Origin of the sequence: Methylobacterium sp. WCS2018Hpa-22, from assembly GCF_031843785.1 — a bacterium.
In the GTDB taxonomy this organism is placed as follows: domain Bacteria; phylum Pseudomonadota; class Alphaproteobacteria; order Rhizobiales; family Beijerinckiaceae; genus Methylobacterium.
Map to the genome: position 1 here is coordinate 1 of NZ_JAVTJA010000013.1, position 55859 is coordinate 55859.

The 55859-nt window shown below is 64.8% G+C and carries 57 protein-coding genes and 1 tRNA gene (1 of these 58 running past the window's edge); 30 read left to right on the top strand and 28 right to left on the bottom strand.

Features of this window, described 5'->3' with window-relative positions; all coding sequences use genetic code 11:
- The first annotated feature begins 292 nt into the window (after positions 1 to 292).
- From RQI43_RS17325 to RQI43_RS17335, 3 genes are all read left to right on the top strand, one after another.
- Entirely contained in the window at positions 293 to 478 is a 186-nt protein-coding gene (locus RQI43_RS17325) for a hypothetical protein (RefSeq protein ID WP_311275963.1), read from the top strand.
- Between the two features lie 77 nt (positions 479 to 555).
- The gene (locus RQI43_RS17330; protein ID WP_311275964.1) at positions 556 to 1023 is read left to right on the top strand and encodes a hypothetical protein; all 468 of its coding nucleotides are present in this window, start codon (positions 556 to 558) and stop codon (positions 1021 to 1023) included.
- Positions 1024 to 1143: 120 nt separating this feature from the next.
- Positions 1144 to 1713, top strand: coding sequence for a hypothetical protein (locus tag RQI43_RS17335; protein ID WP_311275965.1), 570 nt, complete (start codon positions 1144 to 1146; stop codon positions 1711 to 1713).
- A gap of 274 nt (positions 1714 to 1987) precedes the next feature.
- On the opposite strand, the gene RQI43_RS17340 is transcribed toward RQI43_RS17335, so the two are convergent.
- Positions 1988 to 3019, bottom strand: coding sequence for an aldo/keto reductase (locus tag RQI43_RS17340; RefSeq protein WP_311275966.1), 1032 nt, complete (start codon positions 3017 to 3019; stop codon positions 1988 to 1990).
- Between the two features lie 509 nt (positions 3020 to 3528).
- Here RQI43_RS17340 and RQI43_RS17345 point away from each other — a divergent pair.
- Entirely contained in the window at positions 3529 to 4407 is an 879-nt protein-coding gene (locus tag RQI43_RS17345; protein ID WP_311275967.1) for an SMP-30/gluconolactonase/LRE family protein, read from the top strand.
- A 75-nt stretch (positions 4408 to 4482) separates the two neighbouring features.
- On the opposite strand, the gene RQI43_RS17350 is transcribed toward RQI43_RS17345, so the two are convergent.
- Both RQI43_RS17350 and RQI43_RS17355 read right to left on the bottom strand, forming a co-directional pair.
- Entirely contained in the window at positions 4483 to 5775 is a 1293-nt protein-coding gene (locus RQI43_RS17350; protein WP_311275968.1) for a HAMP domain-containing sensor histidine kinase, read from the bottom strand.
- A gap of 13 nt (positions 5776 to 5788) precedes the next feature.
- A complete protein-coding gene (locus RQI43_RS17355) occupies positions 5789 to 6442 on the bottom strand; it encodes a response regulator transcription factor (RefSeq protein ID WP_311275969.1) in 654 nt (217 codons plus the stop codon).
- Positions 6443 to 7103: 661 nt separating this feature from the next.
- Here RQI43_RS17355 and RQI43_RS17360 point away from each other — a divergent pair.
- From RQI43_RS17360 to RQI43_RS17370, 3 genes are all read left to right on the top strand, one after another.
- Entirely contained in the window at positions 7104 to 8117 is a 1014-nt protein-coding gene (locus tag RQI43_RS17360; RefSeq protein ID WP_244478035.1) for an antibiotic biosynthesis monooxygenase, read from the top strand.
- A 57-nt stretch (positions 8118 to 8174) separates the two neighbouring features.
- Complete coding sequence (locus tag RQI43_RS17365; RefSeq protein WP_018043743.1) at positions 8175 to 8657, top strand: nucleoside deaminase; 483 nt, start codon at positions 8175 to 8177, stop codon at positions 8655 to 8657.
- Positions 8658 to 8745: 88 nt separating this feature from the next.
- Positions 8746 to 10131: an FAD-binding oxidoreductase gene (locus RQI43_RS17370; protein ID WP_311276105.1), complete on the top strand. Its 1386-nt coding sequence runs from the start codon at positions 8746 to 8748 to the stop codon at positions 10129 to 10131.
- 304 nt (positions 10132 to 10435) lie between these two features.
- On the opposite strand, the gene RQI43_RS17375 is transcribed toward RQI43_RS17370, so the two are convergent.
- Both RQI43_RS17375 and RQI43_RS17380 read right to left on the bottom strand, forming a co-directional pair.
- The gene (locus RQI43_RS17375; RefSeq protein WP_311275970.1) at positions 10436 to 11644 is read right to left on the bottom strand and encodes a DUF3829 domain-containing protein; all 1209 of its coding nucleotides are present in this window, start codon (positions 11642 to 11644) and stop codon (positions 10436 to 10438) included.
- Positions 11645 to 11826: 182 nt separating this feature from the next.
- Complete coding sequence (locus RQI43_RS17380) at positions 11827 to 12219, bottom strand: group III truncated hemoglobin (protein ID WP_311275971.1); 393 nt, start codon at positions 12217 to 12219, stop codon at positions 11827 to 11829.
- A 105-nt stretch (positions 12220 to 12324) separates the two neighbouring features.
- Between RQI43_RS17380 and RQI43_RS17385 the strand changes: the two genes are divergently transcribed.
- On the top strand, positions 12325 to 13101 hold the full coding sequence (locus tag RQI43_RS17385) for a sulfite exporter TauE/SafE family protein (RefSeq protein ID WP_405030651.1): 777 nt from the start codon (positions 12325 to 12327) through the stop codon (positions 13099 to 13101).
- A 53-nt stretch (positions 13102 to 13154) separates the two neighbouring features.
- Here RQI43_RS17385 and RQI43_RS17390 read toward each other — a convergent pair whose 3' ends face one another.
- The 4 genes from RQI43_RS17390 to RQI43_RS17410 all read right to left on the bottom strand — a co-directional run bounded on the left by RQI43_RS17390 (position 13155) and on the right by RQI43_RS17410 (position 16171).
- Complete coding sequence (locus RQI43_RS17390; protein ID WP_056428304.1) at positions 13155 to 13925, bottom strand: potassium channel family protein; 771 nt, start codon at positions 13923 to 13925, stop codon at positions 13155 to 13157.
- 526 nt (positions 13926 to 14451) lie between these two features.
- Positions 14452 to 14772, bottom strand: coding sequence for a hypothetical protein (locus RQI43_RS17400; protein WP_311275972.1), 321 nt, complete (start codon positions 14770 to 14772; stop codon positions 14452 to 14454).
- A gap of 91 nt (positions 14773 to 14863) precedes the next feature.
- Positions 14864 to 15205 (bottom strand): hypothetical protein, encoded by a 342-nt coding sequence (locus RQI43_RS17405; protein WP_405030652.1) that lies wholly within the window; start codon positions 15203 to 15205, stop codon positions 14864 to 14866.
- A gap of 438 nt (positions 15206 to 15643) precedes the next feature.
- Positions 15644 to 16171 carry a YetF domain-containing protein gene (locus RQI43_RS17410; RefSeq protein WP_311275973.1) on the bottom strand — a complete coding sequence of 176 codons (528 nt, stop codon included), beginning with the start codon at positions 16169 to 16171 and terminating at the stop codon, positions 15644 to 15646.
- A gap of 268 nt (positions 16172 to 16439) precedes the next feature.
- Here RQI43_RS17410 and RQI43_RS17415 point away from each other — a divergent pair, with 268 nt between their 5' ends.
- Entirely contained in the window at positions 16440 to 16673 is a 234-nt protein-coding gene (locus tag RQI43_RS17415; RefSeq protein WP_056428312.1) for a hypothetical protein, read from the top strand.
- Between the two features lie 21 nt (positions 16674 to 16694).
- Here RQI43_RS17415 and RQI43_RS17420 read toward each other — a convergent pair whose 3' ends face one another.
- Positions 16695 to 17018: an HNH endonuclease gene (locus RQI43_RS17420; protein WP_311276107.1), complete on the bottom strand. Its 324-nt coding sequence runs from the start codon at positions 17016 to 17018 to the stop codon at positions 16695 to 16697.
- Positions 17019 to 17229: 211 nt separating this feature from the next.
- Between RQI43_RS17420 and RQI43_RS17425 the strand changes: the two genes are divergently transcribed.
- The 4 genes from RQI43_RS17425 to RQI43_RS17440 all read left to right on the top strand — a co-directional run bounded on the left by RQI43_RS17425 (position 17230) and on the right by RQI43_RS17440 (position 23776).
- Positions 17230 to 18024, top strand: a complete 795-nt coding sequence (locus RQI43_RS17425; protein ID WP_311275974.1) for a DUF72 domain-containing protein — start codon at positions 17230 to 17232, stop codon at positions 18022 to 18024.
- 1170 nt (positions 18025 to 19194) lie between these two features.
- Positions 19195 to 20514 carry an HlyD family efflux transporter periplasmic adaptor subunit gene (locus RQI43_RS17430; RefSeq protein WP_162239902.1) on the top strand — a complete coding sequence of 440 codons (1320 nt, stop codon included), beginning with the start codon at positions 19195 to 19197 and terminating at the stop codon, positions 20512 to 20514.
- 74 nt (positions 20515 to 20588) lie between these two features.
- A complete protein-coding gene (locus tag RQI43_RS17435) occupies positions 20589 to 21794 on the top strand; it encodes a hypothetical protein (RefSeq protein WP_405030659.1) in 1206 nt (401 codons plus the stop codon).
- 8 nt (positions 21795 to 21802) lie between these two features.
- Positions 21803 to 23776, top strand: a complete 1974-nt coding sequence (locus RQI43_RS17440) for a glycosyltransferase (RefSeq protein ID WP_056453373.1) — start codon at positions 21803 to 21805, stop codon at positions 23774 to 23776.
- A 313-nt stretch (positions 23777 to 24089) separates the two neighbouring features.
- On the opposite strand, the gene RQI43_RS17445 is transcribed toward RQI43_RS17440, so the two are convergent.
- Positions 24090 to 27284 carry a multidrug efflux RND transporter permease subunit gene (locus tag RQI43_RS17445; protein WP_311275976.1) on the bottom strand — a complete coding sequence of 1065 codons (3195 nt, stop codon included), beginning with the start codon at positions 27282 to 27284 and terminating at the stop codon, positions 24090 to 24092.
- Between the two features lie 90 nt (positions 27285 to 27374).
- Positions 27375 to 28634, bottom strand: coding sequence for an efflux RND transporter periplasmic adaptor subunit (locus RQI43_RS17450; protein ID WP_311275977.1), 1260 nt, complete (start codon positions 28632 to 28634; stop codon positions 27375 to 27377).
- A gap of 88 nt (positions 28635 to 28722) precedes the next feature.
- On the opposite strand from RQI43_RS17450, the gene RQI43_RS17455 reads away from it, so the two are divergent.
- Both RQI43_RS17455 and RQI43_RS17460 read left to right on the top strand, forming a co-directional pair.
- Positions 28723 to 29322, top strand: coding sequence for a TetR/AcrR family transcriptional regulator (locus RQI43_RS17455; protein WP_207410929.1), 600 nt, complete (start codon positions 28723 to 28725; stop codon positions 29320 to 29322).
- Between the two features lie 468 nt (positions 29323 to 29790).
- Positions 29791 to 30078: a hypothetical protein gene (locus tag RQI43_RS17460; RefSeq protein ID WP_156467778.1), complete on the top strand. Its 288-nt coding sequence runs from the start codon at positions 29791 to 29793 to the stop codon at positions 30076 to 30078.
- Between the two features lie 283 nt (positions 30079 to 30361).
- Here RQI43_RS17460 and RQI43_RS17465 read toward each other — a convergent pair whose 3' ends face one another.
- The 3 genes from RQI43_RS17465 to RQI43_RS17475 form a co-directional block, all read right to left on the bottom strand.
- Positions 30362 to 30721 carry a hypothetical protein gene (locus tag RQI43_RS17465; RefSeq protein WP_311275978.1) on the bottom strand — a complete coding sequence of 120 codons (360 nt, stop codon included), beginning with the start codon at positions 30719 to 30721 and terminating at the stop codon, positions 30362 to 30364.
- A 467-nt stretch (positions 30722 to 31188) separates the two neighbouring features.
- Positions 31189 to 32175 (bottom strand): alpha/beta hydrolase, encoded by a 987-nt coding sequence (locus tag RQI43_RS17470; RefSeq protein ID WP_311275979.1) that lies wholly within the window; start codon positions 32173 to 32175, stop codon positions 31189 to 31191.
- 391 nt (positions 32176 to 32566) lie between these two features.
- On the bottom strand, positions 32567 to 33640 hold the full coding sequence (locus RQI43_RS17475) for an acetylhydrolase (RefSeq protein WP_311275980.1): 1074 nt from the start codon (positions 33638 to 33640) through the stop codon (positions 32567 to 32569).
- A gap of 218 nt (positions 33641 to 33858) precedes the next feature.
- Between RQI43_RS17475 and pth the strand changes: the two genes are divergently transcribed.
- The 5 genes from pth (at position 33859) to RQI43_RS17500 (ending at position 37625) form a co-directional block, all read left to right on the top strand.
- Entirely contained in the window at positions 33859 to 34479 is a 621-nt protein-coding gene (gene pth, locus RQI43_RS17480; RefSeq protein WP_311275981.1) for an aminoacyl-tRNA hydrolase, read from the top strand.
- A gap of 57 nt (positions 34480 to 34536) precedes the next feature.
- Entirely contained in the window at positions 34537 to 34770 is a 234-nt protein-coding gene (locus tag RQI43_RS17485) for a hypothetical protein (RefSeq protein WP_056432738.1), read from the top strand.
- Positions 34760 to 35227, top strand: coding sequence for a PIN domain-containing protein (locus RQI43_RS17490; protein WP_056432740.1), 468 nt, complete (start codon positions 34760 to 34762; stop codon positions 35225 to 35227). The genes RQI43_RS17485 and RQI43_RS17490 overlap by 11 nt, the downstream gene beginning before the upstream one ends.
- 8 nt (positions 35228 to 35235) lie before the next feature.
- Complete coding sequence (gene ychF, locus RQI43_RS17495) at positions 35236 to 36333, top strand: redox-regulated ATPase YchF (RefSeq protein WP_056432743.1); 1098 nt, start codon at positions 35236 to 35238, stop codon at positions 36331 to 36333.
- Between the two features lie 299 nt (positions 36334 to 36632).
- Positions 36633 to 37625: a MaoC family dehydratase gene (locus RQI43_RS17500; protein WP_311275982.1), complete on the top strand. Its 993-nt coding sequence runs from the start codon at positions 36633 to 36635 to the stop codon at positions 37623 to 37625.
- A gap of 4 nt (positions 37626 to 37629) precedes the next feature.
- Here RQI43_RS17500 and mtnA read toward each other — a convergent pair whose 3' ends face one another.
- The 4 genes from mtnA to trmD all read right to left on the bottom strand — a co-directional run bounded on the left by mtnA (position 37630) and on the right by trmD (position 42856).
- A complete protein-coding gene (gene mtnA / locus RQI43_RS17505; RefSeq protein WP_311275983.1) occupies positions 37630 to 38745 on the bottom strand; it encodes an S-methyl-5-thioribose-1-phosphate isomerase in 1116 nt (371 codons plus the stop codon).
- A 268-nt stretch (positions 38746 to 39013) separates the two neighbouring features.
- On the bottom strand, positions 39014 to 40606 hold the full coding sequence (serA, locus tag RQI43_RS17510; RefSeq protein WP_207413547.1) for a phosphoglycerate dehydrogenase: 1593 nt from the start codon (positions 40604 to 40606) through the stop codon (positions 39014 to 39016).
- A 209-nt stretch (positions 40607 to 40815) separates the two neighbouring features.
- Positions 40816 to 41982 carry a phosphoserine transaminase gene (locus tag RQI43_RS17515; protein WP_311275984.1) on the bottom strand — a complete coding sequence of 389 codons (1167 nt, stop codon included), beginning with the start codon at positions 41980 to 41982 and terminating at the stop codon, positions 40816 to 40818.
- Positions 41983 to 42139: 157 nt separating this feature from the next.
- Entirely contained in the window at positions 42140 to 42856 is a 717-nt protein-coding gene (gene trmD / locus RQI43_RS17520; protein WP_311275985.1) for a tRNA (guanosine(37)-N1)-methyltransferase TrmD, read from the bottom strand.
- Positions 42857 to 43028: 172 nt separating this feature from the next.
- Between trmD and RQI43_RS17525 the strand changes: the two genes are divergently transcribed.
- Both RQI43_RS17525 and RQI43_RS17530 read left to right on the top strand, forming a co-directional pair.
- Complete coding sequence (locus tag RQI43_RS17525; protein WP_311275986.1) at positions 43029 to 43769, top strand: methyltransferase domain-containing protein; 741 nt, start codon at positions 43029 to 43031, stop codon at positions 43767 to 43769.
- Between the two features lie 79 nt (positions 43770 to 43848).
- Positions 43849 to 44640, top strand: coding sequence for a hypothetical protein (locus tag RQI43_RS17530; protein ID WP_311275987.1), 792 nt, complete (start codon positions 43849 to 43851; stop codon positions 44638 to 44640).
- A gap of 28 nt (positions 44641 to 44668) precedes the next feature.
- Here RQI43_RS17530 and rimM read toward each other — a convergent pair whose 3' ends face one another.
- From rimM to RQI43_RS17550, 4 genes are all read right to left on the bottom strand, one after another.
- Entirely contained in the window at positions 44669 to 45355 is a 687-nt protein-coding gene (rimM, locus tag RQI43_RS17535) for a ribosome maturation factor RimM (RefSeq protein WP_311275988.1), read from the bottom strand.
- 12 nt (positions 45356 to 45367) lie between these two features.
- A complete protein-coding gene (gene rpsP / locus RQI43_RS17540; protein WP_018042769.1) occupies positions 45368 to 45730 on the bottom strand; it encodes a 30S ribosomal protein S16 in 363 nt (120 codons plus the stop codon).
- Between the two features lie 111 nt (positions 45731 to 45841).
- On the bottom strand, positions 45842 to 47404 hold the full coding sequence (ffh, locus tag RQI43_RS17545; RefSeq protein WP_311275989.1) for a signal recognition particle protein: 1563 nt from the start codon (positions 47402 to 47404) through the stop codon (positions 45842 to 45844).
- 17 nt (positions 47405 to 47421) lie between these two features.
- Entirely contained in the window at positions 47422 to 47652 is a 231-nt protein-coding gene (locus RQI43_RS17550) for a hypothetical protein (protein WP_056144470.1), read from the bottom strand.
- Positions 47653 to 48033: 381 nt separating this feature from the next.
- Here RQI43_RS17550 and RQI43_RS17555 point away from each other — a divergent pair, with 381 nt between their 5' ends.
- Positions 48034 to 49263: a GGDEF domain-containing protein gene (locus RQI43_RS17555; RefSeq protein ID WP_311275990.1), complete on the top strand. Its 1230-nt coding sequence runs from the start codon at positions 48034 to 48036 to the stop codon at positions 49261 to 49263.
- Between the two features lie 388 nt (positions 49264 to 49651).
- Here the strand turns inward: RQI43_RS17555 and RQI43_RS17560 are convergent, their stop codons facing one another.
- Entirely contained in the window at positions 49652 to 50020 is a 369-nt protein-coding gene (locus RQI43_RS17560; RefSeq protein ID WP_056432785.1) for a hypothetical protein, read from the bottom strand.
- A gap of 76 nt (positions 50021 to 50096) precedes the next feature.
- Positions 50097 to 51119 (bottom strand): LLM class flavin-dependent oxidoreductase, encoded by a 1023-nt coding sequence (locus RQI43_RS17565; protein ID WP_311275991.1) that lies wholly within the window; start codon positions 51117 to 51119, stop codon positions 50097 to 50099.
- A 185-nt stretch (positions 51120 to 51304) separates the two neighbouring features.
- On the opposite strand from RQI43_RS17565, the gene RQI43_RS17570 reads away from it, so the two are divergent.
- Positions 51305 to 52219, top strand: coding sequence for an MBL fold metallo-hydrolase (locus tag RQI43_RS17570; protein WP_147832536.1), 915 nt, complete (start codon positions 51305 to 51307; stop codon positions 52217 to 52219).
- Between the two features lie 16 nt (positions 52220 to 52235).
- Here RQI43_RS17570 and RQI43_RS17575 read toward each other — a convergent pair whose 3' ends face one another.
- Positions 52236 to 52937 (bottom strand): glutathione binding-like protein, encoded by a 702-nt coding sequence (locus tag RQI43_RS17575; RefSeq protein WP_311275992.1) that lies wholly within the window; start codon positions 52935 to 52937, stop codon positions 52236 to 52238.
- Between the two features lie 180 nt (positions 52938 to 53117).
- Between RQI43_RS17575 and RQI43_RS17580 the strand changes: the two genes are divergently transcribed.
- From RQI43_RS17580 to RQI43_RS17605, 6 genes are all read left to right on the top strand, one after another.
- On the top strand, positions 53118 to 53381 hold the full coding sequence (locus tag RQI43_RS17580) for a hypothetical protein (protein ID WP_244477921.1): 264 nt from the start codon (positions 53118 to 53120) through the stop codon (positions 53379 to 53381).
- 31 nt (positions 53382 to 53412) lie between these two features.
- Positions 53413 to 53607: a hypothetical protein gene (locus RQI43_RS17585; protein ID WP_056432797.1), complete on the top strand. Its 195-nt coding sequence runs from the start codon at positions 53413 to 53415 to the stop codon at positions 53605 to 53607.
- A gap of 72 nt (positions 53608 to 53679) precedes the next feature.
- Complete coding sequence (locus RQI43_RS17590; RefSeq protein ID WP_311275993.1) at positions 53680 to 53931, top strand: pilus assembly protein PilZ; 252 nt, start codon at positions 53680 to 53682, stop codon at positions 53929 to 53931.
- A 372-nt stretch (positions 53932 to 54303) separates the two neighbouring features.
- Positions 54304 to 54573: a hypothetical protein gene (locus RQI43_RS17595; RefSeq protein ID WP_311275994.1), complete on the top strand. Its 270-nt coding sequence runs from the start codon at positions 54304 to 54306 to the stop codon at positions 54571 to 54573.
- Positions 54574 to 54755: 182 nt separating this feature from the next.
- Positions 54756 to 54832: transfer RNA gene (locus tag RQI43_RS17600), tRNA-Pro, on the top strand.
- A 49-nt stretch (positions 54833 to 54881) separates the two neighbouring features.
- On the top strand, positions 54882 to 55193 hold the full coding sequence (locus tag RQI43_RS17605; protein WP_056433142.1) for an ETC complex I subunit: 312 nt from the start codon (positions 54882 to 54884) through the stop codon (positions 55191 to 55193).
- Positions 55194 to 55226: 33 nt separating this feature from the next.
- Here the strand turns inward: RQI43_RS17605 and RQI43_RS17610 are convergent, their stop codons facing one another.
- Positions 55227 to 55430: a hypothetical protein gene (locus RQI43_RS17610; protein ID WP_311275995.1), complete on the bottom strand. Its 204-nt coding sequence runs from the start codon at positions 55428 to 55430 to the stop codon at positions 55227 to 55229.
- A gap of 82 nt (positions 55431 to 55512) precedes the next feature.
- Positions 55513 to 55859, bottom strand: the end of a protein-coding gene (locus RQI43_RS17615) for an SHOCT domain-containing protein (RefSeq protein WP_311275996.1). The gene runs 409 nt beyond the window's last position; the window shows 347 of its 756 coding nt (coding positions 410–756); its start codon lies off the right edge, out of view — the gene reads right to left on this strand; it ends in the stop codon at positions 55513 to 55515.

The window sequence follows — 55859 nt, forward strand, 5'->3', positions numbered from 1 at the left end:
AAACAAAGGCCTAGAGTTGCACCCGACCCAACGAGGTCGGGTGCAACTCTAGGCGGCCGGCACAGGCTGACATTCGGCCAGCGAGCGCCGTTATCGTTGCTCCCGCCGGTCGCGACATACGTCGGCAGGAGGTCCGCCTCGGACCGGAGGCGATGACGGGCGCGCCGAAGGATCGGCTGTCGAAACATTCGCCGAAGAACGGGCTCGTCATAGGATACCGCGCCAATACGCCGTCCGGCACGGATGCCGACCCCTTCACGACTCCTCAACCACACGGCGCCAGGATCGGGCTATGCTGAACCTCTCGCCTCCACACCGTCTGACCTTCCTTCTCTCGTTGGTGCTGATCGGCCTCGCCGTCGCCAGCCTCTATTTGCGCCTTCCGACCATTGGTCCCACTGTGGTCAAGTACCGGACCTGGTTCTTCGTCGGCGCGTATGTCCTGCTGGCTTTCGGTGTCGTCTCGAAAAGCCTCTGACCGGTCGCAGACGAAGATCGTACGTCCCTGTTCTTCCTCCAGATCAACGACACACGATTTCTGAGGCCATACTGTCCATGCCAACGGTGTTCCTGGATTGCGATGGCGTGCTGGCCGATTTCGATGCCGGCGCGAAGCAAGCCTTCGGGATGTCACCGGCGGAATTCGAGCGGCGTTTTGGCCTGAAGGGTTTCTGGGGCGAGCTTGCCTCGCTCAACAACTTCTTCGGCGAGCTACCGTTGATGCCGGATGCCATGGAACTGTATGAGGCGGTTCGCCACCTCGAGCCCATCATCCTCACGGGTCTTCCGCGGGGAAACTGGGCTGAGCCACAGAAACGCCTCTGGGCGGCCCGGTATTTCCCCGGTGTCGAGGTGATCACGACGAGTGCCGCGCTGAAACGAGAACATTGCCGTCCTGGCGATGCCCTCGTGGATGACCGGGAGAAATACCGGCCCCTTTGGGAGCAGGCCGGAGGCATCTTCATCCATCATCGCAATGCGGATGCATCGATCCGGCGGTTGCGCCAACATGCATTCATCTAAGATAAAACGGCTTGTGCTTGTATCTCACTGGACAAGCATCATCTGTTCCTCATATGCTAAGCATTCGCTGCCGACGCGTCTTGCGTCCTTGAGCGTGTCGATCTCAGGATTATCTCATACATGAAGCGCCGTAGCGCGCGACCTTTCACGGTCGAAATCAAGCATACCCGTACATCCCGCGCCTCGCTCCCCGACGCCCCGGCACGTTCCCGCGTCGGTGACGACCTGTGGGGGGACCTGCAGGCAGCTGTGGCCGAAAAGCCGGCCGATATGCAGCCCCTGCGCCTCGCTCATCCCGAGCCTGCACCGTCAGTGGCGCCCGCCGAGCCGCCCGCCCGGCGTGTCCTGCCGAGTCTCGTGCCGATGTTTGCCATGCCCGATGAGCCGGACGCTCCCGAGGTCGGCAAAGCGCCGGAAGAGGAGCGGCTGCCACGCGTGCAACGCGTGAAGCCACCGACCAAACGTAAGCAGAAGGTCGTGGCGCAGGTCGACTCGGCACTTTCGTTTGCCGATGCGGACGACGAGCCCGACGATACACCGGTTGTCGCGAGCCCCGACTCGATACAGCCATCCGGTGGCGTCAGTGGGCCTGCTTTGGCTCAAGCGCGGACCGCACGGCGCGCTCAGCAGGCAGCGGCTCTACGGCCGGGCGAGCGTTGGAAGCGGCGGCTGCCACGTGCACTTTGGTAATCCAACGCAACGGCTTCCTGCCTTGCTCGAGATGTAGCCTCCATTGTTCGATGGTTTGAAGCCTGCCCGCGCGGCCGCGTGGTGGCCGTCCGCGGGCCCTCAAGTCAGCCCGACCGATGAGCCCGCATGATCTCCGAGTTGGTCGGCAACGACGCATAAGGCCGTTTTCCAGTCGAGACGGGCGGAATGCGACACCACGCAGGCCGCGCTGCCAAGCGAGAGCAGGTGCACGCGTAACGAACGCACCGCTCAAGACGATAGACGAAGAGCCGTTTTACCAAGTCGTCGGCTTGGGGTTGCGTTCATCGAACCCCTTCTGGTGCCAATAGGGATAGATCGGCGTCTCTTGGCTCGCCGCATCGAGGCGGGCCACCTGCTCGGGCGTCAGCGTCCAGTCGAGAACGGCAAGGTTCTGCTTGAGCTGCTCCTCGGTGCGGGCGCCAACGACGATGTTGCATACGGTGGGCCGGGTCAGCAGCCAGTTTAAGGCGACCTGCGCCACCGTCCTGCCGGTCTCCGCCGCCACATCATCCAGCGCATCGACCACGCCAAAGAGGTACTCGTCCGACACCGGCGGCCCGCCCTCGGCGCCGCCCGCGGCGATGCGGCCGCTCTGGTTCGGCTGCCTACGGCGAATTTTGCCGGTCAGACGGCCCCAGCCAAGCGGACTCCAAACCATCAGGCCCACGCCCTGGTCGATGCCGAGCGGCATCAGCTCCCACTCGTAATGCCGCCCGATCAGGGAATAGTAGCCCTGATAGGCCACGTAGCGAGCGAGCCCATAGCGCTCGGATGTGGCGAGCGCCTTCATCAGGTGCCAGCCGGAAAAGTTCGAGGCGCCGATATAGCCGATCTTGCCCGAGCGGGTGAGATCGTCGAGCGCCCGAAGCGTCTCCTCCACGGGGGTGAGTGCGTCAAATCCGTGCATGAAGTAGACGTCGATATGCTCGGTACCGAGCCGCTTCAGGCTGGCCTCGCAGGCACGGACCAGATGATGGCGCGAGGAGCCGACCTGGTTCAGGTCGTCATTGAAGCGGAAAGTCGCCTTGGTGGAGATCAACGCGCGTTCGCGCTTGCCCTTCAGAGCCTGGCCCAGGATCTCCTCCGAGGCACCTCCCGAGTAGATGTCGGCCGTGTCGAAGAAATTGACACCGGAATCCAGGCAAAGGTCCACCATGCGGGTCGCCTCAGCGACATCGGTCTGGCCCCAGCGCTGAAAGAATTCGTTTGTCCCGCCGAACGTGCCCGTGCCGAAGCTGAGCACCGGTACGGTAAGGCCGGAACGGCCAAGCTGCCTGTATTCCATCGAATCCTCTCAGCAACCCATCGCGCGGTATGTGATGCGCCTGCCGATCTAACGCGACGGGAGGACTCGGTTTCCGTCGCGCGGGCATCGTTTCCGCGCGCCTCCTGGCCCTCGGCACGCGGGCCGCTTGCGTATCCTCGCAGCACTGACGCTTGTATCGACCCGAGTGTTGCATCACGCACCTTGTACAGTGATCGCAACGGATATCGACGACCTTCAGAATAGCCTGCGGAGACCTGTTGAACAATCGATGCCGGTATCGCAGGCGTATGCGCAGATCGAGCTGTGCCCCGCTGCATCTTTCGTGGCCCCGATCCTGGATGCCGAGGGGACTCATCGTTCCCACACGAAACCCGAAGATTCCACATTGGAGGCTCCGACTTCGGAAAGCCCCGACTTCGGAAAGCCCCGACTTGGGGATGCTTCGACCCGGGGGATACTCTCGGGGGATATTTCGGCATGACAGGCATGCCGGTCGCCGCGAGCGGCTGCCCCGAGGAAGGACGAGCATGGACACGATGACGATCCTCGACGCGCACCGCTGCCATCTCGGCGAGGGCCCCTGCTACGATCCGCGAACCGGCACGGCATGGTGGGTCGACATTCTGGAGCGGCAGCTGTTCGAGAGGTCGCTCGCGGACGGCACCGCGCGCCTGCACGATCTGCCTTTCATGGCGAGCGCCGTCGCCGCGGTGGACGAAACCCGTCATCTCCTCGCCGCCGAGTACGGGCTTTACCTGCGCGGGCTGAGTGACGGGAAGCTCACGCTGCTCTGTCCGCTGGAGGTGGAGGATGCAGGCACCCGCTCCAACGACGGCCGTGTGCATCCCTGCGGCGCTCTGTGGATCAGCACCATGGGCCGCGATGCCGAGCCGGGGCGTGGCGCGATCTACCATGTCGCCGGTACCCGGGTGACGCGCCTCTACGGGTCGCTCACCATCCCGAACGCCATCTGCTTCTCGCCCGATGGCGCGACCGGCTATTTCGCCGACACCGATGCGGGTCTGCTGAAGCGCGTCAGCCTCGACCCCAGCACTGGCCTGCCGACGGGCGAGCCCTCGACGCTCTACGATCATCGCGGCGGGGATGGCGGCCTCGATGGCGCTCCGGTCGATGCAGAGGGCCGCATCTGGTGCACCCGCTGGGGGGCATCCTGCATCGATGCCTACAGCCCGGAGGGCGAGCGCGTGCGGACGATTCCCCTGCCGGTGACCCGCCCCTCATGCCCCACATTCGCCGGGCCCGATCTCGATCGCCTGCTGATCACCAGCGCCTATGAGGGCATGAGCCCGGAGGAACGCGACGCCGATCCCGAGCACGGGCGCACCCTCCTGGTGGCCGCCGGAATACGCGGCCTGCTGGAGCCCGCCTTCCGGATCTCCCCGTAAGTCGGTCGTTTCCTGCTATGCGCGACAGCCACTTGGCGCAGGAGTCGGAGACAGGCGCTGTGGGAACGCCGATGCTCATTCTTTGCCAGCGGACAGCGTCACCACGAAGACCGCGCCCTCATTCGTCCCGGGTTCACAACGCACCGTCGCGCCCATGCGCTCGGACAGCGTCGCGACGATAAACAACCCCATGCCCGTGCTCGGCGGTCCATCGGATCGCGTCCCCACGGACTGATGGAACTTCTTGAACAGGAGATCGTATCGGGCAGGATCGATACCCGGTCCGCGATCCTGAACCCGGATCGATACGTCTCCGCCCTCCTGTGCGGCGCTGACCGTCAGGATGCCCCCCGTCGGACTGTAGCGGACGCCGTTGCCGAGAAGATTGTCGAGAATCTGTGCCAGGGCTCCTGCGTCGAGCGTGGCGACCAACGGGCGATCCGGCAGATCCACGTCGATCCGGACGTCGGCGGATTGGGCGAGCGGCTTGGTCCGGCCTGCGGCGGCCAGCACATGCCCTCGCACATCCTCGTCGGTGAGGCGGGCGAGCGGCCGGTGCTCGGCGGCGTGCGCATCGAGCAGCCGGGTCGCGAGAGCGAGCATCGCGTCGATGCTCGCTCTCGCCTGCTGCAAGACGACGAGCGGCAATTCCGGCTCCCGCGTTGCGCGCCGGACGGCGAGATCGAACAGGTTGCGCAGCCCGTAGAGGGGACTGCGCAGGTCATGGGCGGTGATCGCCATCAGGGTGTCGAGTTCGCCGTTCCTCTCCATCAGCCGGTCATTCTGCAGGCGGATGGTGCGCTTCTGCTCGTAATCGCTGCGACGTCCGGCATGGATCAGCGCTGCGGCGACGACGGCGATGACCGAGACGATCGCGGCATTAACGATGGCGATGACCTGCTCGGCGGGAAACGTCGCCGTGCCGAGCACGATCCAACAATAGGTGAGCAGCAGCGGGATCAAGGTCAGCCCGAAGGTGAGCGGCGGCAGCACGAACAGCAAGGTCAGAGACAGGAGCATCATGGGGTATCCGCTCGTCAGCCGCCCCTTGGCGCCCATCGCGGCGATCGCCCATTGAGTATCGAGCAATGTCAGAACCAGGAAGATTACGACGAAGACGCGCGGGAGCCACGTTCCACCGCCGCGTCGCAGCGTCAGCGAGGCGAGCAGGAAGCTGAGCGCCAGCACGATCTCAACGGCGATCTGAACGGTCCTGAGTCCGGTGGCGAACTCGATCGACTTGGTGAAGAGCCCCAGCATGCAGGCGATCTCGACCCGTCGAATATTGACGAGGGTCAGCATGTCTCCGAAGCTCATGCCGGCCTGCTCGGCGGGGGACACGTCCCAGCGTGCCAGCCAGCTCTTCATGATGGCCTGCCTTTCATGACGGATCGAGACGCCCCGCGAGGTGATCCGCCGCATAGCGTTCGAGCATTCTCACGCTGTCCAGCCCGAGCTTGACCTTCAGGCGCTCCCGATAGGTACCGACGGTCTTCACGCTCAACCCGAGTTCCTTCGCCAGAGATTGCAGCGTCGCACCGCTGCCGATCAGCCGGAGAACCTGAAGCTCGCGACCGGATAGGGCGCCGATATCCGTCCGACGGTCGCATCGACGCGCGAGATCACCGATCAGCAGCTGTTGCACCGGCTCGCTCATATGGATCGCACCCGCCACCACGCGGTCGAGGGCCACGGCGACGGTTTCGAGCGGTTCGGATTTCGCCACGTAGCCATGCGCGCCGGCATAGATCACAAGAGGCCCCCAGACCGTTTCGTCGCGGCTGGAATAGACGATGATCCTGGCCGCCGGCAGGATGGCGCGCAGATCCTCGATCAAGGCGATGCCGTCACCGTCCCCCATGATGAGATCGGTAACGATGATGTCGGGCTGCACTCGTTCGGCCTCGATACGGGCCGTCCGGGCCGAGTTGGCCTCTCCGCTCACGTCAAAGCGGTCATTGCCCTGGAGCAACAGCTTCAGACCGGCCAGCACGATCGGGTGGTCGTCGACGATCAGCAGCCGAAACAAGGACATGTCTACCCCGAGCGAAGCGGCCAACCAGGGTATGATTCCTCATTGTTGCGCCTCCCTGTAGGTCACCGCCCTACACGAGATCAACGTCATGCGACCATGATCCGTCCAAGATGCCACGTACGCTTCTGAATGACCCTTAGGCGAATCCGTTTCGCGCAGGCGGCCAAGGCCCGTGAGACATAAGCCATACGGTCTCACAGACCCGTACACGCCGCCGGATAGAGCCCTGGCCCGCCGGCCCGGGCAACCGGACAGCCTTGGTCCGCCCGACGCTCGACGCTCGACGCCCCGAGTCTGCCATCGGAGACTGTGTCGCCCCCCGGCGTGAGCGACCTGGAGCATTTGGACGAAGGCGCACCAGCGCCGACGCTTCACAACTTCACGCCGCACCACCCTCGTTCAGGTACCCTCCCCATGCCGCCCCACGCCGCAAAAACAATTCAGTAACCTTCAATCAAAGCAATCAGCTTCGTTTGACTTGAACTTTCCTTAAAGATTGAAATGTTTACAATAAGCTCATGATTTTCGTTCATCTCTGTATTTAAATTCCATTCGCTGCTCAAGAATCGAGCATGGAAGTGAATTTCTGTAGGTCAATGACCTACAGGGCTACCGAACCAGTCATGTATTTGGGCGATATGGGATTCGCAGGATGAGTTCGGTGGCGTACAACCAAGATGTTATCGAAAAACCGAATGCAAGTGACGGTCTAGACTTACGGCAGGATGCGTCGCGCGCAATCAAAACCGGGACGACGAAGGCCGTCGCGACGAAACTCACTGTGCGGCCCGGCATGGAGGCTCGCTTCGCAACGTGGCAGGCCGAGTTTACCCGGGCCGTCTCGGCATCCCATGACTTCGTCAGCCTCGAGATCATCCCGGCTTTCGCCGGCTCGGCCGAATGGCAGATCATCCAACGGTTCCGCTCGCCCGAAGCGCTGACCCGATGGGTCGAGGACGAGGCGCGCGCTACGCTCCTGGCAAGCCTCACAGCCTTGGAAAGCGACGGCAAGGGACCACACGCCGATGAGGCGGCGCCGGATTATCACTCCACGACGACTGTCACGGAGGTCATCACGACGGTTGTGAAGCCGGGGCAGGAAGAGGCGTTTCGGCGTTGGGCCGAACGTATTCAGCAGGGACAGGCCCGCTTTCCAGGATATATGGGTACCCTCGTCCAGGCGCCCCTGTCGCCGGAAGTCCCGTACTGGACAACGCTGGTTCGCTTCGAAAGCCCGGCCTTCCTCGATGCCTGGCTGCAATCCCCGGAAAGACAGGCGATCCTGGCCGAAGCGACGCCCCAGGTATCGACCTGGCGGAGCCACAGGATGAGCAACCCGTTCGCCGGGTGGTTCGCCAATGAGCAACGTCTCGCGCCGCCGCCCGCCTGGAAGCAGACCTGCCTCGTCCTGCTCGTTCTGTTTCCCGTCGTCATGCTGGAAATCCGCTTCCTCAGCCCCTTGCTGAACGGATTGCCGCTGACCGTTTCCACCTTCATCGGCAATGCCATCAGCGTCTCGCTCGTGTCATGGCCGCTGATGGCGGTGGCGATTTTCGGCCTGGGCTGGTGGCTGAAACCGGATACGCACAAGCGCTGGCGCAAGGAGTTGCTGGGCGTGACGATTCTGGTCGCACTCTACGGGCTCGAAATGTTCTTCTTCTCCCACCTGTTTTAATCATTCGTCATCGTTCGTCACAGCATAAGCTGACCACTCAACCGAGGAAGACTGGAAATGGCTCACGACCACACTGATTTCATGGCTCGGGCGATCGCGTTGTCCGAAAAGACCTCCCTGGTCGAGAGCGCCGGTGGCGTCTTCGGCTGCGTCATCGTTCAGGATGGCGAGATCATCGCCGAGGGCGCCAATCGCGTCGTCGCGGAAAACGATCCGACATGGCACGGAGAGATCGAGGCCATTCGCAAGGCCTGCAAGTCGCAAGGGACGTTCAAGCTTCGCGACGCGACGCTCTATACCAGCGCCGAGCCCTGCCCGATGTGTATGGCGGCCGCGTACTGGGCCGGCATCAAGCGGGTTTACTACGCCGCCCAGGTGGAAGACGCACTGGAATACGGCGGCTTCGACGACAGCATGATCTATGCCGAGCTCAAGAAGGATGTCTCCGAGCGCTCCATTCCGACAACGCAGATCATGCGCACGGAAGCCGTCGAAGTCTGGAAGAAGTATGCCCAGAAGGCGGACAGAGTCCCCTACTGAATCCGACTCTCGAACGCCGATCAAAGCAAGATCCTCCGCCCGGATTGCTCCCATCCGGGCGGGCTCCTCCTTCATACTGCGTGACGCCATGAATATCGTTGGTCTGAGGGACGCCTGCAAAGGTGAGGTCTTCGCTGCGGGCGATGCGCAGTTCATCGAGGCGATCCATGGGAATCTCTGGAACAGGCTGATCCCGGACCGTGCCCCCCAGGCCGTCGTGAGAGCCGTGGACGAGGACGATGTCGTCGCGGCCGTGCGGTTCGCCCGCGCGAGCGGCCTGAAGGTCGTCGTCCGCGGCGGCGGCCATAACTGGTGCCAGCCCTCGTTGCGTCATGGCGGCATCCTGATCGATCTCTCGAATTTCACGAAGCTCATCTCCATCGATGCCGATAATCTGAAGGCGGTCATTCAGCCGATCATCAGCAATCGTGACATCCAGAAAGCGCTCAATCCCCTTGGGCTGGCCTTCCCCACTGGCCATTGTCCTCAGGTGAAAGCGAGCGGCTATCTGCTCGGTGGTGGCATGGCCTGGAACCCCACCGTCTGGGGGAGCGGAGCCGAGAGCGTCGAGGCGATCGAACTCGTCACGGCACAGGGCGACTTGATCAAGGCGAGCGCGACCGAGAACACGGATTTCTTCTGGGCCGCCCGAGGAGCAGGCTCCGGATTCTTCGGGATCGTCACGAAATACTTTCTCAAGCTTCATCGGCTGCCCGAAGCCATGCATGGCAGCACCTATTACTATCGGCTCGACGACGCACCGGCGATCGGAACCTGGCTCGGCACGACAGCCCCGAGCCTATCTCCCGCGGTCGAACTGAGCCTGTTCGTCGTACAGGCGCCACCGGAGTTGAGAGGACAGGCCGCCGCTCGGAACGGCTGGCTTTGCATGGTCACGGCGACGGCGTTCGAGCAGACGCCGCACGCCGCGGAGGCCGCGCTGCAGGCGCTGGAGCACGCTCCGATCCCTCCGCTTTCGTCGTCGTTCGCGACGCCCGTTACCTTCGAGCAGCTGTTCGATGCGTCAGGATCCTTCTGGCCGGAAGGTGCCCGCTCTCGCGTCGAGGCGACCTATTCCGATCACTCTCCGGGAGAGTTGGTGCAGGCCATCCTGCACCTGCTGCCGAGCGCGCCTTCCGCGACATCCGTCTTCTTGTTGACCATCTTCTGCGGCCCCAATGTCCCGGCCGCGCAGAAGGACATGGCCTATTCCGTCTCCTCCAAGGTTTACGGTGGCCCGTGGACCATGTGGTGGAAGGCCGAAGACGATGACGCCAACACCGAATGGCATCGCCGTATCACGACGACCTTGCGCCCTTTCAATACCGGATATTATATCGGCGAGACGAACACGGTCGAACAGCCAAGCAATATTCCCCAAGCCTTCACCCCTGAAAAATGGGAACGGCTTTGTGCCCTGAGAGATAAGCACGATCCAGATCGCGTCTTCTTTGATTACTACGATGGATTCTGATGAAAGTTGAATTTTATTTATGTTTTGATGCTGCTTTATGATCAAGAATACGAAAGATTGTCAACGATCTCACGCGGCGTTGCTTCCACCTGTTCACCGACATCACGCATCACCGATTGGAGGTGATGAGTCTGGTCGAGCGTAGCCCTCCATGTAGGCGAACACGTTGCGTCAGGCCTCGTCCCGGGCCGGCCATCGTCGCGGGTAGACGAGGCCCGACCTTGAGGTCGTGGAAGAAGCTTTCTGACGTGACGGTCGAGACGTGAGACGTCCGGGCGCTACAGTCATTCTTGTCCGCGCGGCATCAGCCCGGACGGACGCGATCGTCGTTCTTCTGGCACGATTCGAAATCCCGCACCGAGCGATTGTAGGTCTCGTTGAAGCGTTGCGCCGGCTGGCTCGGGTCGCCTTTCGCGCGAATGTCACGTGCCACATCCCGGCCATGCCCGATCAGGCTCGCGACCGTATCCGTGTAGCCCGTGCAGGATGAGTCGGCTTTCGGTCTCATGCCGTCGAAAGTCGAGCCAAGCTGCCGGTTGGCGTTCGATACCTCCCCCAGTGCCGCCAGAAAGGGCGCGACATCTGCCTTCGGTCCCAGTGACTCGAAGCGCCGCACGGCGCGTCGCAAGGTAAGGCTCGTCGAGAGAAGACGGCGCGCCGGCGCGTCTTCCGGAAGCGTCGCCAGGCGCCGCTCGTCCCGGGCAATCTCACGCTCGAACAGCGCTGAGCCGTAGGTTTCCATCGCTTTTGCGGCGGCCTCGACACGGGGGACGAGGATCGCGTGCTGCTCCCTTGCGAATTTGTAGCCGTCCTCCTTGAATTCTCGTGTGGTCTGATAGCGGGTGAGTGCCTTCAGCGTGGGGTTGAGCTCGCGCAGCGCCGCAAGCAATCGGGCGGCCTCGGCATCGATCTCGGGCACCACTCCAGGCAAGGCGATGGCCTTCTCCAACTCACCGATGACTCCATCGAAATCCACGATGCCGAAATGGTACCACGCATTGGCTCCGAGCTTCGTGCCGAGCTTGAGCACCCGCTCATTGTCACGGCGATAATCGGCGAGTTGCTGCTCGAGAGGGTGGGACCGGACGAGATGGTTCTGAGCCTCCGTATAGGCATTGGCCTTGGCGAGCGCCTGAGCCTCGGGGGTCGGCGGCGGCGCAGTGCGGGTGGGCGCACCCGTGCTTCTCGGTGGTGACGGTGGGGTCTGCAACAGAGCCTGCGAAGCTGAGGGCGCAGCCGGAAAATCGCATTTGAAGGCATCGATCAGGCTTTTGCGTACGGCCTCGTGAGCCTGGGCACATTGATAGGCCACGGTCGGTCGAGCCGTCTCGTTACGCATGACCGTGTCGCGGAAGCTCTCCCGCATCGTGTTGATGCCCTGTCGAATACCTGGGCGGGCCGCTTCCGGTACTCCAGGGCTGGCAGCACATCGGGCATATGCATCGAGGAACGCGTCGCAGCTCTCCACTCCCACGGGCGTCACCGGCGTGATGGCGAAAGCAGGCGTCGTCAAAATCCCAAGCAGAATGGCCGACACAGCGGCGGCGGCGCGACGCGGTCCTGTATGATGCATTCGTGCTGAGCCGCGCATTCTCATTCCTTCGGTCGGAGAGCCAGTCGGGCCTTTACGCAATCATCGACCACTTCGTTGCAACACCGCGAGGGTAGCTGGTGCTTTTGCAGCGGTCCGCGAATTCAGGACTCGGCACGCGGGATCCCCGGCCGGAAAAAAAGACCCGCTTGCAAGCTGTCGCCGATGCGGTGAGCACGCTCGATGAGGATCGTCGCGATGTCAGGTGGGAACTCCTCGTTCGCCGCTTGTTCGAACAGCGCGAGCCAGCGGGCGAAATGGGCTGGCGTCAGATCACCGAGCCCCTGATGCTTCCCGAAGGGATTACCCTTGTAACGGCCGGATTTCAGAAGCACCGAGGACCAGAAATCCTGAATGACAGCCAAGTGGCGGGGCCAATCGTCATTGGCGATGACACGGGCAAAAACCGGCCCGATGAGGGGATCGCGTTGAACTCTGGCGTAAAAGGCACCAAGGAACGCGTGCAAGCTCGCTTCCGCAAGGGTGTCTTCCGTCATCTTACCCTAGCCCATCGCCCTGCGTGACGCCGCATGCACAACGCCCCTGTTTTCCATATTGTGCCGTGACGGCGCCAGGGTCAGGGGCGAGGCAGGCTGGGCCTCATGCCTTTGGATCTCCCGGCCATCATGCCCCTCGCCCTCGAACCATTCCCTCTCGCTGTCGCAGCCTTCGCTTTCTTCCTTGCCGGGTTCGTCAAAGGTGTCGTCGGGCTTGGCCTACCACCTGTGGCCATGGGGTTGCTCAGCTTGGTCATGGCACCGGCTCAGGCCGCCGCACTCCTGGTCGTGCCGGCCTTCGTGACGAACATCTGGCAGCTTGCGGCCGGTCCGCGCTTCGGGACGCTGGCGCGGCGCCTCTGGCCGATGCTCACGGCAAGTGTCGTTGGGACCCTGGCGGCAGCTGCGCTCCTACATGGAAATTTCGGAGGCGGGGCCATCGTTGCTTTGGGCCTCGCCCTGATCGCTTCTGCGATCCTCGGGCTCGCGGCCCCCCGCCTGAGAGTCCCACCAGGGGCCGAGCGCTGGCTGGCACCTCTGGCTGGGGCGGCGACGGGATTGGTGACGGCCGCCACGGGTGTCTCCTCGATTCCCGCCGCACCGTTTCTCGCCGCACTGGGTTTCAATCGGGAGGATCTCATCCAGGCCCTTGGGCTATCCTTCACGGTGTCCACCGTGGCGCTTGCCGTCGCCCTGGCGGGTAGCGGGATCCTGAACCTCGGCATCGCCAGTGTCTCGGCGCTCGCCCTGGTCCCTGCCCTCCTCGGCATGAAGCTGGGCGGGTTGGTGCGCGGCCGTGTGAGTGAGCCCGTCTTCCGACGCTGCTTCTATCTCGGGCTGTTGGGGCTCGGGCTCCACCTCGCGTCCAGGGCGCTTGTCTGACATGTAAGCCAGGTGGACCGGCGCCCCATCTACGCGACCATGCCGCCTTCCGGTCAGTACTCTCCCTCATCGGGAATGCTCAGCACGGTCCCGCAGGCCTTGCAGTGAACCGCATCCGGCTCGTGCCTTTGTAAAGCGCAGGCCGGACAAGGATGCCTTACCTTGTTGGGACGGAACAGAACTTGAGCGAGGCGCAGAAACAGCGTCACTCCGCATATCATCACCACGACGGACAGTAAGCGACCAGACGTGCCAGGCAAGGTCACGTCGCCATAGCCGGTGGTGGTGAGCGAGGTGACGGTGAAGTACAAGGCATCGACGTAGTTGGCGATAGCCGGATTGGTGCGGTGCTGAGTGGCGTATACCAGCCCCGTCATCACGAAGACGAACACCGAAAGGTTGGCGGCGGCGAGGATCACCTCCTCGTTGCGGCGGAAAAACCCGCTATCGGAGCGCAAGCGGTCGAGGAGTTGATAGGTCCTCAGCAGCCGTAAGGTTCGCAGGATACGCAGAAACCCGGCCCCTTCGCCGACGATGGGGGCGAGGAAGGAGACCAATGCGGCGATGTCGGCCCAGGTGGTCGGACGCAGCAATTCCCGCCAGCGGTGCCGTTCGATGGAGAATCGGGCGACGAAGTCCGTGAGCACTGCAAGGCCGACGAGGACATCGAGTCCCTCCACGACCGGCGCCCTTGGCATGAACGACGACACCACAATGAAAAGGATCGTCGCGATATCGAAGACAAGCAGGCCGTAGCGAAATCGGTGTGCCCTGTCGCTATCGCCCTCGTACAGGTCTCTGAGACGATGCTTGATCGCTTCCATAAAGGTTTCTACCCGCCCCAGCCTTCGTCGTCCCGTTCCACTTACACATGTGTCTGAAGGAACGTTCCGCAAAACGTCCGGGCTCGCACTCTGCGATGGCCTGCCCCCCTGAAATGTAGTCCGTCCTCGGGCCTGGCCTCGCCCGAACGGATTGCAAAGTCTGGCGTTTCCCTGTTTCAGGTGAAGAGACATGGTGCTGTCGGATGGACAGGCGATGGAGTTGGCGCCGTTGATTTCGGCCTGTCGCCCGAAGGCCAAGATGCGGCCCAAAGCGCTCCGGCGCACGATCTCGGGGGCGTGTCCCAGGCAGGCTAACCGCCACGGCGTTCTGTCGCGCGATCCGCAGGAAGGGGGACGAGTTAACTCAGGCCGGCGGCCCCGAGGCCCTAACGCACGAAATCGCATTTATCCGCGAACTGGCCCCAACAAGGCCGACCCTCGCGAGGCCAACATCACCGAGGCATGGACCGGCCTCGCGGGGTGGTTGTCATGAGCGTCCCACCGACAGAGCGATTGACGGCTACGCCTACCCCATCAACGCCTTCTCGAACGAGTGGCCCAAGCCGTTACCGACATCGGTCTCATCGCCAAGCAGGCGACGAAGGGATGCGATCTCCTGCACGGCTTGGCGGCGAGAACATTCCTGGCGGGCAACGACTTCAAGGTCTCGCAGATATTCGATCACAGGCTCTCGCGCTTTGGGTGCCCGACCAAGCACGGATGTCACCCTCGCCTCTACGAGGCCGGGGATCGCTTCCCAGAATTCCCCGGACCGTTCGAGCATGGCGACTTCTCCCGTCAGGTCAGAAGAAAGTGTGTCCACCTTAGGGTCGCCACCTTCATTCACACAGGTTGATACCCAGCGGGCCCGTCGGATCTCACACACAAAAACGGCGAGGCTCTCGCCCCGCCGCCAACGACAACCGTTCTCAGCAAGCTTAGCGGTTACCGCCCGAGGTGCGGCCATACTGCCAGACCGGGAAGCTGTTCTGCTCCGCATTGCCTTCCTGAGCGGAAGTGCGACCGCGGCTGTACCCGATCGATCCGGTAGTCAGATCGTCATCGGCCGTGACACGGCTCGGGGCGGAAGAGGTCACCTCATAGGCCGGAACTTCGCCACGTGCGAGATAGGTCTTGGCAAGGGCGGGCGAAGCAACGGCGCTGACGCTCAGGACGACAGCAGCAACAGCAGACGTAATACGAGTGTTCATGGCACAATCCACTTGGGTTTGCGCGGTCTCCGTCGAATGGCGGTTGGCCGTGACTTGTTCAGTGACCATGATCTAGGCCCGCCTCGCCCGGCACGCCGTGCGGTTCGGCACTCGCTCACACGCCAACCCGCTCTGGATCTCAAGCATGCCCCATCCTGTCACATGCCGTGCCCCACCGGCGTTGCTGACATGGAAAGGCCCCGCCGATTACCGAAAGGGCCCGTCCGATCGAGTTGCACAACGCGATCGTCCTTAGGAGGTGGTGTGATGCGATGCGCGAAGGGTCGCCAAAATTGACCGTCTAGGGCCGCCGTCAACTCGGCCGGTGGTCGTGGCGGTTTCGGACCGAGTGCCTTCCCTGGCCCGCTGGGGCGACGGGGCAGCCATCCAGCTCCGCCTGAATGCAGCGAACCCAAACTCCGCTGCGACAATTCGTGCAGGAACGTGGAGAGCGGACATGCTCGGTGGCTACTGGTCTGCCGCAAACCCCGGCTTGTGGCGCTCGGTCTAGATCGCGCCTCTGGCTTTATCGTCCGGTGGCTTGGCCTTGGTTTCATCCGCCGGGATGATGCTGATACGGCCATCGGCTTCGATCGAGGCTTCCTTGATGCATGCTGGGTCATCAATCCCCTGATGTCTGAGCTGGCTCATCAGTTCCGCATGAGTGATCATGGCTTGGCGCATGTTCTTCCAACAAATTTCGCCATCTGCCACCAGTCGCAGGCGCTTGGGGACGATGAAATTTTCGAAAATTGGCAATCGAAAGCTCAACCAATCGATAGCATAGTTCCAAAACACGATTGTCAGGACCAGCAGGATGCCTTCTGTCAGAGACTTGTATTCATTAGAAAATGCATTCTGCGACACATCTGCAATCAATACGATCACGAGGAGGTCGGCAAGACCTACAGCGCCAGCTTGCCTTTTCATAACGAAGCGCATGATGATAAATAGCATCAGGTACATCACAGAGCCACGCAGAAGTATTTCAAGAAGCGAGTGCTCCGGTACGATCATCGCGCGCCAATCCATCATGCTTTTCTCCTCGGCAGCCAAGGTACAGGGCTGAGTTCCATAGGATCGCACGCTGGCCCCGTGCGAGCCACGTTTCTCGATGTGGCAACCGGCCGTAAAAATAGCTCGCAATCGATAGTCAATATGGGCTGGAGCCCTGCGAGCCGAGGCGCTGGCCCACCTTTTGGGGCCGCCAACACACAGAAACCATTGTAAGAACGTCGATCAAATCAACATGACGTCTACAATGGCAGAGGTGGAGGAGCGATCGATGACGACGAGGAAACCTATGACGAGCGACAACTTTATCCGGGACCAGGTCGGTCACCTTATTGCTTTTCAGGAGCTCGAGCATCTCACCGGGCGGCGGTTCTCCGAGACCGAGCTCGCCAAGATGGAAGAAGCGGCACAAACCCAAGGGCACACTCTAGAGGAGGCACTTGCCAGGTTCCTCCATGCCTTGCGCAGCATTAGCCAGGACGACCTCGAGACGATTGTTAAGCTTCGGGGGGCACCTCACTAAGAGAAGAGTTCGTTGCAGACCTTACGTGTCAGAGTCCCTCTCCTTCTGCCGGATCGCTTCCACCAAGCGCTCGTTCTTTACGGGCCCGTGCAGGCCGTGGTGGATCTCGCGGTGGCAGCCTGGACAGACAACTCCTACGAACCGTCGATCGTCTGGACCGCCGTCGCTGAACCGCCGAGTATGATGGGGCTCAAGGTAGGGCTCTCCCCGCAGAGTGACGAAGAGTGCAGGCTGATTGCAGCTCTCACAGATCCCGGCCGCTTGAGCGAGGGCGTAGCGACGGACAGGTGCCGAGCGTCGGTAAAGGCTTCGGCGAGATGCAGTGCCAGCGACCTGGGGGTCAATCGAGCTGCATCCAGAACGCGCGAGCGGACGACAGCTAGATCGACGTCGACCTCCTCGGTCTGCTCCTCTCCGACCTCGAGCGGCTTGTCACCGACACTGGCTAGGACGAACTCGAAGACGATCGCAGAGCGTTGGGTGCCTTCTCGATCAGGAGCTGGCTCGGTGCTGTCGCCGGCGCACTCGAACTGACCCAGGAACCGCACGCCTTACCATGACGGCAGAGAAACCTCGGCACGCCGACCGTGTTAATGAAGCTGTTCGAACGCATTGTGAGCCCGAAAGCGTGGCCTTCATTGGAACGGCTGGGTGGAATGTGCCGAAAGCCTACGCTGGTGCGTTTCCGGCCGTTGGAAGCCACCTACAGCGCTATGCCCAGCGCCTCACCGCCGTGGAGATCAATACGTCGTTCTATCGCCCTCATCGTCCCGCCACCTACAAGCGATGGGCCGAGGCCACGCCTGAGTATTTTCGCTTCGCCGTGAAAGTCCCGCGCATGATCACGCACGAGCTGCGGCTTGGGAATGCCGACGCCCCGCTACAGCGATTTCTGGATGAGATCGCTGGACTCGGCCCGAAGCTCGGCCCGCTCCTGCTTCAGCTACCGCCGAGCCTTCGCTTCGACGATCGGACGAGCGACCCGTTCCTGCGAGCATTTCGGCACGCCCATAGCGGCAGCATCGTTTGCGAGCCTCGGCATGCCAGCTGGCTGGCGCCAAGTGTTGATGCGCTGTTGACGAAACTTCGTATTGCCCGTGTGGCAGCAGATCCGGCACCGATGCCGGGCGCAGACGAGCCCGGTGGCTGGCAAGGCCTGCGCTACTATCGACTCCACGGCTCGCCGAAAATCTACTACTCCGCTTACGAGCAGCACGCCCTCGACGCGATGGCTGACCGCCTCGCCGCAGACGCGACGCGGGGATGCGAAAGCTGGTGCATCTTCGATAACACTGCCACCTTCGCCGCGACCGGCGACGCGCTCTCGATCCTGGAGCGTTGGGCGTCCTAGCGTCGTCTAGTGAAGTTCACTCTGCAACCTAGAGCTGCGCCCGACCACGTTGGGTCGGGACACATCTCTAAGTCTCTGTTTTGCCGCGCTCTTTTTCGCCGAACCGGCATCCACTTCGGCGGCGAGCGCTCTAGCGTCACTGTGAGGCGCAGATTGCCACCCCGCATTCTGGCCGCATCGCGTATTGATCGGATGCATAGGCGAAATGCCGCCCCTACCAGCGACCGCAAAATTGACCGCCGAGTTGGATTGCCCTTGTTCTCAGCACGTTAACTGGAAAGGCTGGGGCGCTCAGAGCATATCTTCAGCCTATAGAGTGTACACGTAGCACATATTGCGCCACCACCGGCAAGTCGGACTACGTAGGCAATTCGCGCCATAAATTTTCAGAAAAGTGAACGAATTAGTTAAGGAACGGTTTTTGTTGCGATGCCGTTGAATAATTCGCTGATGCCGAAATCCTGGCGCAGCGCACAAAGGCGGCGCGGAGACAGGTCGCCTAATAGATTTATAATGCAACTAATTGGGCGCATTTGCAACAAAGTGCGCTCTTGCCTTGGGTTAACGAGACTAGTCAGTAGAACTAGCGATCATCCGCCTTATCAGAGGCGTTGATCCAGCCGTACAGTCATGCGTGATAGCCCTCTAAATAAAACGGCTAAACTTCTGTTGAGCATGCCAGTTAGCCGCAGGTTGCCATTTGGTTAATTTACTATTAGCCATCTTAAATTCATCGAATGAGCCAACGCCAGGCAGCATTCGGGCCTAACCCACATCTAATACTCCGCGATTGCGTCTGCGCCCATGTTGGACGCCTGGATCGCTGTGCCATTAGTCGCTTGGAGCCAAGTATAGATTTGCTTGGATCCTTGGCGTGCCTGTCACTCATGCTTTCTACTTAAGGAGAGTCCTATGCAGCGACCCGTGCCGGCCTCCGCGTCCCTCGTTGGCCAGAAACCAAGTCATACACGGATGGTGCGAGTCTCAGCATATTCGGTCGCAACCGTCCTCGCCCTACTGATGACTACGGCGACCCTACCGCCCCTCCTCGCTGATCAGTCGGATCGTGCCGTCATCAACGCGCCAATTAGCTTACTGACGGCGCCCATTGCCGGGGAGATGACTAAGGTCTCTGCCACCATCGGGCAGCACCTCGGCCCCGGAGCACCGGTGGCGCGCATTCAGAACGTTCGCATCGACCGCACGACGCTGATTACTCTTGATGGCAAAGTTGACGAGTTGCGCGGCTCTCTCCTGGCAGCGCGGCAAAAGAGGGAGTCCGACGAGACCTACGTAGCGGCTCTTGATGCCGAGATTAGGCGTCAGGTGGAACAAACTGTCGCTAAGCTCGACGGAGAAGTGGCTGAAGCTCGCGCCCGCGTGGGGTCAGCAGATGCCGAGGGTCAATCCACCAAGGCGGTGGTCGACCGCCAGCAGGCCATGGTTGATCGCAACACCGCCAGCCTCGATCTCCTGCGTCCGACTCAGCACAAGCTCGAAGCCGCTCGCTTCGACAAGGAAGCAGAAACGGCCAAGCTGAACCAGAAGTTGGCGGAGCTCAGTGCGGTCAAGAAGAGCGTCTTCGTAGGCAACCAGTCCAATAGCCTGGCGGTGCTGACTCAGAAGCGGCGGGATCTTGCATTTGATGCCCAGCGGCTTGCTATCGAGGAGGCACAACTCTCCACAAGTCTGAAGGCGCAAGAGGCGTTGCTCGTCGCGGAACGCAAGCGCCTCGACAGCCTTGCCGATGCGGAGATGCGGGCCATGAACGGTGGTGTCGTCCTCGGACTCGGTGTTGCGGAAGGGCGTCACGTCAACCCAGGCGACTCGGTGGCGACTTTGGTCGATTGCGATCAATCCTTCGCTGTCGGGATCTTCTCCTATCGCCAAGCACAAGAACTGGCAGTTGGAACGCCGGTGCGAATTTCGGCGGCGGGCAGCAGCATTCCCGAGCGCGGGTGGGTCAGTGAGATTCTGCCGAAGACCAGCGACAAGACCGATCAGCAATACGCGGTGCCGTTCCCTCAAACCGAGCGGCGCGAGATGTATGTGCTCGTAAGCCTGGACCGCGACACGCTGCCTAACTCGGACAAGACCGCTTCCCCCACCGAGGCCGCGCGCCGCACCACGCCGTGTTCGGTGGGCCAGTGGGTCACGATTACCCGGGAGAACGGTTGGGTTCCATCGGCTTCTGTGGCCTGGAAGGCGGTTGCGTCTGGGGTTACGGGGCCGGAGATCAAGGCGGCCTGGGCTTCTCTGGCCACGACCGTCAACGGGACGGCGGTGCAAGCCTCCGATCTCGTGAGCCGTGGTGTGAACTCGCCGGCGGCGAAGCAGGCATGGGCCTCTGTGGCGAACGGCGTCACGCAGGCGGCAGATGCAGTGGCGAATGGGGTCAAAGACCTGTTCTCGAAAGGTTCGACCGCCCCCGCGAACGGTAAGACGGCACAATCCGCGCCGCGCCAGCACAGCGCCGAGAACACCCATTGACCCGGCCGCATCCGCGCGGCGGATCTGTGCTGGCTCTGACCGTGGCAGCGCTGCTCCTGGTCTCGCTCCGGCCAATGGAGGCGGAGTCCTCGCCAGGTAGAGTCGAACGTGCCCCTTTGCCGTTGGCGGGAACGCTGTGTCACTCTCTATCTGAGGCCGTCGACACGACGGGAACCGGACCGATTTTTGTGTCGAGCTATCGTCCGGGCCCGCATGAGATTGAGCTGCCCGCTCCCCTGAAGAGTTCGGCCTTCACCTACGACAATGCCGTTGCGGCGATCGCTTTGATTGCCTGCGGCGAGGTCGGGCGGGCCCGCAGGATCGGCGACGCACTCCTCGCCGCGCTGGCACGGGACCGCAGCTTCTCCGATGGCCGCATTCGCAATGCTTATCGTGCCGGTCCAGTAGGTGACGGCTCGTTGGCTCTGCCCGGGTGGTGGGACGCGAAGCAGAATCTCTGGGCCGAGGACGCCTATCAGGATGGCACTGCTACCGGGAACGTCGCCTGGGCCGCCCTCGCCCTTCTCAACCTAGACGCAGTGGCACCCGGCGGCGGTTACCGCGCCGGCGCTCGACGGATGCTGGGGTGGATCGCCGGACAGACCGGCGATCCGCGGTCTCCCGAAGGGTATACCGGCGGCGTCGATGGTTTCGATCCGCATCAGACACGCCTGATGTGGAAATCTACTGAGCACAACCTCGACATCCACGCGGTCGCGGCCTGGCTTCATCGTCTAGACGGTGGAGCGGAGGAAGCTCGGATCGCGGCGACGGCGCGGGGCTTCCTCGACGCCGTCTACGCGCGCGATCCGGGGGTGTTTCGTCTCGGCACGACGCCAGACGGCAAGCTCCAGCCCATCGCCAAGATCGCCCTGGATACGCAGCTCTGGCCCCTGATCGGGGTGATCGATGCACCCGACATCTGGCGCAGGGCGCTCGACTTCGCCGAACGCCATCTCGCAATCCGGGGCGGTTTCGATTTTAACGAGGACCTCGATGGCCTCTGGGTCGAGGGCACGGCCCAGGCCGCGTTGACCGTCCGTTTTCTCGGCCGAAGCGCCGAGGCCGACCGCCTCCTCGCCACCATCGCTGGGCAGCTCTCGCCATCCGGCTTCCTGTTCGCCACCGATGTCGCCCGCCTCACCACCGGCATCGCCATCGGTCCGGCCAGTGCCGAGCCCGATTTCTTCTACTTCCGCCGGCCGCATCTCGGCGCCACCGCCTGGGGCGTCCTCGCGGCCGTGGGCTGGAATCCCTTCACCGGACGGAACGTGGAGTAACCCCGCCCATGTTCGAAGCGCCTCAGGACGTCCTATCCGTCCTCACCATCGATCTCGGTATTCTCATCGGGCTCCTCGTCATGGCGGGCCTGCTCGACCGCACGAGCGCCGCCGCCCGCATTCTGTTCGGCCTAACCACGGCCGTGTTCATCGTCTGCTACGCCGCCTGGCGCTGGCACGACACCCTTCCAAGCTTCGAGCCGGGGCTCGACATGCTCTGGCCCTACCTGTTCTTCGCCTTCGAGATGGTGGCGATCCTCTACACACTGATGTCCATCGTCATCCTATTCCGCTTCGAGGACCGGTCCGCCGAGGCCGACCGCGAGGAGGCGCGGCTCTCGGTGAGCGGTGCTTGGCCCGCCGTCGACATCTTCATCTGCACCTACAACGAGCCCCTGGACGTGGTCGAGAAGTCGATCATCCCGGCGTTGGCGGTGGATTACCCGAACGCCACGGTGTGGGTCTGTGACGACACCCGGCGCGACTGGCTGCGGACCTATTGCGAGGAGGTCGGGGCGAACTACGTCACGCGGCCCGACAACCAGGGTGCCAAGGCCGGCAACCTGAACAATGCCCTGCGTCATACTGCGAGCCGGTCCAACGCGCCGATCATCCTGGTGCTCGACGCGGATTTCGCAGTGGCACCCAACATCCTGCGCCGCGCCGTCGGCCTCTTCCACGACGAGCGAGCGGCCGTCGTCCAGACTCCGCAATTCTTCTTCAACGCCGATCCCATCCAGCACAACCTGATGGCGTCCGAGGCCTGGGTCGACGATCAGCGGATCTTCTTCGACGTGTTCCAGCCGGCCAAGGATGCCTGGGGCTGCGCCTTCTGCGTCGGCACCTCGTTCCTGGTGCGGCGCGACCGCGTCGAGGAGATGGGGGGATTCCCGCACGATGCGATCTGCGAGGACATCAATCTCACCTACTCGCTGATGCGCCACGGTTATCGCACCCATTGGCTCAATGAGCGCCTTAGTGCCGGGTTGTCGGCGGAGGGACTACCGGAATACATCACCCAGCGCACGCGCTGGTGCCTCGGCACGATTCAGGTTGCTCTGCTCAAGGTCGGCCCCTTCCGCAGCGGCGATTACACCCTGCTGCAGCGGCTGCACTACTTCCACGGAGTGCTGAACTGGCTGTGCAAGCCGTTCATCGTGCTCATGCTGGTGGCCCCGTCGATCTACTGGCTCTTCGATATGCCGGCCTTCCAGGCCGACTACCTCTCGTTCCTTCGCTACGGCCTGCCGACGCTCTTCGCCCTTTGGACCTACAGTAGCTGGGTGTCCGGACGGCGCACCCTCCCATTGTTCATGGAGGTCACTCACATCATGACGGCCCTGGCCATCACGCTCACCCTGGCATCCGCCGCGATCCGGCCGTTCGGTCGTCCGTTCAAGGTTACCGACAAGGGCGGCGATCGCTCGGTGTCCATGGTGCGTTGGCGCATGGCGGCAGGATTCGGAGCGATCACCCTGCTCTCCGCCGGCGCGATCGTCTGGTCGTTCGTCTCCCCGTCCGGGGCCACCGAGATCTCATCCCTCGACTATTTCAACCTGATCTGGGCCGGCGTCGCCATGCTGTTCTGCTTCGTCGCCTTCCTGGTCTGCTTCGAACGTCCCCGCGGGGCGGAGGAGTTCCGGATCGAAGAGCCCGTGCGGGTGAGGTCGGGCGGGGTCGCTTACGACGCGGTTCTGGCGACCCTCGGCATGGAGACCGCCCGGCTGCGTCTCACCGCACCGGGCCACGCCTTCGCAGTGGGCGACGGCCTCGATGTCCTGATCGAGCCAACCGGCTGGGTTCCAGCCAGTTTTCTTGCGGTGCAGGCGGGCAACTATGCGGTTGCCCTCGCGCCAAACCCTCTGCAGCGCCGAACCCTGATCTTGCGACTATTCACGCAGGCAGTGGACCCGATCGCGCGCACCGCGAGCCTGCGACTTGCTCTGCGGGGCCTCATCGCCCGCTGCTTCCGAGCGACGTGACGCGGGATTTGACGCGATCAGGGAGCGCATTACAGCCCTTATTGCGAGGTCGCTTTGGCATCGACGTCTCGATCCATCCGCCGTGAGATGCCTGCCCCTCGACAGCGCTGATCGCCGTGACGAAGCGGTGGAAGCCATGCCATGCGAGAAGCAGGGCACCGAAGAGTAAGACCGCGTGGGCTCAGCCGTTTGGTCGTATGTCTGATTGGGCGAACCGCATTCCAAAAGCGGACCGGCAGAAATCCACCCTTCTTGGTCATAGAGCAGCAGATCCATGCCGGCTCAGGCAGACCAGCCCGTCGGTACGGAACCATTATGCGGCCTCCGTGATCCGCTCCTGATGAACAACCGGGGCGCTGCCGCCATGCTGCTTGAGCGGCCGGTTGCCACTGAGGCGACGCAGGAGGACGTAGAAGACCGGCGTCAGGAAGAGGCCGAAGGCGGTGACGCCAATCATACCGGAGAACACAGCGACGCCCATGGCGCTGCGCATTTCCGAGCCGGCACCGGTGGCCGTCACCAGGGGCAGCACGCCCATGATGAAAGCCATCGAAGTCATCAGAATCGGCCGCAGCCGAAGGCGGCTCGCCTCGATGGCGGCTTGAAGCGGCGTGCGGCCGGCGAATTCAAGTTCGCGGGCGAATTCCACGATCAGGATCGCGTTCTTGGCCGAGAGGCCGACGAGGACGATGAGGCCGATCTGGGTGAAGACGTTGTTGTCGCCCGCTGAAATCCAGACCCCAAACATCGCCGCGAGCAGGCCCATCGGCACGATCAGCAGAATGGCGAGCGGCAGGGCCAGGCTCTCGTACTGGGCGGCAAGCACGAGGAAGACGAGGAGCAGCGCCAGCGGGAATACCCACATCCCGGAATTGCCGGCGATGAACTCCTGGTAGGTCAGGTCCGTCCACTCGAAGGCGAAGCCGCGCGGCAGGGTCTCGGCCGCAATGCGGGCGGCGGCCGCCTGGGCCTGGCCCGAGGAGTAGCCCGGTGCCGCACCGGCGTTGATGTCGGCCGAGAGGAAGCCGTTGTAGCGCATCGCGCGTTCCGGCCCGGCCGTCTGCCGGACGCGAAGCAGTGCGGCGAGCGGCACCATCTCGCCGGAGCCCGCCCGCACCTTCAGCGCCCCGATGTCGTCCGAGCGGGCGCGGAAGGGCGCGTCGGCCTGAACCCGGACCGAGTAGGTGCGGCCGAACCGGTTGAAGTCGTTGACGTAGAGCGAGCCAAGATAGATCTGCAGCGTGTCGAACACGTCCGTTACAGGGATGCGCAGTTGTCGAGCCTTCGTCCGGTCGATGTCGGCGAAGAGCTGCGGCACATTCATCTGGAAGCTCGAGAAGAGGCCCGCGAGCTCCGGGGCCTGGGCGGCCTTGGCCAGGAAGGCCTTGGTCGCGTCGTTGAGCGCCTCGTAGCCGAGGCCGGCCCGGTCCTCGATCTGCATCTTGAACCCGCCGATGGTGCCGAGGCCGTTCACAGGCGGCGGCGGAAACATCGCGATGAAGGCCTCGGGGATTGCCGCGAACTTCTTGTTGAGCGACTGGGCGATGGCACCGCCGTTCAGGGCCGGCGAGCGACGCTCCTCGAATGGCTTCAGGGTGGAGAACACAATCCCTGAGTTCGAACTGTTGGTGAAGCCGTTGATGGAGAGGCCTGGGAAGGCGACAGCGCTTTCGACGCCGGGCTCCTTCAGGGCAATCTCGCTCATACGGCGGATCACGTCCTCGGTCCGGTCGAGGGTCGCGCCGTCCGGCAGCTGCGCGAAGCCGACGAGGTACTGCTTGTCCTGGCCCGGCACGAAGCCGCCGGGGATCTGGCGGAACAGCACCACGGTCAGACCGACGAGGACGAGGTAGAGCACCATCATTGCCGCCTTGCGGGAGACGACGAAACCGACGCCTCGCCCGTACCCGTCCGAGGCTCGGCCGAAGACGCGGTTGAAGCGCCGGAAAAACCAGCCGAGCATCCCGTCGAGGATGCGGGTCAGGCGGTCCTTGGGGGCGTGGTGGTCTTTCAGCAGCAGCGCCGAGAGAGCCGGCGACAGGGTCAGCGAATTGACGGCCGAGATGACGGTCGAGATAGCGATGGTGAGGGCGAACTGCTTGTAGAACTGGCCCGTCAGGCCGCTGATGAAGGCGAGCGGTACGAATACCGCCACGAGCACGAGGGCGATGGCGATGATGGGTCCGGAGACCTCGCGCATGGCCTGGTAGCTGGCGTCTCGCGGCGACAGGCCGCTCTCGATGTTACGCTCGACGTTCTCGACGACCACGATGGCGTCGTCGACCACGATGCCGATGGCGAGCACGAGGCCGAACAGGCTGAGCGCATTGATGGAGAAGCCGAAGACGTGCATCACCGCGAAGGTGCCGACGATGGAGACCGGCACGGCGAGAAGCGGGATGATCGAAGCGCGCCAGGTCTGCAGGAACAGGATCACCACGAGGACGACGAGGGCGATGGCTTCCAGCAGAGTGTGGATCACGGCCTCGATGGAGGCGCGCACGAACTGCGTCGGATCATAGACGATCTCGTAGTCGACGCCCTCGGGCATGTTCTGCTTGATCTCCGCCATGGTCCGGCGGACCTCGTCGGAGATCTGAATCGCGTTCGAGCCGGGCGACTGGGAGATCGGCAGGGCGACGGCGGACTTGTTGTCGAGAAGCGAGCGCAGGGCGTAGTCGGAAGCTCCGAGCTCGATCCGGGCGACGTCGCGCAGGCGGGTGATCTCACCGCTCTCCCCGGTCTTTACGACGATGTCGCCGAACTGCTCCTCAGTGGTAAGCCGCCCGTCGGCGTTGAGGGAAAGCTGGAGGTCGAGTCCCGGGATTGCCGGCGAGGCGCCAATGACACCGGCCGCCGCCTCCACGTTCTGCGCCTGGATCTCGCGCACGACGTCGCCGGCCGACAGCCCGTGCTCGGCAACCTTCTGCGGGTCGAGCCAGATGCGCATCGAATAGTCGCCAGAGCCGAAAAGCTGCACCTGCCCGACGCCGTCGAGGCGGGCGAGCGGGTCCTTGATGTTCAGCACCGCGTAGTTGCGCAGGTAGGTCATGTCGTAGCGCCCGTTGGGCGAGACGAGGTGCACCACCATGGTCAGGTCCGGCGAGGACTTCACGGTGACGATGCCGAGCTGGCGCACGATGGCCGGCAGGCGCGGCTCGGCCTGCGAGACGCGGTTCTGTACGAGCTGCTGGGCCTTGTCGGGGTCAGTGCCGAGACGGAACGTGACGGTGAGCGTCATGATGCCGTCGGTCGTGGCCTGGCTCGACATGTAAAGCATGCCCTCGACGCCGTTGATCTGCTCCTCGATCGGCGTCGCCACCGTCTCGACGATGACCTTGGGGTTAGCGCCTGGGAAGGTCGCGCGCACGACGACCGAGGGTGGCACCACGTCCGGATACTCGGAGATCGGCATCGCGAAGAGCGAGATCAGGCCCATGATGAACATGAGCACCGAGAGCACGCCTGCGAAGATCGGCCGGTCGATGAAGAATTTCGAGAGGTTCATGCCGCCCTCCTGGGCGCACGGGGAGAGAGAGCGGTCGCATGGCGGCCGCCGGGTAGAAGTCCGATCGGGAAGAGCGGCCTGCGCCGCCCGTCAGTTCTGCGCGACTCGGCGCGGAGCCGTTGCGGAGTCCTGCGGCCGCGCGCCCATGGCGACCGGCTCGGGCCGGAGGAGCATGCCGGGCCGGAGCCGCTGAAGGCCGTTGACGACGATGCGCTCGCCGCCTGACAGGCCGGAGTTCACGACGCGCAGTCCGTCAACGGACCGGCCGAGGGTGACGGCACGAAACTCTGCGCGGTCGTCGCCCCCCACAACGAGCACGAACTTCTTGTCCTGATCCGTGCCGACCGCCCGCTCGTCCACGAGCAGCAGCGATTCGGGTGCGGCCTGGCCGAGGCGCATGCGAGCGAACTGACCCGGGATGAGATGTCCGTCGCTGTTGCCGAAGCTTGCGCGGACCCGGATGGTGCCGCTTCGCGCATCGACCTTGTTGTCGATGAACTGGAGGTGCCCACGCGCCCGCGCCCCGTCGGCGGTGAGCATCTCGACCGGGATGCGGTCGAGGCTGCCGCGCTTGCCCGAGGGGTCAGCCAGTGAGGCCAGGGCCTTGAGGACGACGGTCTCGTCCGCGTCGAAGCTGGCATAGACGGGATCGACGGAGACGAGGGTGGTCAGCACAGCAGCGCCCGCGCCAGTGGCGACGAGGTTCCCCGGCGTGATCTCACGGCGTCCAACGCGTCCGCCGACTGCGGCCCTCACCTCCGTGTAGCTGAGGTTGAGCCGGGCGGCCTCCAGCGTCGCCTTGGCAGCGTCGAGGCTCGCCTTGGCTTCCTTGAACGCGTTGGCGCGGACATCGAGATCGCGGGCCGTGACGATGCGCTGGTCGGAAAGCCGCTGTCCACGCTCGAAGTCGCTTGCGGTCAGGGCGAGACGCGCCTCGGCGCCGGCGGCCTGTGCCTCCAGGCGATGGACTTCGGTGGCGTAGGGTGCGGGGTCGATGGTCACCAGCAGGTCGCCGGGCCTGACGAGTTCGCCCTCGGTGAAGTGCGTCGCCTGGATCGCTCCGCCAACACGTGCCCGGACGTCGACCCGGTCAACCGCTTCGAGTCGGCCGGAGAACTCGTCCCACAGCACGACCGGGCGAGGCGCGACGGTGGCGACGGGCACCGGCGTCGCGGGCTCGGACGGCGCCGGTGCGGCGACCGCCTCCGTTCCGTGCGCCGTCAGGCTGGGGAGGGTTTGAACGAAGGCGCCCGCCAGAAGAGCGAAGGCAACGCCGGCCGCGAGGCTGCGCCGAAAACCGGAACGGGTAGGGGAAGCGTGAGGCGAAGGGTTCACGGCCGACTCCGACATCTGTAGAGTTCGCTACACATGTCGGCATGGACGGCGGGCGTCAAGAGACTTATCTACCACTCGTTATAAAAGTTGGAGTCAGCTGACAATGGTGATGGGGCGACCCAGGTCCTTCGATAGGGACAAAGCCCTCGACGAGGCGATGGAGGTGTTCTGGCGTCACGGCTACGACGGCGCCAGCCTCGCCATGCTGACGAAGGCGATGGGCATCAAGGCGCCGAGCCTCTACGCGGCCTTCGGCAGCAAAGAGGGCCTCCTCAAGGCCGCCCTCGATCGCTACGCGCTGCGGCGGTCGGAGCACATGCGCTACGTGCTCGCCGGCGCCACGGCGCGCGACGTGGCCGAGCGCTTCCTGAGCAGCATCGCCGAGAGCCATACCGACCCGGCCAATCCGCCCGGCTGCCTTCTCGTCCAGGGCGGACTCGCCTGCGGCGCCGGCTCGGAGAACATCCCGTTCGAGCTGGCCTCGCGCCGGGCCGAGTCGGAGACGGAACTCCTCGGGCGTTTCATTCAGGCAAAGGCCGACGGCGATCTGCCGGAGGACGCGGATCCTGCGGCGCTGGCGCGATTCCTGTCGACGGTGGCCTCTGGCATGGGCGTCATCGCGTCGTCGGGGGCCAATCGCGAGGCTCTGCGAGAGGTGGCGCGCGTCTCGCTCGGGGCCTTCGCCAGGAGCGGTAGGGACTGAACGCTCGGTCGAACAGGGCTGCAGGCCGCAGATTCCGGCACTTTCCTTCCTGAAAGCTGCATGCCCCCAAACTACCCGCTCCGGCAGTAGAGAAGACCGGCAAGTCCCGACCCTACTCAGACCGACCTTGCAATACAGAGCATTGGCCGGAAGTGATTCGACGGGGTCACACTGGCGGCCGCAAGCGTAGCCCTGAAGCGGAACGACGCGTGGGCTCTTGTCGACAATGGATACTGACCCGATTTCAGCCTTCAAGGCCGCATACTGCAACGCCCGGATTCGAGGAAAGGCGGAATTTTAATCATGTATCTTGAGCGCATCGCCAGTTTCAATATCAAAGGAGGCGAATTCACTTGAGCCGCCTAAGGAAATGCCTGCCCGCATAAAGATGTTGATCCGCTGGGAGCCATATTTAGCATCTTGCAGTTACCTGGGAAGAAGCCTGTCATGGCGCGGAGGTAGAGCATCGTGAACAAGCTGGTGGCCAAGCGTGACGAGATCCGCGTAGCAATTGCTGATCGAATGGGATTGGGATCGCTGCAGACATTGAGCTCTGCGCAGACGGCGGATGTCGACCGGGAGGCGGACCAGGAGATCGCCAAATGTCGTGCGGCCATCAAACGTGAGAACACTTACCCTGAGGCGACCGACCTCGCTCCCTTTCAGCGTTTACTGGTCGATTACTGCAGGTTGGAACGAGAGGAAAACGGTCCGGAGGATGGCGATGCTACGGAAGGATTTGGCGCTCGCCATTGAGGTGGTCCGCTGACGCGTTCCTGGCCGTGCTGCAGTATTCGAGTATGCCGCCGCCCCATATATTCGCCTGAGGTGCTCATTATAATGATGATATCCTGGGAGTAAGCGTCTCATTCAAACGCGCTCGCTAGCTGTTCTTTCTTCACAGGGTGCTTCGCGTCCGCTACGCTTCGCGCGCCCAGGCCGGTGATCGCTATAATGCGCCATAGGCGGTCGATCGGCCTGAGGAAAACGCCGTTCTCAGTGCTCGGAAGGCTGCAGAGTGTATGTTGGGGGTCGAACCCTAATCGTCTTGAGCCCAGGTGAAGCGGGCGTTGCCCAGACCTGTGCCGATGGTCAGGATGCCCCAGCGCTGAACATCACGCATGTAAGGAAACTCGCTCAAGCCCTGGACCATAGCATCGTTGTGCAAAACGATGACGGTTTCGGCGCCAGCAATGACCGGCAGGGCAGAGCGAACGCGTTCCGGGAGGTGGAAGCCGTCCGCCTCCCAGTCACCGGGAAGGTTCTGCGTACCGCAGGCGATGGTGCCGTCCGAGCGGATCTCTCCGGGGCAACCGATCCCAATGAAAGGAGCGAACCGAACATCCGCCGCCATTGCTTTCTCGACCAACCGCCGGAGCATGTCGGTCAGGCGCTGCACGGTCCGGCCTCCTGGAATGCCTTGCTGCGCATTCTCACTCAAGGAGCGTGGCGAGGACGAGCGGCCGGTTGCAATATTCCCTAAAAGGAAAGGCAAGAGAGACCGGAAGGCGCGAAGGCCGAGAAGGCATCCGTCTAACCGTTGCCTTCAGCGCATTTAGGCGAGTTTGCTGCGTAAGGCCGAGGCATACTTTTGCCGCCAGCGTTCGCGAATTCTCCCAGGGACTTTGGCCCAAATTGGCGGAAGCAAGATGAGGATCTCGTGAGCCAAAGGGCGCCACTCCAGCAGCATGGTGCAGCTCATTAAACGGGTCGTACGGCCTTGCGGAGATAGCAGGCCATCGGTCTAACCAGTGGGAAGGATTCGACTGCGTCTCCACAATCTTAACCTACCAAGTCGACCCCATTGGAATATCGCCCCGGCATCGATAGCCACCGCCTATTCCCTGCTGGAACGCGCTCTAACCGCTACCCATCGGTTTTGAGGCGCGGCGCCGCTTCGACCGCCTGGGCAACTGTCTCCACAGCTGACATCACTTCACTGGGAGCGGTATGATGCACCATATGACCGCAATCCTGCACGACATGCAGGCTGCTATTCTGTAGCACGCGATGCAGGCGCACGGCTTGAGTGGCAAGATCCACCATCTTGTCCCCAGCTCCGGCGACAATGGCCACCGGCATTGAGAGTTCGGCGTAGCGGTTTTGGACCGCCAGCGCATCTGGGATCATCAATGCAGACTCGGCCGCGCTGGCCCGCAACTGTGAGGGACGGATTGCCATCTCGGAGGGGACGCCTTCGAACGTGGCGGCCACCGGTGCAGGGCTGAACAGCTTCCGGATCATCGACGGCCAGAGAAGACGAGCGACGGGAGGCGAAACGGTGTAGCGCAGGATGTCGCCGATGAGCGGCAAGGCGGGACCGGACATCAGTACGACGTCCGCACGGACTGAACCGTAGTAGTACCCGCTCTCTAAGATAAGGCCCCGGACCATGTCCGGGTGGTCGAGCGCGAGGGCGATGGCGACAGAGGCACCCCAGGAGTGGCCCAGCACGAGGGAGTGCGAGACCCCAATTTGCTGCAGCGCCGTGCGAAGTAGATCTGCCTGGGCGGAGGGTGTCCAGATGGTGCTGCGGGGTCGCTCGGTATAACCATAGCCCGGTCGATCAAAGGCGATGACGCGATAGCGCTTGGCTGCTGCCTGGACGAAGCCGCTCGACATAAAATCTTGGAGCATGCTGCCGTTGCCGTGCAGGAGCACCAGAGGTTCGCCGTCGCCCACCTCGGCATAGTGAACTTGAAGGCCATCAACGTCGATGATCCGGCCGGTCGGCGGGTTGTCCCGCTCCGCCTGTCGTGCTCTCGCACTCACCACAACGGCGGTAAGACCGAGAGCCGCGGCTCCCAACGTCATGAGAGCAGCGGGACGTGCGAAGTCGCGGCTCTGAGCCATGGCAGGTGTCCGATCAAAGTGGCCAGCAGCATCAGCAGGCGGGTTCGCCCATAGCGCTGCAATGGAACGAACGGTCCTGGTATGCCGTCGTTCCGCGCGACGTAGGCGGATCGCCAGATCAGCTGTATTGCCTTTTTCCACACCGGATCATTCGGGCTATTAAGCCGGGGCAGTAGTGGCGAGAGCAGGACGGGATAGCGGCCTCGCCCCGTCCCGGCGTAGCGGCAGATCATCACGGTCGCGAGGGGCTGAGCGGACGTCTCGAAGTGGGTGCATGCAAGTACGTAGACGGCAACGCATATGAGTTCGAACCCATCAATGCCGTAGCGTCCGCCAGCCGTGGGATTAGGTCGCGCCGGCCGCTTCATTGAGCAATGATGTGGTCCGAACCTCAGGCGCGACGTCTACGGTCCGCCTGTCTCGCCGGGACCGGAAAAGGCACCGGTGCAGCGGCCAGGATCGGCTTCCAGGTCACGTTCCATTCCTCCATTGGAGCGGGATCGGAGCGATGAACGAGGTCGAGGAAGGCTATGCCGGCTTCCATCGTCGCACGCTTCACCAGAGGGTTCAGCGGCCCGCCGTTCCTAAGGGATCGATCGGTGAAGACGCTATGCGAACCGCCCTGGAACACGACGAGGGCCTTTCGTGCCGTAGGGATGGCGTTGAAGACGTCGATGCGGTCCTGCACTGGCGAGAAACGGCCGGGGATGCGGATCGTGTCCTCGGTCGTGGTCACGTGGAGGGAGGGGACATCCGCGGAAGCGAGAACTGCCGCGAGGTCGGCCTCGCCGTAGAAGGGCGGGGCTGAGATCACGATACTCGCCGTGAAGCGTGGGTCCCGGCCCCCGATGGGCTTCCCGTTGCGGATCACCTGAGCGCCGGTCAGGATCAGGGTCGTGTTCGCCCCGTATGAGTGACCGGCCGCGACAACGCGTTTCCTGTCGATGGCGGCTTGGAAGGGATTGTCACGATGGAGCAGGCGGTCGAGGCCGAAGCTCACGTCCCGCGTCCGCTCTATGGCTTCCTGCTCGTCCGCTGCCCCATCGAGACGGTCGAGGAGGAGTATCGGGTTGCCCTCCCAAAGCGTCTGGTCGCTGCCGACGTGCTGGATGTGCAGGCTCGCGATCCCGCGCGCCGACCACCCCTCGCCGAGGTAGCTGTAGCCTTTTCGCGAACCGCCGAGCCCATGGGAGAAGACGATGAGCGGGACCGGTCCCTTCCGGGTCGCGGAGGCTGGCCAGTAGAGCCGCGCCGGCACCGCGCGGTCGCGTGTCGGATCGACCCATTCGAAGTCGATGACCCGGGCTTCCTCGGATGCCGGCAGCGCCTGAGCCGACAGGGACGAGAGCCAGGCTGCGGCACCCGACGCCAAGGCCATCGTGCCGAAGCGGCGGCGGCTGAGGCTACGATTGGTCGGTGCCGGGAAGGCGTCCGTGCGTTGCGGGACATCGGCGGTGATGGGCATGAACGTCTCACGGTGTTTGACGGCAGGTTGATCGGGCGGGAGCCTTGTGGCCTTCGTCGGAAGCATTCGGGGTCGGGATGGACATCTAGAGCTGCGCCCGACCACGTTGGGTCGGGACACATCTCTAAGCCTCTGTTTTGCCGCGCTCTTTTTCGCCGAACCGGCATCCACTTCGGCGGAGAGCGCTCTCGTGACGAAATCGTCTTGGAGATGATGCCATGCGCCTGATCGTCGGGCTCGGCAATCCAGGGGCCCGCTATGCGGGCAACCGCCACAATATCGGTTTTCTCGCCCTCGACGAGATGGCGCGCGTCCACCGCGCCGCGCCCTGGCGGCGCAAGTTCCAGGGCGAGGTGACCGAGGCGACGCTCGGCAGCGAACGGGTCGTCCTGCTGAAGCCGCAGACCTTCATGAACGAATCCGGCCGCTCGGTCTCGGAAGCTCAGCGCTTCTACAAGATCGCCCTCGCCGACGTCATCGTCCTGCATGACGAACTCGACCTCGCCCCGGCCAAGCTCCGCGTGAAGCTCGGCGGCGGCAATGCCGGCCATAACGGCCTGCGCTCGATCACCGCCCAATGCGGCAACGATTACCGGCGCGTCCGTCTCGGCATCGGTCATCCGGGCGACAAGGCCCTGGTCCATGCCTACGTCCTGAACGATTTCGGCAAGGGGGAGCGCGCCTGGGTCGAAGATCTCTGCCGCGCCGTGGCGGACCACGCTCCGCTCCTGGCCCAGGACGAGGATGCGAGCTTCCAGAACAAGGTCCACCTCGCCATGGCGGGCCGGGGCTGGGACGACGTCAAGCAGGTCAACGCGGCGGCCACCGGCCGTGATTGACACGAAAACACGGGAACACGATATCGAAGCTCGGATTCGACGGGTGGGGAGGCTGGGTTGAGAAACGTCACGGTGACGATGGAGGAGAGCCTCCTGCAACGTGCTCGCGTCGCTGCGGCGCGTGACGGCAAGAGCCTCTCGAAATTCATCGCCGAGACGGTCGAACAACGCGTCGGCCGGCCGCTCTCCCAGAGTCAGGCACTAGAGCGCTTCCTGGCGGGGCCACCCCTCCATCTCCTCGATGAGAACGGGCGCGCGCCGACGCGCGATCAGATCTACGATGCCGAGTGACACCGTCCCCGTCACGGGCCGGGTGTTCGTCGATACCAACGTCTTCGTGTATGCCCGCGACGACCGCTTCCCTGAGAAGCAATCCATGGCGCGGCATTGGCTGGAAGCGCTGGCGGATCGGGGCCTGATCGTCGTGAGCCCGCAGGTTCTCGGTGAGTTGCATGCCGTCATCCTGCGCGGTCGGCTCCTGATCGATCCGGAGGATGCGCGGCAGACGACGCTGGCATTGGAGGAATGGTCGGAAGGCGCCACCGATCTCGCCCTCGTCGGCGATGCGTGGTCACTGCGGGAACAGACCCGGTTTCAGTGGTGGGACTGCGTCATCCTCGGTTCCGCGATCCGGGCCGGATGCCGCTTCCTTCTGTCGGAAGACTATCAGCACGGCCGCGAGGTCGAAGGAACGACAATCGTGAATCCGTTTCGGGCCTTACCGGAATCGATCTTCGCGAACTCTTGAGGAATATCATGGGCTTCAAATGCGGCATCGTCGGCCTGCCGAACGTCGGCAAGTCGACCCTCTTCAACGCGCTGACGCAGACCGCGGCGGCGCAGGCGGCGAACTATCCGTTCTGCACGATCGAGCCGAATGTCGGCGAGGTGGCGGTGCCGGATCCGCGCCTCGACGATCTCGCGCGGATCGCCACGTCGAAGGAGATCATCCCGACGCGGCTGACCTTCGTGGACATTGCCGGCCTCGTGCGCGGCGCCTCGAAGGGGGAGGGGCTCGGCAACCAGTTCCTCGCCAATATCCGCGAGGTCGACGCCATCGCCCACGTGGTGCGCTGCTTCACCGATGGTGACGTGACCCATGTGGAGGGCAAGGTCGACCCGAAGGCGGATATCGAGACCATCGAGACCGAGCTGATGCTCGCCGACCTCGACAGCCTCGAGAAGCGCCTCTTCGCCCTCGAGAAGAAGGCCAAGGGCGCCGACAAGGAAGCCAAGGAGATGCTCGACCTCGTCCAGCGGGCGCTGCCGCTGCTGCGCGAGGGCAAGCCCGCCCGTCTGGTGAGCCGCAAGCCGGAAGAGGAGAAGCTGTTCCAGACCCTCGGGCTGATGACGGCGAAACCCGTCCTCTATGTCTGCAACGTCGACGAGGGCGATGCCGACAAGGGCAACGCCTATTCCGAGGCGGTGATCGCCCAGGCCAAGGCCGAGGGGGCGCGCGCGGTGGTGGTCTCGGCCAAGATCGAGAGCGAGATCGCGGTGATGCCGCTCGCCGACCAGGGCGACTTCCTCGAAGCGGTGGGGCTCGTGGAGCCCGGCCTCAACCGGGTCATCCGCGCGGGCTACGAGCTTCTCGGCCTCATCACCTACTTCACGGTGGGTCCGAAGGAAGCGCGCGCCTGGACCATCGAGAAGGGCACCCGCGCGCCTGCCGCCGCCGGCGTGATCCATACGGATTTCGAGAAGGGCTTCATCCGCGCCGAGACCATCGCGTTCGCCGATTACACCGCCCTGAAGGGCGAGAGCGGCGCCAAGGAGGCCGGCAAGTTCCGCCTCGAGGGCAAGGACTACGTGGTGCAGGACGGTGACGTACTGCATTTCCGCTTCGCCAATTGAGGAGCTGGACCGGCCTGCCGGCATCCGCCGGGGTGAGGACGCCCATCCCCTCTCCCCGCACGCGGGGAGAGGGCCGCGACGACCCCGTCGTCGGCGCGGCGAGGCGGCAGCCGACGGTGAGGGGCTCGTCCGAATGAGCCTCCTCCGGCACGGCCCCCTCACCCTCGCTCCGCTCATCACAAGCACGACGAGGTGCTTGTGATCCTCTCCCCGCAAGCGGGGAGAGGCGGGCCGCCCCTGAAGCGAGCGCAGCGCCATCCTTCGACCCGAAACTCTGCGACCCGGGGACAAGAGGTTCAATGACCGGCATCACCTTCGAGGATTTCACCCCCGGCGACGTGATCGAGGGCGGCCCACTCACGGTGACGCGGGAGGCGATCGTCGCCTTCGCGAAGGAGTTCGATCCGCAGCCCTTCCATCTCGACGAGGAGGCCGCGAAGGCGACGCTGGCGGGTCGGTTGATCGGCTCCGGCTGGCAGACGGCCGGGTTCGGCATGCGCCTGCTCCAGGCCCATGTCTTTCGCGGCGCCACCTCCATGGGCTCGCCCGGCATCTCGCAGCTGCGCTGGCTCCGCCCCGTCCTGCCGGGTGACGCGCTGCGGATCGTCACCAAGGTGGAGGAGTGCCGCGCCTCGAATTCGAAGCCGGATCGCGGCTTCGTCCGCTTCACCCTCACGGTCGTGAACGGGCGCGACGAGACGGTGATGATTCAGGCCTTCACGGTCATGTTCGCCCGGCGCGGGGCCGATCCCCTGCCGCCGCGCGCGGTGACGCCCGGAGACCCGGTCGAGGTGATCGAAGGCGACGATGCGGAGCCGCTGCTCTTCCTCAAACAGGCGAAGCTCGGCACGGTCCGCGATCTCGGCCGGCACGTCTTCACGCCCGAAGCAATCATCGCCTTCGCCAGGGATTACGATCCGCAGGCCTTCCATCTCGATGCGGACGCCGCCCGAAAGACCCATTTCGGCGCGCTCTGCGCCTCGGGCTGGCATACGGCGGCGGTGTGGATGAAGCGCCTGCACATCACCCGCCAGCGCGACATCGCCCTCACGGAACGGGCCGGTCCTGTGCCGCAGCTCGGCCCCTCTCCCGGCTTTCGCGACATGCGCTGGCTCGCCCCGGTCTATGCAGGCGACACGATCGCTTACGCCTGCACCCTGCTCGACAAGCGCGAGTCGGCCTCACGCCCCGGCTGGGGCGTCGCGACCCACCACAACACCGCGCAGAACCAGCGCGGGGAGCGGGTGTTCGAGTTTACGGGGTCTGTGTTCTGGCAGTGGGAAGCGTCGTGACCCGCTAAGCCGCCGAGCGCCGCTCCGGATACAGCGCCAACAACCCCTCTGCATCCGCCGAAGCCACGCCGCGCTCGGTGATGATGCCCGTCACCAGGCGGGCCGGGGTCACGTCGAAAGCGGGGTTGGCCACCGGGCTACCCGGCGACACCACCTCGATCGTGGCGAATCCGCCATCGGCGAGGCGGCCGGTGAGATGGGAGACTTCGCAGCCGTCGCGCTCCTCGATCGGGATCTGCGCGACACCGTCGTCCAGCGTCCAGTCGATGGTGGAGAAGGGCAGGGCGGCGTAGAACGGCACGCGGTTGTCGGAGGCCGCCAGCGCCTTCAGATAGGTGCCGATCTTGTTGCAGACGTCGCCAGAGGCCGTGGTGCGGTCCGAACCGACGATGCAGACGTCGATCTCGCCATGCTGCATCAGGTGGCCGCCGGCATTGTCGGCGATGACGGTGTGCGGCACGCCGTGGGCGTTGAGCTCGAACGCGGTGAGCGCCGCGCCCTGGTTCCGCGGCCGGGTCTCGTCGACATAGACATGGACCGGAATGCCGGCCTCGTGCGCCACGTAGATCGGCGCGAGGGCGGTGCCCCAATCCACCGTGGCGAGCCAGCCGGCATTGCAATGGGTGAGCACGTTGAGGCGGCGACCCTCTTCCTTGTCGTAACCCTTGGCCTTGTGCAGATCGGCCAGGATCGCGGCGCCGTGGCGGCCGATGGCGTGGCAGCTCTCCACATCCTCCTCGGCGATGCGCCCGGCCTCGGCGAAGGCGAAGGCGGCGCGCTCAGGAAGCGCGACCTCGCGCAGCTTGGCGGCGACCCGGTCGAGGGCCCAGCGCAGGTTGATCGCGGTGGGGCGGGTGGCGGCCAAGGTCTCGACGGCATGGTCGATCCCGGAATCGGAAGCATCCCTGCGCAGGCCCAGGGCCAGGCCGTAGGCCGCCGTGACGCCGATGAGCGGCGCGCCGCGCACGATCATGGTGCGGATGGCAACGGCCGCTTCGTCCAGGGTGGCGAGCCGCTTCATCTCGAAGGCGAAGGGCAGGCGGGTCTGGTCGATGACCTCGACGGACGCGCCGTCGGCGGCGGGAAGGATGGTGCGGTAGGGTTTGCCGTCGATGTTCATGCGCGGGCCTCTCGCATGTTCCGGGCGCAAGGGCCAGTCCTTGGGCTACGCGCCCGACCCATTGCAAGGCGCGGAGCGATCAACTCAGCCGCGTCGCTCGCCCAAACGTCCGGTGGTGCACCACGTCATCCCGGGGCCGCGCAGCGGAGCCCGGGATTCAGAAACGCAGGTCGAGCGAGACTATTCGCCGTTGGCGGCTCTGGATCCCGGGCTCGCCTTCGGCGCCCCGGGATGACGGCAGCGTGCGCCCTACGAGAGGGCTACGCGCTCAGAAGCTCACCGGCCGTGCCCGCTTCACCTGCGGGATCGTCTCGATCTCCACCCGTACGCTGTCCGAGATCGGTGCATCGACGGCGCAGAAGCAGATGGCGTTGCCGCCCTCTTCCTCGCGGCCGAGGTTGAAAGTCGCGACGTTGACGCCGGCCTCGCCCAGGATGGTGCCGAGCCGGCCGATGAAGCCCGGCTTGTCGTGGTTACGCACGTAGAGCATGTGCGGCGCGAAGGCGGCGTCGATGGCGATGGAGCGGATCTCGATGATCCGCGGCTTGCCGTCATGGAACACCGTCCCGGCGGCGTCGCGCGGCATATCCTCGGCATCGACCGTGATGCGGATCACGGATTCGTAGTCGCTCGCGCCGCCCTCGCGCTTGATCTCGTCCACCACGATGCCGCGCTCCCGCGCCAGAGCGGGGGCGGAGACCATGTTGATGTCCTGCAGGAACGGCCGCAGCGCCCCGGTCACCGCCGCCGCCGTGAGCGCACGGGTGTTCATGCCCGCCACTGCGCCCTCGTAGGTGATGCGGATGCCCTTGATCGGCGCGTCCGTGAGCTGGCCGAGGAACGAGCCGAGCTTTTCGGCGAGCGCCACGAAGGGCTTCAACCGGGGAGCCTCGTCCGCGGAAATGGACGGGAAATTGATCGCGTTGGTGATCGCGCCGGTCATCAGGTAGTCGGACATCTGCTCGGCGACCTGCAGCGCCACGTTCTCCTGGGCCTCGTTGGTGGCGGCGCCGAGATGCGGGGTGCAGATGACGTTGGGATGGCCGAAGAGCGGATTCTCGGTCGCCGGCTCGTCGACGAACACGTCGAAGGCCGCCCCGGCCACATGGCCCGAATCGAGGGCGGCGCGGAGCGCCACCTCGTCCACGAGGCCGCCGCGGGCGCAATTGACGATGCGCACGCCGGGCTTCACGCGGGCGAGGTTCTCAGCCGACAGGATGTTGCGGGTCTTGTCGGTCATCGGCACGTGGAGCGTGATGATGTCGGCCCGCGCCAGGAGCGCGTCGAGCTCGACCTTCTCGACCCCGATTTCGAGGGCGCGTTCCGGGGAAAGGTAGGGGTCGTAGGCCACGACCTTCAGCCTCAGGCCCACCGCGCGGTCGGCGACGATGGCGCCGATATTGCCGCATCCGATGATGCCGAGCGTCTTGCCGGTCAGCTCCACGCCCATGAAGCGGTTCTTCTCCCACTTGCCGGCCTGGGTCGAGAGATCCGCCTGCGGGATCTGCCGCGCCAGGGCGAACATCATCGCGATGGCGTGTTCGGCGGTGGTGATCGAATTGCCGAAGGGCGTGTTCATCACGATGACGCCGCGCGCCGTGGCGGCGGCGACATCGACGTTGTCGACGCCGATTCCCGCCCGGCCGATGACCTTCAGGCGCGAGGTCTGGGCCAGCACCTTCTCCGTGACCTTGGTGGCCGAGCGGATGGCGAGGCCGTCGTAATGGCCGATGATCGCGGCGAAGCGCTCCTTGTCCTTGCCGAGGTTGGGGAAGAAGTCGACGTCGATTCCACGATCGCGAAAGATCTGCACGGCGGCATTGGAGAGGGAATCGGAAATGAGCACCTTGGGAGCAGCCATGATGGCCTCCGGCTCTTGAGGAATGGAACTATTTCGGAGGTGAGGTGTGAGGGCGCGGCAGGTCTCAACCCTCCCCCCATTGCGGGGGAGGGTGGTCGCGGAGCGACCGGGAGAGGGGACGACCTCTCCGGACAACGCGCTCCCCTCACCCGACCCGCTGCGCGGGCCACCCTCTCCCGCAGAGGGGAGAGGGGGAGGGGAGCATTGCCTCAGGCAGCCTTGGTGAGCTTCGCCTTCTGGGCGGCATAGGCCCAGTCGAGCCAGGGCATCAGGGCCTCGAGATCCGAGGTTTCCACCGTGCCGCCGCACCAGATGCGCAGGCCGGCCGGCGCATCGCGATAGGCGCCGATATCGAAGGCGATCCCCTCGGAATCGAGCGTGTCGGCGATGCCCTTGGCCACCGACGCCACCGTGGCGTCACCCATCGCGAGGACGTCCGGATCGGTGATGACGAGGCAGACGCCGGTATTCGAATACGTCGCCGGGTCGACGGCGAGGTGTCCGATCCACGGGGTCCGCGCCACCCAGTCGTGAACGACCTTGGCATTGGCGTCGGCACGGGCGTGGAGCGCGTCGAGACCGCCGATGCCTTGCGCCCAGCGCAGGGTATCGAGGTAATCCTCGACCGCGAGGAGCGAGGGCGTGTTGATCGTGTCGCCCTTGAAGATGCCTTCGATCAGCTTGCCGCCCTTGGCCATCCGGAAGACCTTCGGGATCGGCCAGGCGGGGGTGTTGCTCTCGATGCGCGCGACGGCGCGGGGCGAGAGGATCAACATGCCGTGTGCGGCCTCGCCGCCCATCACCTTCTGCCAGGAGAAGGTGACGACATCGAGCTTGGCCCAGTCGAGCGGCATGGCGAAGGCGGCCGACGTCGCGTCACAGATGGTCACGCCTTCGCGGTCGGCGGCGATCCAGTCGCCATTCGGCACGCGGACGCCGGCGGCGGTACCGTTCCAGGTGAAGATGACGTCGTTGTGCTTCGTGTCGATGGCGGACAGGTCCGGCAGCACGCCATAGGCGGTCTCGTGGACGATGGGCGAGATCTTCAGTTCCTGCAGCGCGTCGGTGACCCATTCGGAGCCGAAGGCTTCCCAGGCGGCGACCTCGACCGTCTTCGGGCCGAGCATCGACCACATGGCCATCTCGACGGCGCCGGTATCCGAGGCGGGGACGATGGCGATGCGGTAATCGGCGGGCACGCGCAGCACGGTGCGGGTCAGCTCGATGGCCTCGACCAGCTTGGCCTTGCCGGCGGGAGAGCGGTGCGAGCGGCCGAGAGTGGCGTTCTGAAGGGCCTGGAGGGTCCAGCCGGGACGCTTGGTGCAGGGGCCGGACGAGAAATTCGGCACGCGGGGGCGCGTGGTGGGACGTGTCATGACAAAGTCCATCCTTACAGATGAATGCTCCTCGTTGGGGAGGAGTGGCCCGCCGCTGCCAATGAACCTCACGCGACGAATAAGCAAGATGCGTTGCGGATAAATTCAGTCCCGCCCTCCGGAATGTCATGATCTTTCGTGTTCAAACCTTGATGGATCAAGGCTTTGTCGAGGACATGCCGGATCGCACAGACAGGTCAGGCCGGCGTTCACGCGTGATCCGCTCCGCCTCGCCCCGGCGCCAGCGCGCGATGGCCCCATGGTTGCCCCCATTGAGGATCTCGGGAATCGCCCGTCCCTCCCATTCGCGGGGGCGCGTGTAATGCGGATATTCGAGGAGGCCGCCCTCGAAGCTCTCCTCCTCTCCCGAGGCGGATTTACCCATGACTCCCGGCAGAAGCCGGATGCAGGCGTCGAGCACGACCATCGCGGCCATCTCGCCGCCGGACAGGATGTAGTCGCCGATGGAGACCTCTTCGAGGTGCCTCGCCGCGATCACCCGCTCGTCCACCCCCTCGAACCGGCCACAGACAACGACGAGTCCCGGCCCCTCCGCGAGTTCGCGCACGCGCGCCTGCGTCAGGGGGCGTCCGCGCGGGCTCATCAGCAGCCGGGGCCGCGTGTCGCCGGGGGAAGCGGCGGCATCGATGGCCGCACCCAGCACGTCGCAGCGCAGGACCATGCCCGCTCCGCCCCCCGACGGGGTATCGTCCACGGCGCGGTGGCGGCCGATCCCGTGGTCGCGGATCTGCCGGGCTTCGAGCGCCCAGGTTCCGCGCGCGAGCGCATCGCCCGAGAGCGAAATGCCGAGCGGGCCGGGAAACATCTCCGGGTAGAGGGTGAGGATCGTGGCGGTCCAGGGCGCGGGCGTCATGGCGCTTGATGACGCGTGTGGTGAGGGCGGGTCAACGATCCTCTTCCAGTGTTACGCCTCGACAGACTCCCTCGCCTGAAACGAGAGGGGACCCGTGCTGCCCTCCAGATGTGTGAATGCCGCAGGCAACCGGGGGAGGGCACTTCCGGGCGGGCCGCCTCGTTGTCCCACCATGTCTTCTCGTCTCGCCCTTGCGGCCTTCCTCACCCTCATCGTCCCGGCCTTCGCCGCAGAACCGCTGGCACCTCCTGGCACCCCTGCCTCCGCTTTTCCAAAACCGGACAGGCCGGTGGCCGAGATCATCGCGCCGCTCTGGGCCTCCGAAGCCCAGCGCGACAAGGTCGATGAGGTGGGCCAGGTGGCGCGGCTGATGGGGATCGCGCCGGGCCAGACCGTGGCCGATATCGGGGCTGGGAGCGGCTATTACACGACGCGTCTCGCGGAACGGGTCGGCCCTCAGGGCCATGTCTTCGCCGAGGACGTGACGCCGCGCTATCTCGCCGACCTCACGGCACGTCTCGCACGCGCCAAGCTCGGCAACGTCACCGTGGTGCGGGGGGAGCCGCACGATCCGCGCCTGTCGCCGGGCTCCCTCGACGCGGCGTTGCTGGTTCACATGTACCACGAGATCAGCCAGCCCTACGGCCTCCTGCACAACCTGGCCGCGGCGATGAAACCCGGTGGCCGGGTGGGGATCGTCGATGCCGACGCGATCCCCTCTCGCCATGGGACGCCGCCGGCCCTGCTGCGGTGCGAACTCGCGGCGGCGGGCTATCGCGAGACCGGCTTCTCGGTGCTGGAGGGCGGAGTCGGTTATCTCGCGATCTTCGAGGCTCCGGCCCCTGCGGCACGCCCCGATCCCTCGTCGATCACCCCGTGCACGGATGGGGCGACGCGAACCGGCCAGCGTTGAGCCAGGGCGGATTCACGGTTCGGTAGCGGCGAACGGCTATCATCGTTCCGGCTCGAAGAGCGAGCGGGAGAATACGTGCGTGGTCCTGACGTTTTGGCTCGATCAGCCTGTCTGGCTGATGTTCGTCCTTTTGAGCGCCGTCTTCGCGGTCTGCATGGGCGCCATCAGCCTTCTCTCCACCTGGTCGGCGACCCGGCCGGGCATGCACAAGCTCGGCATCGGCGTCGTCGCCCCCTATTTCAACGCCATCTCGGTGATGTTGGCGCTGCTCACGGGCTTCGTGGCGAACGACGCCTGGGAACGGCAGCGGCAGGCGACGAAGATCGTGCAATCGGAGAAGACCAATCTCCTCGCCGTTCACGATCTGAGCCTCGCCGCGGCCTCCGACATGTCCGCGATCCGCACCAAGCTGCTCGCCTACGCGAACGCGCTGATCGACGACGAATGGCCGAAGATGACACAGGGCGAGTCTTCGGGGACCGCGAACGACGCCCTGGGGGAGTTGATGCAATCCGTGGCCGATCCCCGGCACAGCACCGAGGCGGGAGCCGCCGCGCATGGGAGCCTGCTCGACGCGGTGATGAACCTGCGGGCCGAGCGCGGCACGCGCCTCGGCCTCGCCGACGTTCAGGGCGACCAGTCGAAATGGCTGACGCTGATGGTACTGGCGCTGCTCACCCTCTTCTCCATCGGGCTGATCCACGTGGACAAGCCGGTGCCGCAGGCCGTCGCGATGATCCTGTTCTCGGCCGCCACGGTGACGACGCTGGGCATGATCGGCCTGCACGAGCGGCCCTTCGACGGGCCGATGCCGGTCACGTCGGCACCGCTGGAGATGGCGCGGACGTCGATGACGAGCCCGAAGCCCTGAGCGACGGGCCGGTCCCGGCGTTCCCGCCTCAGGCGGGCTCGTCGGGTGGCTTCGGCCCGGCGGGCGCGAACAGGTCGTCGGGCGGATCGATCACGATCCGGCCATTGGCCACGTCGAGGGTCGGGACGAAGGCCTTGGTGAAAGGCAGGAGCGCGGTGGGACCGCCCAGCGCCGGCTTGATCTCGAGGAGATCGCCGCCGCCGTAATTCGGCACGTCCGTGACGGTGCCGAGGAGCGCGCCGGACAGATCCACCACGTCGAGCCCGACGAGGTCGGCGGTGAAGAACTCGTCTTCGTCCTCGACTTGGCCGAGGCGGTCGCGGGGCAGGTAGATGGCGAGGCGGTTGAGCGCTTCCGCGCCGTTGCGGTCGGAGACGCCCTTCACCCGCACCACGAGCAGGTCGGGCGAGGCTCCGCCGGCCCGGCGCACATCGGTGAGCTCGATGCGCTGCCCCCCGGCGCCGATGAGCGGCCCGTAGGAGCCGATAGCCTGCGGGTCGCCGGTATAGGATTTCAGGCGGATTTCGCCGTTGAGCCCGTGCGCACGGCCGAACTCGCCCATCTGGACGAGGCTCGGATCGGTGGACGGGAGCGGCACCTCCGGCATCGGCCGGGGCCGATGTGCGGAGGTGGCCGAGCCCGAGCCTAAGCGGCTCGGGCGGTCGCGACGGCCGCCATCGCCGGCGGAAGATGTGCCTCCGGGGCGGCGCGCCATCGCGGGGACGCCTTAGGCTGCGGCGTCTTCGGCCGGGGCGGCGGCCTTCTCGGCGCGCTTGGCGGCGCGCTCCTTGGCCTTCTCGCCCGGCTCGGCCTTCTGCGGGTTGTTGCGTGCGGGGCGCTTGGCGAGGCCGGCGGCATCGAGGAAGCGCAGGACGCGGTCGGTGGGCTGGGCGCCCTTGGCGAGCCAGGCCTGGATCTTCTCGGACTCGAGCACGATGCGGGCCGGATCGTCCTTGGCCTTCATCGGGTCGTACACGCCGACCTTCTCGATGAAGCGGCCATCGCGGGGAGCGCGGGCATCGGCGACGACGATGCGGTAATACGGGCGCTTCTTGGCGCCGCCACGGGTGAGACGGATCTTGAGGGACATGGTGTGCTCCTGGAGGTTGGTAGTCTGATCGTTCTTGGCGGATAGCGAGTAGTGAGTAGCGAAGAGAGCCGGCCTGCCGCCCCTTCGCTATTCGCTACTCCCCATTCGCCCCTACTTCTTCTTCCCGAACGGGAAACCGCCGAGGCCCGGCAGACCGCCCGGCCCCTTCGGTCCTCCGAGCCCCGGAAGGCCCGGCATCTTTCCACCGCCGAAGCCCGGCGGCATGGGCGGCAGCTTGCCGCCCAACTGCTTCTGCATCGCCTCGATCTGCTCGGGCGTCGGCTCGGGCATGCCGGGAGGAAGGCCGGGCATGCCGCCCATGCCGCCGCCACCCAGACCGAACATCGAGCCGAGCGCCTGGCCGATGCCGCGCTTGCCCGAGCCCATCGCCTTCATCATGTCGGCCATGGTCCGGTGCATCTTGAGGAGCTTGTTGAGCTCCTCCACCTTCGTCCCCGACCCCGCGGCGATGCGCTTCTTGCGGGAATTCTTGAGGATGTCGGGATTCTTGCGCTCCTGCGCGGTCATCGACGAGATGATGGCGCGCTGGCGCTTGAACATGTTCTCGTCGAGATTGGCGCCCTCGACCTGCTTCTTCATGGCGCCCATGCCGGGGAGCATGCCCATCAGGCCGCCGATGCCGCCCATCTTCTCCATCTGGGCGAGCTGCATCGACAGGTCGTCGAGGTCGAACTTGCCCTTGCGCATCTTCTCCGCGGTGCGGAGCGCCTGCTCATGGTCGATGGTTTCGGCCGCCTTCTCCACGAGAGAGACGATGTCGCCCATGCCGAGGATGCGGTTGGCGACGCGGGAGGGGTGAAACTCCTCGAGCGCGTCCACCTTCTCGCCGGTGCCGACGAGCTTGATCGGCTTGCCGGTGACGGCGCGCATGGAGAGCGCCGCACCACCGCGCGAATCGCCGTCCATACGGGTCAGCACGATGCCGGTGACGCCCAGGCGCTCGTCGAAGGCGCGGGCGGTGACCACGGCGTCCTGCCCGGTGAGCGCGTCGGCGACCAGCAGGACCTCATGAGGCTTCGTCGCCGCCTTGACCTCGGCGGCCTCGGCCATCAGCGCCTCGTCGAGGGTGATGCGACCGGCGGTGTCGAGCATGACCACGTCGAAACCGCCGAGGCGCGCGGCATCCATGGCGCGGCGGGCGATCTGCACCGCCGACTGGCCCTCGACGATGGGCAGGCTGTCGACGCCGACCTGCTTGGCCAGGATCGCCAGCTGCTCCATGGCGGCCGGGCGGCGGGTGTCGAGGGAGGCGAGCAGCACCTTGCGCTTGTCGCGGTTGGTCAGGCGCCGGGCGATCTTGGCGGTGGTGGTGGTCTTGCCCGAGCCCTGGAGGCCGACCATCAGGATGGCGACGGGGGCGGGGGCGTTGAGATCGATGAGGCCGGCCTCGGAGCCGAGCATGGCCACGAGTTCGTCGTTGACGATCTTCACGACCATCTGGCCGGGGGTCACCGACTTGACGACGACGGCGCCGACCGCCTTCTCGCGGACCTTCTCGGTGAAGCCGCGCACCACTTCGAGGGCGACGTCGGCTTCGAGCAGCGCGCGCCGCACCTCGCGGAGGGCCGCGGTGACGTCGGCTTCCGTGAGCGCACCCCGTCGGGTGAGCCCCGAGAGGATACCGGACAGGCGGTCGGACAGGCCTTCGAACATCGTCTGGCTCTCCGAACCTACTGGAACAGGCCGGCGGACGAGACGCGCCGCACCTGCAGCGCCGCCTCGAAGGCGTTGATCGCCGACGCGAACTTGTCCCGGCAATCGGGATTGCAGAACCCGACGACGGACCCGTTGTAGAGCGTCAGGGAATCGGCCGCGATCGGCTTGCCCGACCAGGGGCAGACGTCGTTGACCGCATCCTCGATGCGAAGGGGTTCATGCGCTTGCGACAGGGCGAGACTCACTCGTCTGGATCGGCGGAGCGACGGCCTGTTTCCAACGCGAAACTCGCCCGAGGGCGCATCGCGCTGTCGGGCGTTGACCTCCAGCCTCACAGGGCCGGTCGGCGTTCGTATTGACGACATGTCGTCGGATATGAGGTTGGCGGACTAGTCCGAGAGCCCACGCAAGTCAAGATCGCGGTGGAAACCAAGGACAAATCCCGCCACGCGATCGCGGCCGAGAGTATGGTGCTTGGCCTCGATATTCCTCCGTCTAACGTCGGGACGGCTGCGAATCACGTATTCGGCGTCGTTTCCTTCGAGCCTGGCCACGGCGAGGCCCGTAATCCGGGCCCGAGAATCGGCCTTGGACTTCGCGGATGACGAAAGAAACACCTGCCCCGCATGCCGGACTTTTACACGCTCTACCTCATCGTGCTGATAGCCGGGCTCTCGCACTGCGTGCTCTGGGCGGCCATCCTCTATCGCTACAGGACGCTGCCGGGGGTGCGCTACTGGCTGGCGGGCAGCATGGCTCATGTGGCGGGCGGCATCCTGCTCGCCATCGATGGCGGCGTCGGGAATTTCGCCACCACCGTCGGCGGGAATGCCGTCGCCTGTCTGGCCTTTCACCTGAATACGGTCGGCCTGCGCCGCTTCCACGGGGACAGGCCGCGTTGGGCTCTCCATGCCGGGCTGCTTGCCGCCAGCATCCTGGCCATGGCCCTCACCTGGCGGCCCTGGTGGGGCCAGAACCCACTCTACGTCACGTCGCAATGCATTCCTCTCGTGCTCGCAATTCTCTATCTCGCCCGGCGCCGGACACGGGAGCTCGGCGCACTCATCACGATGAGCGCACTGGCGTCGGCCATCACGGCCCATGGCATCGTCGCCTGCGCGGTGACGGTGAGGCTCAGCGGCATCGCGCCGGATGTCTCCCTGGTCTCCCTCGCGGCCATCGACCTGCTGGTCTTCATCCTGGCGGGCATCATCTGGAATTTCGGCTTCATCGTCTCGGTGGTCGACAGCCTGATGGCGAAAGTGGAGCGGCTCGCCGCCGAGGACGACCTGACCGGCCTGCCCAATCGCCGCCAGTTCATGCAGCAGCTCACCGGGGAATGCGCGCGCAAGACGGGCGAGCCGTTCAGCGTGATGCTGATGGATCTCGACCGGTTCAAGGGGATCAATGACGGCCTCGGCCACATGGCCGGCGATGCCGCGCTCAAACACGTGGCGGACGCGGTACGGCGAATCGTCCGTCCCGCCGATGTGTTCGCGCGGCTGGGCGGCGACGAATTCGGCATCCTGCTTCGCGGCGTCCAAGGGGATGCGGCCGGTCGGATCGCCGAGCAGGCCAACGCGGCCCTGCGCGCTTCACCCTTCCTCTGGCGTGGCGAACGCATCGGGCTGACGATCAGCATCGGCGTGACCTCGGCCGTCCCCGGCAGACACCACATGCCGGAGGAACTGATCGAATGCGCGGATTCCGCGCTCTACGTCACGAAGGGCCGGAAACGAGACGGCTGGACATTCCTGCCCTTCGCGTCCCGGCCGAACTTCGGCGCAGGTCATGCGGGCGGAGCAAAGGCCACGCGCCTGCCCGACCGGGCCTCCCGCATCCCGCTGGCAGGCTGAACCCACCGCCTCCGGTCGAGCGCTATGAGAGTCACGCATCTCGCGGGATGCGCGGGACACGGCTCGAGAAAGGCAGGGCGCCTGCATATGGCACCACCCCGTCATTCCGGGTCGCCACCGGCGAGCCCGGAATCTAGAGCCGCAGACGGTGCAAAGTCCTCACCACCTGTGTTTCTGGATCCTGGGCTCCGCTGCGCGGCCCCAGGATGACTGAGGCTACAATTAGGCTTCCGACGAGCAAATCGGCCACTGCAATCTGCTTCTGTTCCCAGGAGAGGAAGCCCGTTGCGCCTCAAGTCGAACCCTCTTGAATAGAGCGAACAGCCGTCGAGTGGATGGATAAATCCGGCAGGCTCGGCCGAGAGCGATCAGAGCGAGGCCCCCGGATTCACCGATCCTCGAATTTCGGCTTCCGCAATTCAGCCTGGAGTTTCAGCACCTCGTCGAGACTCATCGACCGGCTGCTCCAGTTCGTCTCCATGATGTTGATGGCGGTGAAGCTGTAATGGGCCTTGCCGCCATAGGCGTCGAACGGCGTGCCGTCCGGGTCCGGCGCCACCGGCTTGACGTAATCGACCCGGTAGGACGGGTGGCCGCCCTTGCCCGTGACCGCGATGCGGACCGATGCGTTGCCGTGCCGCTTCTGGCAGAAGCGCATGTTGGTGAGCAGCCGGCTCAGATAGGCGTCGGCCTCCTCCAAGGTGGGGACGACGTCCACGAGAGTCGCGTCGGAGGGAAGGTGCGTCTTCTTGATCATGTCGGCCCGTGAGGTTGGTGCCGCACCATAGGCATACCGCCCGAGCGAGGCGAGACCCCGCCCGGCGCGACCGGGATCAGCCCGCGACGAGTTCCCGCGCCGGGGCTGCCCGGATCGGTGCTCCGGCGACTTCCGCCAGGATCTCGTAGGAGCGCACGCGCGCGGCATGGTCGTGGATGGCGCTAGCCACCATGAGTTCGTCCGCGCCCGTCTCGGCGATCAGGTCTGCGAGCCCCCGGCGCACGGTCTCCGGCGAACCGACGATGGCGCGGGCCAGCATCCCCGAGGCTTGGCGCTTCTCGGAGGGCGACCAGTAGGTCTCGATATCGTCGATGGGCGGCGGCAGCAGGCCCCGCGTGCCCCGGAACATGTTGGCGAATTGCTGCTGCGCCGAGGTGAACAGGCGGCGCGCCTCGGCATCGGTCTCGGCCGCCACGACGTTGACGCCGACCATGGCATGGGGCGCCGTCGACTGCTCGGACGGGGTGAAGCGCTCGCGATAGACTGCGAGCGCCTGGATCAGCGCGTCCGGCGCGAAATGCGAGGCGAAGGCGTAGGGCAGGCCGAGCATGGCGGCGAGCTGCGCGCCGAACAAGCTGGAGCCGAGAATCCAGAGCGGCACCTTGGTGCCCGTGCCCGGCACGGCCTGGATCACCTGGCCCGGCTGCGCGTCGCCCAGCAGCGCCTGGAGTTCGAGGACGTCCTGCGGGAACTGGTCCGACGTCTCCGGCGAGCGCCGCAGGGCGCGCAAGGTGCGCTGGTCGGTGCCAGGTGCGCGGCCGAGGCCGAGATCGATCCGGCCCGGATACAGGGTCTCCAGCGTGCCGAACTGCTCGGCGATGACCATGGGCGAGTGGTTCGGCAGCATGACCCCGCCGGCCCCGACGCGGATGCGGCTCGTGCCCGAGGCCACGTGGCCGATGACCACCGAGGTCGCCGCGCTGGCGATGCCCACCATGTTGTGGTGTTCGGCGAGCCAGAACCGCCGATAGCCGAGGCGCTCGGCGGCCCTCGCGAGGTCGAGGGTGTTCCGCAGGGCGTCCCCGGGCGTCGCGCCATGCGGCACGAAGGCGAGGTCGAGAACGGAAAGAGGGATCATGAATCGCGTGTCCGTTTGCATGAGCGACCGGCTCGCGCCGGCCATGAACGTCCCCACCCGGAAGAGATCGCGACGCCGCCGCCGCTTCGCAAGCGGGCCGTCCGGCGCAGGGGCCATGCGTTCCGGCCGGCCCCGAAGCGATCCTCACGTCATCCGACCCGCGACAGGCTCGACACACGACCTATATGGCTGGGCCTCGACCTCCCGCCCCGAACCCGAGCAACGCCACCGTGTCTCCCGGATACCTGCCCTTCGCCGGCGCCCTCGATCTTCCCGCCTATACCTGTGACAATTGCGGGTTCTGGCAGCGCCATTTCGCGCCGCCGCCCTCGTGTCCGATGTGCCTCGACGCACGTCACGTGGTGCCGCAGAAGGGCTGGCAGTTCTGGAGCGAACGCGAGGCGCAGGACCGCTTCCCCTGCCATTGGGAGGAGCTGGAGCCCGGAATCTGGCGTTTCTGGAACGATCCCGTCTCGGGCATCGGGCCGAGCGCCTACCTGATCCAGACGCCCGACGGGAATATGGGGTTCGAGGCCTGCCCGGTCTTCAGCGAGGCGGCGCTCAAGCACATCGCCTCGCTCGGCGGAATGCAGGTCCTATCCTCGTCGCACCCGCATGCCTACGGGGCGCTGGTGCAGCTGCAGGACCGGTTCGACCCGGAACTCTGCCTGCCGGCCGCCGACTTCATCTGGAGCGCGGCCTTGCAGGTCTCCTGGCCCTACGACGATTTCCTCGAACCGCTCCCCGGCCTCGAACTCCACCGCACGGCGGGGCATTTCGACGGCCACGCAATCCTGTTCGACCGGGCGCGAAAGATCCTGTTCTGCGGCGATGCCTTGAAATTCGAGCTCGACCCGAAGGATTTCCGCCGGGCCGAGACGATCTCGGCGCACAAGGCCTTCGTGCGTGGGGTGCCGCTGACCACCAACGAATTGCGCCGCTACCGCGACGTCTTCGCCCAGCTCGACTTCACCCAGACCTGGACTCCGTTCGAGCCGGCCGCCAATTGCGGCCGGGCCGAGGTGCTGGCGCTCATCGACGGCATGCTGGCGACCCGCCCGCACGCCGCCCCGGTGAGGCTCGACAGCCTCCGGCGATAGCTCAGCCGCGCTTGCGTCAGTCGCGCTTGGCGGTCTGGCCGAACATCACCTTCTTGGCGTCCTCGCTCATGGTCTTGCCGTGATCGGGGTTGACCTCGGGCGCGCGGGCATAGGCCGCCTTCGTGGCCGGACGCTCGGCGATCGCCGTGAACCAGCGCTTGAGGTTGGGGAAATCGTCGAGGTTCTGGCCCTGCTTCTCCCAGGGGACGATCCACGGATAGGAGGCCATGTCGGCGATGGAATAATCGGGCCCGGCGACGAACTCCCGGTCGGCCAGACGCCGGTCGAGGACGCCGTAGAGCCGGTTCGTCTCCTTGACGTAGCGCTCGATGGCGTAGGGAATCTTCTCCGGCGCATATTGCGAGAAGTGGTGGTTCTGGCCGAGCATCGGCCCGAGCCCGCCCATCTGCCAGAACAGCCATTGCAGCACCTCGGCGCGGCCGCGCGGGTCGGAGGCGATGAAGCGTCCCGTCTTATCGGCGAGGTAGAGCAGGATCGCGCCCGATTCGAAGAGCGAGACCGGCTCGCCGCCGCCCTGCGGTTCGTGATCGACGATGGCCGGCATCCGATTGTTGGGGGCGATGGCCAGGAAATCCGGATAGAACTGCTCGCCCTTGCCGATGTTCACCGGCCTGATCGTGTAGGGAAGTCCGACCTCCTCCAGGAACATCGTCACCTTATGGCCATTCGGCGTCGGCCAGTAATGCAGATCGATCATCGAAATCCCTCCAGCGAACCGCGATCACCGGGCGGCGCTGAAAGCCGAGGTGGCGACCGTCGGCACCGAGGTCAAGCCGGCACCGTTCGGTCGAATGCGACGGATTTTTCACCCTATCGCTTTACGGTTCTCGTGCTTGCATCCCCCTTCACGGGGTAACCCGAGCGGGAGACCGGCAGGATGAGCAGCGCGACGGCGATCAGCGGCGGCGGGATGGTGGCGGCCTCCCAGCGCTTCAGCAATGCGGCGGAACAGATCGCTACGGTCGGCATGACCATGCCCAGCCCGACTCAGGCCGATCAGATCCTCCCCAGCCCGACCCAGGTGGACCTGTCGAGCTCGGCCGTGCAGCTCATGGAGAGCAAGGCGAGCTTCGAACTCAACACAGCCGTGCTGAAATCGACCCTCGACACCGAGAAGCGCGTCCTCGACATTCTCGTGTAGCGTCCCCATCCATCGACGGAGGTGTCTTACCATGACGATCACGGTTTCGCTGAACTCGCTCGGAGTTCTGAAAGCCACCGACGTGGTGGCGAACGCCCGTATCGACGCCCTGCGCAAGCGGGAGACCGAGTCCAACCTCGTCTCCGTCAATGTCGGCGCGCGCACCGAACCGACCTTGAACGCCCGTCCGACAGGTCAGGACCGCGTCGTCGATGTGATCGTCTAGTGCCGTACCGAAGGCCTGAAAATTAACCGGCTGCAATGACAGTCGACATCAGGTTTGATCGGGATCCATGACGTGACCACCAATCGTCGCAGCGCCTCACGCAAAGATGCCTTCCGCATCGGGGCGCTTTCATTCGGGAACGACCGGCCCGATATCGACTGCCTGGTCTGGGACCAGTCCGAAACCGGCGCCCAGATCGAAGTCGAAGTTCCGGAGGCGGTTCCGGACGAGTTCATCCTGGTCATGACGGCCTACGCGAAGCCCCGCGCCTGTACTGTGGTCTGGAGACGGGACCGAAAGCTCGGTGTCGCTTTCTCGGTCTGAACGCCGGCGCCGCCAGGACATCCGCAGGACGGGTGAGGGGCGGGAACGCCAAGTGCCGGGATCGTCGGCACCGCAGGGTCGCGGATACGGGCTCGAACCCTGAAGCCTCAAACGGCGCTTCACTCTCCGCGTCCGTACAACGCGGCTATCAGCGTGCCTCGAATGGCTCCTCCACCACATTTGCAAATGCCCCGCGGTTTCGGGCGGTCGCATCAAGGCGATGCACGCCATGCGAGGGAATTTGGTTTTTCCGATTCGAACTCTGTCGCTATGACGGTTGCAGGTCGGCGACCCGCCGCGTCGGCTCGGTGCGAGTCGATTCCATCGCTCGAGCAAAAGCCATATCCAATTGCATAGACGGGACAAGACGACATGGCACATTGGAAAGACGACGTGGATCCAGCCCTGTTCGAGGCATCGTATCGGCCAGGAGACAGAATTGTCGTTCTCGAAGAGATCGTCGCATCCGACGGAAAAAATGGCCGGTTGATCTTGGAAAAGGGACGACAGTTCGAGGTCGGCATGAGAGGCGGATTTTTGTTCTGCAAGCTCGGCGGCAACAGATACAATGAAGCGGTGATCCTCCCGGAGGACTTCCGCAAGGTTCAGATCGTGTCACAGATGAGCGTGGTGCAGACATAGCGGTCTGCCGCGACGTCCGCCAAACGGGATCGAGCGGAACCGTCCGCCATCGGCATCCTTAGGGAGGCCGAAGGCGGCGGGCGCGGATCGGTCGGGATTTCACCGCCAGCGGCTCGGCACGTGAGAGGCTGCTTGCGCCGAAACCGGGCAACCGCTAGAGCGATGGAGCCGTAACGGGCAGTCGGGGTGTAGCGCAGCCTGGTAGCGCATCTGGTTTGGGACCAGAGGGTCGTAGGTTCGAATCCTATCGCCCCGACCAATCGCGTGCTTATCGGCCGTTCCATCCTGCAGGAGCTATCGACCCCACGATGCCGAGTGCCCGGATCTACCAGCCCGCCAAGGATCCCACGCAATCCGGCATGGCCCGCACCAAAGCGTGGGTGCTGGAATTCGACCAGAGCTCTCCGCGCGACACCGACCCCCTGATGGGCTGGACCGGTTCGTCGGACATGCTGCAGCAGGTCAGGCTGTCGTTCGAGACGCAGGAAGAGGCCGTGGCCTACGCGACCCATAACGGCATCACCTACCGCGTCGAGCAGCCCCAGAAGCCCGTGATCCGCAAGGGTCTGTCCTATTCGGATAATTTCAAGTTCAACCGCACGGCGCCCTGGACCCACTGAGGCGACGGCCGAGTTGCAATCCGGGCATTCGGCTCAAAGCTGAATCAGGATCGTGACCACCCCGAAAATTAGGACCGACGCGACCGCGACGGCGAGCAGGATCAGTGCGGCGCGTGATTCGCGCATATCATCATTGGTCATCGAATCGTCGTTACAACAAATACCGGCATAATGGGAGCGGGTCCGGAGGTTGGACGGCGCCCCCACGATCACCGCGTGAGATGGCGCCGTTCCCATCGCGAGTGACGGGTCGTCCGCCTGCGATGGACATGCGTCGCCGCAGACGCCCCGAGAAACCGCCCGTCGATCGATGGGGCCCCTACAACCGCGCGAGGAGTTCGGCCTTCTTGGTCGAGAACTCGGCCTCGGTCAGCACGCCCTTGCGGTGCAGGTCGGACAAACGCTCCAGGGTCGAGATGACGTCGCCCGAGGGGGCTCCGGCTTGCGGGAAATCCGGCTCCGGTGCCGGACGCGGGCGGTCTTCGGTGCGGATCGGCGCCGGGATCGGATCGGGATGGAACGGCTTCGGCTCGAGGGAACGATCCGGTGCGGGAGCCACGCTGACCCGCTGGAGCGATTCGAGATCGACATAGCCGTTGCGGCCGCTGAAGCGAAGGCTCTGGGTATCCCCCTGCTGCTGCGAGACGCCGGAAATGTCGTAATGCC

Bases quoted from the DNA above. Each gene is read 5' to 3' on its own strand.
- pth (WP_311275981.1), top strand. From the start codon at position 33,859: ATGCGCCTGATCGTCGGGCTCGGCAATCCAGGGGCCCGCTATGCGGGC.
- RQI43_RS17380 (WP_311275971.1), bottom strand. From the start codon at position 12,219: ATGACGGAAGACACCCTTGCGGAAGCGAGCTTGCACGCGTTCCTTGGT.
- trmD (WP_311275985.1), bottom strand. From the start codon at position 42,856: ATGACGCCCGCGCCCTGGACCGCCACGATCCTCACCCTCTACCCGGAG.
- RQI43_RS17440 (WP_056453373.1), top strand. From the start codon at position 21,803: ATGTTCGAAGCGCCTCAGGACGTCCTATCCGTCCTCACCATCGATCTC.
- RQI43_RS17500 (WP_311275982.1), top strand. From the start codon at position 36,633: ATGACCGGCATCACCTTCGAGGATTTCACCCCCGGCGACGTGATCGAG.
- RQI43_RS17370 (WP_311276105.1), top strand. From the start codon at position 8,746: ATGAATATCGTTGGTCTGAGGGACGCCTGCAAAGGTGAGGTCTTCGCT.
- RQI43_RS17335 (WP_311275965.1), top strand. From the start codon at position 1,144: ATGAAGCGCCGTAGCGCGCGACCTTTCACGGTCGAAATCAAGCATACC.
- RQI43_RS17525 (WP_311275986.1), top strand. From the start codon at position 43,029: ATGTCTTCTCGTCTCGCCCTTGCGGCCTTCCTCACCCTCATCGTCCCG.
- serA (WP_207413547.1), bottom strand. From the start codon at position 40,606: ATGGCTGCTCCCAAGGTGCTCATTTCCGATTCCCTCTCCAATGCCGCC.
- RQI43_RS17325 (WP_311275963.1), top strand. From the start codon at position 293: ATGCTGAACCTCTCGCCTCCACACCGTCTGACCTTCCTTCTCTCGTTG.
- RQI43_RS17350 (WP_311275968.1), bottom strand. From the start codon at position 5,775: ATGAAGAGCTGGCTGGCACGCTGGGACGTGTCCCCCGCCGAGCAGGCC.
- RQI43_RS17415 (WP_056428312.1), top strand. From the start codon at position 16,440: ATGACGAGCGACAACTTTATCCGGGACCAGGTCGGTCACCTTATTGCT.
- RQI43_RS17355 (WP_311275969.1), bottom strand. From the start codon at position 6,442: ATGTCCTTGTTTCGGCTGCTGATCGTCGACGACCACCCGATCGTGCTG.
- ychF (WP_056432743.1), top strand. From the start codon at position 35,236: ATGGGCTTCAAATGCGGCATCGTCGGCCTGCCGAACGTCGGCAAGTCG.
- RQI43_RS17580 (WP_244477921.1), top strand. From the start codon at position 53,118: ATGAGCAGCGCGACGGCGATCAGCGGCGGCGGGATGGTGGCGGCCTCC.
- RQI43_RS17605 (WP_056433142.1), top strand. From the start codon at position 54,882: ATGCCGAGTGCCCGGATCTACCAGCCCGCCAAGGATCCCACGCAATCC.
- RQI43_RS17445 (WP_311275976.1), bottom strand. From the start codon at position 27,284: ATGAACCTCTCGAAATTCTTCATCGACCGGCCGATCTTCGCAGGCGTG.
- RQI43_RS17425 (WP_311275974.1), top strand. From the start codon at position 17,230: ATGACGGCAGAGAAACCTCGGCACGCCGACCGTGTTAATGAAGCTGTT.
- RQI43_RS17435 (WP_405030659.1), top strand. From the start codon at position 20,589: ATGGAGGCGGAGTCCTCGCCAGGTAGAGTCGAACGTGCCCCTTTGCCG.
- RQI43_RS17610 (WP_311275995.1), bottom strand. From the start codon at position 55,430: ATGGGAACGGCGCCATCTCACGCGGTGATCGTGGGGGCGCCGTCCAAC.
- RQI43_RS17475 (WP_311275980.1), bottom strand. From the start codon at position 33,640: ATGCCCATCACCGCCGATGTCCCGCAACGCACGGACGCCTTCCCGGCA.
- RQI43_RS17410 (WP_311275973.1), bottom strand. From the start codon at position 16,171: ATGATGGATTGGCGCGCGATGATCGTACCGGAGCACTCGCTTCTTGAA.
- RQI43_RS17450 (WP_311275977.1), bottom strand. From the start codon at position 28,634: ATGTCGGAGTCGGCCGTGAACCCTTCGCCTCACGCTTCCCCTACCCGT.
- RQI43_RS17455 (WP_207410929.1), top strand. From the start codon at position 28,723: ATGGTGATGGGGCGACCCAGGTCCTTCGATAGGGACAAAGCCCTCGAC.
- ffh (WP_311275989.1), bottom strand. From the start codon at position 47,404: ATGTTCGAAGGCCTGTCCGACCGCCTGTCCGGTATCCTCTCGGGGCTC.
- RQI43_RS17575 (WP_311275992.1), bottom strand. From the start codon at position 52,937: ATGATCGATCTGCATTACTGGCCGACGCCGAATGGCCATAAGGTGACG.
- RQI43_RS17565 (WP_311275991.1), bottom strand. From the start codon at position 51,119: ATGATCCCTCTTTCCGTTCTCGACCTCGCCTTCGTGCCGCATGGCGCG.
- RQI43_RS17470 (WP_311275979.1), bottom strand. From the start codon at position 32,175: ATGGCTCAGAGCCGCGACTTCGCACGTCCCGCTGCTCTCATGACGTTG.
- RQI43_RS17570 (WP_147832536.1), top strand. From the start codon at position 51,305: ATGGCTGGGCCTCGACCTCCCGCCCCGAACCCGAGCAACGCCACCGTG.
- rimM (WP_311275988.1), bottom strand. From the start codon at position 45,355: ATGGCGCGCCGCCCCGGAGGCACATCTTCCGCCGGCGATGGCGGCCGT.
- RQI43_RS17340 (WP_311275966.1), bottom strand. From the start codon at position 3,019: ATGGAATACAGGCAGCTTGGCCGTTCCGGCCTTACCGTACCGGTGCTC.
- RQI43_RS17515 (WP_311275984.1), bottom strand. From the start codon at position 41,982: ATGACACGTCCCACCACGCGCCCCCGCGTGCCGAATTTCTCGTCCGGC.
- mtnA (WP_311275983.1), bottom strand. From the start codon at position 38,745: ATGAACATCGACGGCAAACCCTACCGCACCATCCTTCCCGCCGCCGAC.
- RQI43_RS17585 (WP_056432797.1), top strand. From the start codon at position 53,413: ATGACGATCACGGTTTCGCTGAACTCGCTCGGAGTTCTGAAAGCCACC.
- RQI43_RS17595 (WP_311275994.1), top strand. From the start codon at position 54,304: ATGGCACATTGGAAAGACGACGTGGATCCAGCCCTGTTCGAGGCATCG.
- RQI43_RS17490 (WP_056432740.1), top strand. From the start codon at position 34,760: ATGCCGAGTGACACCGTCCCCGTCACGGGCCGGGTGTTCGTCGATACC.
- RQI43_RS17345 (WP_311275967.1), top strand. From the start codon at position 3,529: ATGGACACGATGACGATCCTCGACGCGCACCGCTGCCATCTCGGCGAG.
- RQI43_RS17330 (WP_311275964.1), top strand. From the start codon at position 556: ATGCCAACGGTGTTCCTGGATTGCGATGGCGTGCTGGCCGATTTCGAT.
- RQI43_RS17365 (WP_018043743.1), top strand. From the start codon at position 8,175: ATGGCTCACGACCACACTGATTTCATGGCTCGGGCGATCGCGTTGTCC.
- rpsP (WP_018042769.1), bottom strand. From the start codon at position 45,730: ATGTCCCTCAAGATCCGTCTCACCCGTGGCGGCGCCAAGAAGCGCCCG.
- RQI43_RS17390 (WP_056428304.1), bottom strand. From the start codon at position 13,925: ATGGAAGCGATCAAGCATCGTCTCAGAGACCTGTACGAGGGCGATAGC.
- RQI43_RS17560 (WP_056432785.1), bottom strand. From the start codon at position 50,020: ATGATCAAGAAGACGCACCTTCCCTCCGACGCGACTCTCGTGGACGTC.
- RQI43_RS17405 (WP_405030652.1), bottom strand. From the start codon at position 15,205: ATGGTCACTGAACAAGTCACGGCCAACCGCCATTCGACGGAGACCGCG.
- RQI43_RS17555 (WP_311275990.1), top strand. From the start codon at position 48,034: ATGCCGGACTTTTACACGCTCTACCTCATCGTGCTGATAGCCGGGCTC.
- RQI43_RS17385 (WP_405030651.1), top strand. From the start codon at position 12,325: ATGCCTTTGGATCTCCCGGCCATCATGCCCCTCGCCCTCGAACCATTC.